Source organism: Piscinibacter sp. HJYY11, assembly GCF_016735515.1.
In the GTDB taxonomy this organism is placed as follows: domain Bacteria; phylum Pseudomonadota; class Gammaproteobacteria; order Burkholderiales; family Burkholderiaceae_C; genus Rhizobacter.
The window spans coordinates 4,007,490-4,061,851 of record NZ_JAERQZ010000001.1 but is presented as its reverse complement, the minus strand read 5'-3'; the positions used below and the strand labels follow the sequence as shown (position 1 = coordinate 4,061,851).

General features: G+C 68.9%; 56 protein-coding genes (1 of these 56 only partly in view). 21 read left to right on the top strand and 35 right to left on the bottom strand.

From position 1 onward, the window contains the following. Window positions 1–10: 10 nt before the first annotated feature. From JI745_RS18995 to JI745_RS18980, 4 genes are all read right to left on the bottom strand, one after another. Window positions 11–1,078, bottom strand: coding sequence for an ABC transporter ATP-binding protein (locus JI745_RS18995; RefSeq protein ID WP_201810589.1), 1,068 nt, complete (start codon window positions 1,076–1,078; stop codon window positions 11–13). Between the two features lie 8 nt (window positions 1,079–1,086). Beyond that, entirely contained in the window at window positions 1,087–1,941 is an 855-nt protein-coding gene (locus JI745_RS18990; protein ID WP_201810585.1) for a carbohydrate ABC transporter permease, read from the bottom strand. Continuing rightward, complete coding sequence (locus JI745_RS18985; RefSeq protein ID WP_201810582.1) at window positions 1,938–2,822, bottom strand: carbohydrate ABC transporter permease; 885 nt, start codon at window positions 2,820–2,822, stop codon at window positions 1,938–1,940. The genes JI745_RS18990 and JI745_RS18985 overlap by 4 nt, the downstream gene beginning before the upstream one ends. A 96-nt stretch (window positions 2,823–2,918) precedes the next feature. Further along, complete coding sequence (locus JI745_RS18980) at window positions 2,919–4,202, bottom strand: ABC transporter substrate-binding protein (RefSeq protein ID WP_404932819.1); 1,284 nt, start codon at window positions 4,200–4,202, stop codon at window positions 2,919–2,921. A gap of 297 nt (window positions 4,203–4,499) precedes the next feature. Here JI745_RS18980 and JI745_RS18975 point away from each other — a divergent pair, with 297 nt between their 5' ends. The 4 genes from JI745_RS18975 to JI745_RS18960 all read left to right on the top strand — a co-directional run bounded on the left by JI745_RS18975 (window position 4,500) and on the right by JI745_RS18960 (window position 8,510). Continuing rightward, complete coding sequence (locus tag JI745_RS18975) at window positions 4,500–5,717, top strand: carbohydrate porin (RefSeq protein WP_201810576.1); 1,218 nt, start codon at window positions 4,500–4,502, stop codon at window positions 5,715–5,717. A gap of 97 nt (window positions 5,718–5,814) precedes the next feature. After that, window positions 5,815–6,492 carry a response regulator transcription factor gene (locus JI745_RS18970; protein WP_201810574.1) on the top strand — a complete coding sequence of 226 codons (678 nt, stop codon included), beginning with the start codon at window positions 5,815–5,817 and terminating at the stop codon, window positions 6,490–6,492. Continuing rightward, window positions 6,493–8,013, top strand: coding sequence for a sensor histidine kinase (locus tag JI745_RS18965; RefSeq protein ID WP_310738697.1), 1,521 nt, complete (start codon window positions 6,493–6,495; stop codon window positions 8,011–8,013). It begins immediately after the preceding gene. A 32-nt stretch (window positions 8,014–8,045) separates the two neighbouring features. Then, a complete protein-coding gene (locus JI745_RS18960) occupies window positions 8,046–8,510 on the top strand; it encodes a TfoX/Sxy family protein (protein WP_201810572.1) in 465 nt (154 codons plus the stop codon). Here the strand turns inward: JI745_RS18960 and JI745_RS18955 are convergent. Next, window positions 8,437–8,808, bottom strand: coding sequence for a DUF2917 domain-containing protein (locus JI745_RS18955; protein ID WP_236675046.1), 372 nt, complete (start codon window positions 8,806–8,808; stop codon window positions 8,437–8,439). The genes JI745_RS18960 and JI745_RS18955 overlap by 74 nt on opposite strands. Window positions 8,809–8,911: 103 nt before the next feature. Here JI745_RS18955 and JI745_RS18950 point away from each other — a divergent pair, with 103 nt between their 5' ends. Next, the gene (locus JI745_RS18950) at window positions 8,912–9,868 is read left to right on the top strand and encodes a LysR family transcriptional regulator (RefSeq protein ID WP_201810570.1); all 957 of its coding nucleotides are present in this window, start codon (window positions 8,912–8,914) and stop codon (window positions 9,866–9,868) included. Here the strand turns inward: JI745_RS18950 and JI745_RS18945 are convergent. Further along, window positions 9,865–10,434, bottom strand: a complete 570-nt coding sequence (locus JI745_RS18945; RefSeq protein WP_201810567.1) for a 5-formyltetrahydrofolate cyclo-ligase — start codon at window positions 10,432–10,434, stop codon at window positions 9,865–9,867. The genes JI745_RS18950 and JI745_RS18945 overlap by 4 nt on opposite strands. A 63-nt stretch (window positions 10,435–10,497) precedes the next feature. Here JI745_RS18945 and JI745_RS18940 point away from each other — a divergent pair, with 63 nt between their 5' ends. The 4 genes from JI745_RS18940 (at window position 10,498) to JI745_RS18925 (ending at window position 15,551) form a co-directional block, all read left to right on the top strand. After that, a complete protein-coding gene (locus JI745_RS18940) occupies window positions 10,498–12,525 on the top strand; it encodes a lytic transglycosylase domain-containing protein (RefSeq protein WP_201810564.1) in 2,028 nt (675 codons plus the stop codon). Then, on the top strand, window positions 12,522–13,475 hold the full coding sequence (locus JI745_RS18935; RefSeq protein WP_201810562.1) for a complex I NDUFA9 subunit family protein: 954 nt from the start codon (window positions 12,522–12,524) through the stop codon (window positions 13,473–13,475). The genes JI745_RS18940 and JI745_RS18935 overlap by 4 nt, the downstream gene beginning before the upstream one ends. Window positions 13,476–13,604: 129 nt before the next feature. Further along, window positions 13,605–14,291 carry a glutathione S-transferase family protein gene (locus tag JI745_RS18930; protein ID WP_201810559.1) on the top strand — a complete coding sequence of 229 codons (687 nt, stop codon included), beginning with the start codon at window positions 13,605–13,607 and terminating at the stop codon, window positions 14,289–14,291. Between the two features lie 24 nt (window positions 14,292–14,315). Further along, complete coding sequence (locus JI745_RS18925) at window positions 14,316–15,551, top strand: multifunctional CCA addition/repair protein (protein ID WP_201810556.1); 1,236 nt, start codon at window positions 14,316–14,318, stop codon at window positions 15,549–15,551. 7 nt (window positions 15,552–15,558) lie between these two features. On the opposite strand, the gene JI745_RS18920 is transcribed toward JI745_RS18925, so the two are convergent. The 8 genes from JI745_RS18920 to JI745_RS18885 all read right to left on the bottom strand — a co-directional run bounded on the left by JI745_RS18920 (window position 15,559) and on the right by JI745_RS18885 (window position 22,213). Beyond that, window positions 15,559–16,170: a DUF4124 domain-containing protein gene (locus JI745_RS18920; protein ID WP_201810547.1), complete on the bottom strand. Its 612-nt coding sequence runs from the start codon at window positions 16,168–16,170 to the stop codon at window positions 15,559–15,561. A gap of 116 nt (window positions 16,171–16,286) precedes the next feature. After that, window positions 16,287–17,297: a hypothetical protein gene (locus JI745_RS18915; protein WP_201810544.1), complete on the bottom strand. Its 1,011-nt coding sequence runs from the start codon at window positions 17,295–17,297 to the stop codon at window positions 16,287–16,289. A gap of 96 nt (window positions 17,298–17,393) precedes the next feature. Continuing rightward, complete coding sequence (locus JI745_RS18910) at window positions 17,394–17,588, bottom strand: DUF2905 domain-containing protein (RefSeq protein WP_201810541.1); 195 nt, start codon at window positions 17,586–17,588, stop codon at window positions 17,394–17,396. Between the two features lie 3 nt (window positions 17,589–17,591). Then, window positions 17,592–18,689 (bottom strand): class I SAM-dependent methyltransferase, encoded by a 1,098-nt coding sequence (locus JI745_RS18905; RefSeq protein WP_201810538.1) that lies wholly within the window; start codon window positions 18,687–18,689, stop codon window positions 17,592–17,594. After that, window positions 18,686–19,330 (bottom strand): DUF2306 domain-containing protein, encoded by a 645-nt coding sequence (locus JI745_RS18900; protein WP_201810536.1) that lies wholly within the window; start codon window positions 19,328–19,330, stop codon window positions 18,686–18,688. Before JI745_RS18900 ends, JI745_RS18905 begins: the two co-directional genes overlap by 4 nt. Before the next feature lie 16 nt (window positions 19,331–19,346). After that, a complete protein-coding gene (locus JI745_RS18895) occupies window positions 19,347–20,174 on the bottom strand; it encodes a MipA/OmpV family protein (protein WP_236675360.1) in 828 nt (275 codons plus the stop codon). A gap of 126 nt (window positions 20,175–20,300) precedes the next feature. Beyond that, a complete protein-coding gene (locus JI745_RS18890; RefSeq protein ID WP_201810531.1) occupies window positions 20,301–21,098 on the bottom strand; it encodes a LytTR family DNA-binding domain-containing protein in 798 nt (265 codons plus the stop codon). Further along, window positions 21,095–22,213, bottom strand: coding sequence for a sensor histidine kinase (locus JI745_RS18885; protein WP_201810529.1), 1,119 nt, complete (start codon window positions 22,211–22,213; stop codon window positions 21,095–21,097). The genes JI745_RS18890 and JI745_RS18885 overlap by 4 nt, the downstream gene beginning before the upstream one ends. Window positions 22,214–22,410: 197 nt before the next feature. Here JI745_RS18885 and JI745_RS18880 point away from each other — a divergent pair, with 197 nt between their 5' ends. The 4 genes from JI745_RS18880 to JI745_RS18865 are packed head-to-tail and all read left to right on the top strand — an operon-like array spanning window position 22,411 to window position 25,106. Continuing rightward, on the top strand, window positions 22,411–23,190 hold the full coding sequence (locus JI745_RS18880; RefSeq protein ID WP_201810527.1) for an SDR family oxidoreductase: 780 nt from the start codon (window positions 22,411–22,413) through the stop codon (window positions 23,188–23,190). Window position 23,191: 1 nt separating this feature from the next. After that, window positions 23,192–23,590 carry a dihydroneopterin aldolase gene (locus tag JI745_RS18875; RefSeq protein WP_201810524.1) on the top strand — a complete coding sequence of 133 codons (399 nt, stop codon included), beginning with the start codon at window positions 23,192–23,194 and terminating at the stop codon, window positions 23,588–23,590. Continuing rightward, window positions 23,590–24,507: a tRNA 2-thiocytidine(32) synthetase TtcA gene (gene ttcA, locus JI745_RS18870; RefSeq protein ID WP_201810522.1), complete on the top strand. Its 918-nt coding sequence runs from the start codon at window positions 23,590–23,592 to the stop codon at window positions 24,505–24,507. Before JI745_RS18875 ends, ttcA begins: the two co-directional genes overlap by 1 nt. Window positions 24,508–24,515: 8 nt before the next feature. Next, complete coding sequence (locus tag JI745_RS18865) at window positions 24,516–25,106, top strand: DUF4136 domain-containing protein (RefSeq protein ID WP_201810518.1); 591 nt, start codon at window positions 24,516–24,518, stop codon at window positions 25,104–25,106. Window positions 25,107–25,123: 17 nt separating this feature from the next. Here the strand turns inward: JI745_RS18865 and JI745_RS18860 are convergent, their stop codons facing one another. After that, complete coding sequence (locus JI745_RS18860) at window positions 25,124–26,014, bottom strand: DUF6279 family lipoprotein (RefSeq protein ID WP_201810516.1); 891 nt, start codon at window positions 26,012–26,014, stop codon at window positions 25,124–25,126. Here JI745_RS18860 and glmU point away from each other — a divergent pair. Further along, window positions 26,013–27,389, top strand: a complete 1,377-nt coding sequence (gene glmU, locus JI745_RS18855; protein ID WP_201810513.1) for a bifunctional UDP-N-acetylglucosamine diphosphorylase/glucosamine-1-phosphate N-acetyltransferase GlmU — start codon at window positions 26,013–26,015, stop codon at window positions 27,387–27,389. The two genes, JI745_RS18860 and glmU, sit on opposite strands and share 2 nt — an antisense overlap. A 199-nt stretch (window positions 27,390–27,588) precedes the next feature. On the opposite strand, the gene JI745_RS18850 is transcribed toward glmU, so the two are convergent. The 4 genes from JI745_RS18850 to tsaB are packed head-to-tail and all read right to left on the bottom strand — an operon-like array spanning window position 27,589 to window position 32,035. Beyond that, complete coding sequence (locus JI745_RS18850) at window positions 27,589–29,997, bottom strand: EAL domain-containing protein (RefSeq protein ID WP_236675043.1); 2,409 nt, start codon at window positions 29,995–29,997, stop codon at window positions 27,589–27,591. A 55-nt stretch (window positions 29,998–30,052) separates the two neighbouring features. After that, on the bottom strand, window positions 30,053–30,802 hold the full coding sequence (locus JI745_RS18845; RefSeq protein ID WP_201812653.1) for a uracil-DNA glycosylase: 750 nt from the start codon (window positions 30,800–30,802) through the stop codon (window positions 30,053–30,055). A gap of 13 nt (window positions 30,803–30,815) precedes the next feature. Then, window positions 30,816–31,316 (bottom strand): ribosomal protein S18-alanine N-acetyltransferase, encoded by a 501-nt coding sequence (gene rimI / locus JI745_RS18840; protein WP_201810511.1) that lies wholly within the window; start codon window positions 31,314–31,316, stop codon window positions 30,816–30,818. Further along, window positions 31,313–32,035, bottom strand: coding sequence for a tRNA (adenosine(37)-N6)-threonylcarbamoyltransferase complex dimerization subunit type 1 TsaB (gene tsaB, locus JI745_RS18835; RefSeq protein WP_201810509.1), 723 nt, complete (start codon window positions 32,033–32,035; stop codon window positions 31,313–31,315). Before tsaB ends, rimI begins: the two co-directional genes overlap by 4 nt. Window positions 32,036–32,090: 55 nt before the next feature. Between tsaB and dacB the strand changes: the two genes are divergently transcribed. Together dacB and JI745_RS18825 are read left to right on the top strand one after the other, a co-directional pair. Further along, complete coding sequence (gene dacB / locus JI745_RS18830) at window positions 32,091–33,704, top strand: D-alanyl-D-alanine carboxypeptidase/D-alanyl-D-alanine-endopeptidase (RefSeq protein ID WP_236675042.1); 1,614 nt, start codon at window positions 32,091–32,093, stop codon at window positions 33,702–33,704. A 4-nt stretch (window positions 33,705–33,708) separates the two neighbouring features. Beyond that, entirely contained in the window at window positions 33,709–33,990 is a 282-nt protein-coding gene (locus tag JI745_RS18825; RefSeq protein WP_201810507.1) for a SemiSWEET transporter, read from the top strand. Between the two features lie 3 nt (window positions 33,991–33,993). Here JI745_RS18825 and JI745_RS18820 read toward each other — a convergent pair whose 3' ends face one another. From JI745_RS18820 to purE, 4 genes are read right to left on the bottom strand one after another with little or no spacing between them, the layout of a single operon-like run. Continuing rightward, the gene (locus tag JI745_RS18820; RefSeq protein ID WP_201810505.1) at window positions 33,994–34,965 is read right to left on the bottom strand and encodes a hypothetical protein; all 972 of its coding nucleotides are present in this window, start codon (window positions 34,963–34,965) and stop codon (window positions 33,994–33,996) included. Window positions 34,966–34,983: 18 nt separating this feature from the next. Further along, window positions 34,984–35,985: an L-threonylcarbamoyladenylate synthase gene (locus JI745_RS18815; RefSeq protein WP_201810504.1), complete on the bottom strand. Its 1,002-nt coding sequence runs from the start codon at window positions 35,983–35,985 to the stop codon at window positions 34,984–34,986. A gap of 21 nt (window positions 35,986–36,006) precedes the next feature. Continuing rightward, a complete protein-coding gene (locus JI745_RS18810) occupies window positions 36,007–37,173 on the bottom strand; it encodes a 5-(carboxyamino)imidazole ribonucleotide synthase (RefSeq protein ID WP_201810502.1) in 1,167 nt (388 codons plus the stop codon). Then, window positions 37,170–37,634, bottom strand: a complete 465-nt coding sequence (purE, locus tag JI745_RS18805) for a 5-(carboxyamino)imidazole ribonucleotide mutase (RefSeq protein ID WP_201812651.1) — start codon at window positions 37,632–37,634, stop codon at window positions 37,170–37,172. The genes JI745_RS18810 and purE overlap by 4 nt, the downstream gene beginning before the upstream one ends. 89 nt (window positions 37,635–37,723) lie before the next feature. On the opposite strand from purE, the gene JI745_RS18800 reads away from it, so the two are divergent. Next, the gene (locus JI745_RS18800) at window positions 37,724–38,665 is read left to right on the top strand and encodes a tetratricopeptide repeat protein (protein ID WP_201810499.1); all 942 of its coding nucleotides are present in this window, start codon (window positions 37,724–37,726) and stop codon (window positions 38,663–38,665) included. Between the two features lie 30 nt (window positions 38,666–38,695). Here JI745_RS18800 and JI745_RS18795 read toward each other — a convergent pair whose 3' ends face one another. The 3 genes from JI745_RS18795 to fba are packed head-to-tail and all read right to left on the bottom strand — an operon-like array spanning window position 38,696 to window position 41,773. After that, window positions 38,696–39,796 carry a hypothetical protein gene (locus JI745_RS18795; protein WP_201810496.1) on the bottom strand — a complete coding sequence of 367 codons (1,101 nt, stop codon included), beginning with the start codon at window positions 39,794–39,796 and terminating at the stop codon, window positions 38,696–38,698. A 4-nt stretch (window positions 39,797–39,800) separates the two neighbouring features. Beyond that, window positions 39,801–40,709: a phosphoribosylaminoimidazolesuccinocarboxamide synthase gene (locus tag JI745_RS18790; RefSeq protein WP_201810492.1), complete on the bottom strand. Its 909-nt coding sequence runs from the start codon at window positions 40,707–40,709 to the stop codon at window positions 39,801–39,803. Beyond that, window positions 40,709–41,773: a class II fructose-bisphosphate aldolase gene (fba, locus tag JI745_RS18785; RefSeq protein WP_201810488.1), complete on the bottom strand. Its 1,065-nt coding sequence runs from the start codon at window positions 41,771–41,773 to the stop codon at window positions 40,709–40,711. The genes JI745_RS18790 and fba overlap by 1 nt, the downstream gene beginning before the upstream one ends. A gap of 284 nt (window positions 41,774–42,057) precedes the next feature. On the opposite strand from fba, the gene JI745_RS18780 reads away from it, so the two are divergent. Continuing rightward, window positions 42,058–43,068 (top strand): STAS-like domain-containing protein, encoded by a 1,011-nt coding sequence (locus JI745_RS18780; RefSeq protein WP_201810485.1) that lies wholly within the window; start codon window positions 42,058–42,060, stop codon window positions 43,066–43,068. 49 nt (window positions 43,069–43,117) lie between these two features. Here JI745_RS18780 and JI745_RS18775 read toward each other — a convergent pair whose 3' ends face one another. Continuing rightward, window positions 43,118–44,332, bottom strand: a complete 1,215-nt coding sequence (locus tag JI745_RS18775) for a threonine ammonia-lyase (protein WP_201810482.1) — start codon at window positions 44,330–44,332, stop codon at window positions 43,118–43,120. Window positions 44,333–44,390: 58 nt separating this feature from the next. Between JI745_RS18775 and JI745_RS18770 the strand changes: the two genes are divergently transcribed. Next, a complete protein-coding gene (locus JI745_RS18770) occupies window positions 44,391–45,152 on the top strand; it encodes a YdiY family protein (RefSeq protein ID WP_201810479.1) in 762 nt (253 codons plus the stop codon). Here JI745_RS18770 and pyk read toward each other — a convergent pair. The 8 genes from pyk to def all read right to left on the bottom strand — a co-directional run bounded on the left by pyk (window position 45,149) and on the right by def (window position 51,964). Continuing rightward, window positions 45,149–46,576: a pyruvate kinase gene (pyk, locus tag JI745_RS18765; RefSeq protein ID WP_201810476.1), complete on the bottom strand. Its 1,428-nt coding sequence runs from the start codon at window positions 46,574–46,576 to the stop codon at window positions 45,149–45,151. The genes JI745_RS18770 and pyk overlap by 4 nt on opposite strands. A gap of 39 nt (window positions 46,577–46,615) precedes the next feature. Then, window positions 46,616–47,806: a phosphoglycerate kinase gene (locus tag JI745_RS18760; RefSeq protein ID WP_201810473.1), complete on the bottom strand. Its 1,191-nt coding sequence runs from the start codon at window positions 47,804–47,806 to the stop codon at window positions 46,616–46,618. Between the two features lie 60 nt (window positions 47,807–47,866). Further along, the gene (locus tag JI745_RS18755) at window positions 47,867–48,196 is read right to left on the bottom strand and encodes an AzlD domain-containing protein (RefSeq protein ID WP_201810471.1); all 330 of its coding nucleotides are present in this window, start codon (window positions 48,194–48,196) and stop codon (window positions 47,867–47,869) included. A gap of 10 nt (window positions 48,197–48,206) precedes the next feature. Next, a complete protein-coding gene (locus tag JI745_RS18750; RefSeq protein WP_201810470.1) occupies window positions 48,207–48,989 on the bottom strand; it encodes an AzlC family ABC transporter permease in 783 nt (260 codons plus the stop codon). A 55-nt stretch (window positions 48,990–49,044) separates the two neighbouring features. After that, the gene (locus JI745_RS26490; protein WP_236675041.1) at window positions 49,045–49,455 is read right to left on the bottom strand and encodes a hypothetical protein; all 411 of its coding nucleotides are present in this window, start codon (window positions 49,453–49,455) and stop codon (window positions 49,045–49,047) included. Between the two features lie 108 nt (window positions 49,456–49,563). Then, a complete protein-coding gene (gene htpX, locus JI745_RS18740) occupies window positions 49,564–50,403 on the bottom strand; it encodes a zinc metalloprotease HtpX (protein ID WP_201810469.1) in 840 nt (279 codons plus the stop codon). 60 nt (window positions 50,404–50,463) lie between these two features. After that, window positions 50,464–51,429, bottom strand: coding sequence for a methionyl-tRNA formyltransferase (gene fmt, locus JI745_RS18735; protein WP_201810468.1), 966 nt, complete (start codon window positions 51,427–51,429; stop codon window positions 50,464–50,466). Window positions 51,430–51,451: 22 nt separating this feature from the next. Further along, window positions 51,452–51,964, bottom strand: a complete 513-nt coding sequence (gene def, locus JI745_RS18730) for a peptide deformylase (protein ID WP_201810466.1) — start codon at window positions 51,962–51,964, stop codon at window positions 51,452–51,454. Window positions 51,965–52,237: 273 nt separating this feature from the next. Here def and JI745_RS18725 point away from each other — a divergent pair, with 273 nt between their 5' ends. Together JI745_RS18725 and dprA are read left to right on the top strand one after the other, a co-directional pair. Continuing rightward, on the top strand, window positions 52,238–53,389 hold the full coding sequence (locus JI745_RS18725) for a LysM peptidoglycan-binding domain-containing protein (RefSeq protein ID WP_201810464.1): 1,152 nt from the start codon (window positions 52,238–52,240) through the stop codon (window positions 53,387–53,389). A gap of 30 nt (window positions 53,390–53,419) precedes the next feature. Continuing rightward, window positions 53,420–54,362, top strand: partial view of a DNA-processing protein DprA gene (gene dprA, locus JI745_RS18720; protein WP_201812644.1) — the 5' portion only. 167 nt of this gene lie beyond the right edge of the window; the window shows 943 of its 1,110 coding nt (coding positions 1–943); its start codon is at window positions 53,420–53,422; the stop codon falls past the right edge of the window.

The following is a 54,362-nucleotide window of genomic DNA, read 5'->3' as shown; positions in this document are numbered from 1 at the left end:
CCACGCCGCCTCAGCCGATGCGGCGCTCGCTCTGCGCGTCGAACACGTGCAGGTCCCGTGCATCCCACGCAACGTGCACCGAATCGCCCACCCGGTGGGCCACGCGCCCGCCGGTGCGCAGCACCAGCGGCCCGAGGGCCGTGTCGACGAAGGCATAGGTGTCGGGCCCGGTCGGCTCGAGCAGCGTCAGGCGGCCGCCGAGCCCGGCATCGGCGAGGCGCACGCACTCGGGCCGCACGCCGAGCACGCAGCCTGCCTTCGGCGGGGCCGCGCGCAAGGCCTGCTGCTGCTCGGGGGCGAGGGTGACGGTCTGCCCGTTCACGCTCAGTGCATCGCCCGCGACGGCGGCCTGCACCATGTTCATCGCCGGCGAGCCGATGAACTCGGCCACGAACTTCGTGGCCGGGCGGCTGTAGATGTCGTCGGGCGTGCCGAACTGCTGCACCATGCCGTCCTTCATCACCGCGATGCGGTCGCCGAGCGTCATGGCTTCCACCTGGTCGTGCGTGACGTAGACGGTGGTCGTGCGCGTGCGCTGGTGCAAGAGCTTGATCTCGGCGCGCATCTCCACGCGCAGCTTGGCGTCGAGGTTCGACAGCGGCTCGTCGAAGAGGAAGAGCTTGGGGTTGCGCGCCAGCGCACGTCCCATGGCCACCCGCTGGCGCTGGCCGCCGGAGAGCTGCGCCGGCTTGCGGTCGAGCAGGTGCTCGATCTGCAGCATCTTGGCGACTCGCGCGACAGCGGCTTCGCGTTCGGCCCTTCCGACCTTGCGCATCTCGAGCGCGAAGCTGATGTTCTGCGCCACGTTCATGTTCGGGTAGAGCGCGTAGCTCTGGAACACCATCGCGATGTCGCGGTCGCGCGGCAGCTGGTGCGTGACGTCGCGCCCGGCGATCTGGATGTTGCCGGAGGTTGCGGTGTCGAGGCCCGCGATGATCGAGAGCAACGTCGACTTGCCGCAGCCCGAGGGGCCGACGAGGATGAGGAATTCGCCTTCGTCGATCTCGAGGTCGATGCCCTTGAGGATGTCGACGGGACCGTAGCTCTTGCGGACCTGGCGGATGGAAAGTGCGCCCATGATTCAGTTCAACCTTTGACTGCGCCGGCCGTCAGCCCACGCACGAAGTACTTGCCTGCCAACACGTAGATGAGCAGCGTCGGCAGCGCGGCGATCATGGCGGCGGCCATGTCCACGTTGTATTCCTTGACGCTGCTGCTGGTGTTGGCCATGTTGTTGAGGCCCACCGTCACCGGCTTGGCATCGCCCGCGGAGAACACCACGCCGAAGAGGAAGTCGTTCCAGATGGCGGTGAACTGCCAGATCAGCGTGACGACGAGGATGGGCGTCGACAGCGGCAGCACGATGCGCCAGAAGATGCGCCAGAAGCCGGCCCCGTCGAGCATGGCTGCACGGATCAGCTCGTCGGGCAGCGACACGTAGTAGTTGCGGAAGAAGAGCGTGGTGGTCGCGAGGCCCACCAGCACGTGCACGATCACGAGGCCCCAGATCGAGTCGGCCAGGTTGAACCAGCCGAGCACCTGCGACATCGGCAACAGCACCACCTGCAGCGGCATGAAGGCCCCGAAGAGCATCAGGCCGAACATCAGCTCGCTGCCCTTGAAGCGCCACTTGGCGAACACGTAGCCGTTGACGGCACCAAGCGCGGTGGAGATCAGCACCGCCGGGATCACCATCAGCAGCGAGTTGACGAAGAAGGGCTTCAGGCCGCCGCAGTCGGTGCCGGTGCAGGCCTCCGACCAGGCCTTGCGCCAGGCGCCGAAGTCCAGGCCGTTCGGCAGGTCGAGCAGCGAGCCGCCACGCACCTGGTCCATGTCCTTCAGAGAGGTGGCCACCATCACGTACAGCGGCACGAGGAAGAACACGGCGAAGAGGATCAGCACCGACCAGATGGCGATGCGGTGAACGTGCCGGGAGTTCATCGACGCTCTCCCCGCAGCTCCGAATAGAGATAGGGCACCACGATGGCCGCCACCGTGCAGAGCATGATGGTGGCCGAGGCCGCACCCAGGCCGATCTGGCCGCGCGAGAAGCTCATCGCATACATGAAGGTCGCGGGCATGTCGGTCGCAAAGCCCGGGCCACCGGCCGTGAGCGCCATCACGAGGTCGAAGCTCTTGATGGAGATGTGGGCCAGCACGAGCAGCGTGCTGAAGAACACCGGCCGCAGGCTCGGGATGATGATGCGCCAGTAGATGCGCGGCAGCGTGGCGCCGTCGATCTGCGCCGCCTTGAGGATGGAATCGTCGATGCCGCGCAGGCCGGCGAGAAAGAGCGCCATCACGAAGCCCGCGCTCTGCCACACACCGGCGATCACCACGGTGTAGATGGCCATGTCGGGGTTGACCAGCCAGTCGAAGGTGAAGCTTTCGAAGCCCCATCCGCGCACCAGGTGCTCGAGGCCGAGGCCGGGGTTGAGGATCCACTTCCACGCGGTGCCGGTGACGATGAAGCTCAGCGCCATCGGGTACAGGTAGATGGTGCGCAGCGCGCCTTCGGCACGGATCTTCTGGTCGAGCAGGATCGCGAGCAGCAGGCCGAGCGCGAGGCCCACGCCGATGAAGAGGCCGCTGAAGATGCCCAGGTTCACGAGCGCCACGCGCCAGCGTTCGCTCTCGAAGAGCGCCACGTATTGCGCGAGCCCGACGAACTCGTAGTTGGGCAGCAGGCGCGAGGCCGAGAACGACAGCACGCCGTTCCAGGCAATCAGGCCGTAGATGAAGGCGAACGACAACGCGAAGCCGGGCGCGACTGCGAGGCGCGGCATCCAGCGGGCGAGGCGTGTGGCAAACGGGGAACTCATGTCAAAACCAGGGTGAGAGAGAAAAACGCGGGCTGCGCGGTAGCGCAGCCCGCCAAGGGACAAGCTTCTGACTTGCTCCCGTCTTCGCTCTGCAACTTACTTCGTCTTGGCCGCGGCCACCAGGCGATCCATGGCCTGCTCAGGCGTCATGGTGTCGGTGTTCCAGAACTGCGAGACCACGTCCTTGATCGCACCCTCTGCTGCCGACGACACGGCCATGCCGTGGGCGATCGACGGCACCAGCGTGTTGCCCTTGGCAGTGGCCACGAAGTCCTTGCTCGACAGCTTGGCGCAGTCGTCGAACTTGGCCATGTCCATGTTCAGGCGCGCAGGGATCGAGCCCTTGTTCAGGTTGAAGGTCTCCTGGAACTCGGGCGACATGATCGCGGCGGCCATGTCCTTCTGCGCCTGCAGGTTGGCGGTGTTCTTGATCTTGAACATCGCGAAGCTGTCGATGTTGAAGGTGAACGCGTTGCCGGTGCCGGGAGCGGCGGCGCAGAGGAAGTCCTTGCCCGGGGCCTTGTTGGCGGCGATGAACTCGCCCTTGGCCCAGTCGCCCATCAGCTGCATGCCGGCTTCGCCGCGGATGACCATCGCGGTGGCCAGGTTCCAGTCGCGGCCGGGGGCGTTCTTGTCGGTGTAGCCCTTCACCTTCTTGAAGGTGGTGAGCACCTTGAGCATGGTCGGGCCCTTGATCGTGGCGGGGTCGAGCTGCACCAGGGCCTTGCGGTAGAAGTCGGCACCGCCGACGCCGAGCGCGACCGACTCGAAGGTGGTGAAGTCCTGCCAGTTCTGGCCGCCGTGGGCGACGGCGATGAGGCCGGCCTTCTTGAGCGCCTCGGCGGTGACGAAGAACTCGTCCCAGTTGGTCGGCATCTTGGCGTTGGCCTTCTTCAGCGCCTCGGGGTTGGCCCAGAGCCAGTTGACGCGGTGCACGTTGACCGGCACGGCGACGTAGTGGCCCTTGTGCTTCATCACGTCGGAGACGACCTTGGGCAGCAGGGCGTCCCAGTTGTTGGCCTTGGCCACGTCGTCGAGGTTGGCGAGCACGCCTTCGTTGCCCCACTCCTGGATGGATGGGCCCTTGATCTGCGCGGCAGCCGGGGCGTTGCCCGAGACCACGCGCGACTTGAGCACCGTCATCGCCGAGTCGCCGCCGCCGCCGGCGACCGCGAAGTCCTTCCAGCTGTGGCCTTTGCCCTGCAGCGTGGCCTTCAAGGCCGAGGCGGCCTTGGCTTCGCCGCCGGAAGTCCAGTAGTGCAGCACTTCCACTTCGCCGGCGCGGGCAGCAAGGGAAGCGCAGAGCAGGGTGGCGACAGCAGCAATGTGCAGCGCGCGGGTCGTTGACCGTGCAGGGGTGCGGGTGGGGGTCATTCGCATGTCTCCGTCGTGTGTTGTGTCGGGGGAGATCGGGTCGGGGCTGCAGCACTCGAAAGCGATCGGGGCCGAACATTAACGATTAATTAACTGCTTGAACCTCGGGCTTACCCTTGGTTTTCACCTCTGTCGAGGAAAGCACCTCGCCAAAAGGCTGTGCGTTTCCAGCAACTCATGGTTAACACCAAATTAATCTTGTTAATGTTTCTGAAAACAATGCGCGCCGAAGCCTGGGCCCGCCAGCCCGCTACCGATGGCTTCGCTCTTTTCCCGAAACAACCACCACCTGGAGACATTCCAATGACAGCCCTCCGCACCTTTGCGCCCAGCACCCTGGCGCTGGCCGCCGCGCTTGCCACCACCTTCGTGGCCGGCTCCGCCCACGCCGTCGACTTCGGCGGCTACTTCCGCGCCGGCCCCGGCGCCACCAAGAAGGACGCGTCCCGCGCCTGCTACGGCCTGAATGGCCCCGGCCTCAAGTACCGCCTCGGCAACGAGTGCGACTTCTACGGTGAATTCCTGCTGAGCCACACCGGCAAGGTGGAGGAGGTGGAATACAAGGCCCACCTGATGACCAACCTCTACAACGGTGGCACCGACACCGAAGACGAGAAGGTCGGCATCAACCAGATGTACGTGGAAGGCAAGGGCTTCGACATTGCCCCCAACACCAGCTTCTGGATCGGCAAGCGCTTCTACCAGCGTGCCGACGTGCACATCGTCGACACGTTCTACACCAACCTGTCGGGCGTGGGCGCGGGTGCCGACGGCATCGTCGACATCGCCGGCGGCAAGCTGAACCTGGCCTTCTTCCGCACGGACAACGACAACCGCCCCGGCTCGCGGGTCAACCTGACGCTGGCCGGCATGGAGGTGAATCCGGGCGGCAAGCTGACGGCGGTCGGCACCTTCACCAAGGGCCACTTCAGCGCCGACACCTCCGCCGTGCCGCCGGAAGCCGCCGGCACCAACGGTTTCGGCCTGAGCCTGCAGCACACGCAGGCGGTCGGCGCCAACATCACCAACAACCTGTGGCTGCAGTACGCGCAAGGGTCTGCCGGCCTGGACGGCAACTTCGGCGACCTGACCGCACCGTCGGGGTCACGTGGCCTGCGCGTGGTGGAAAGCGTCAACTGGCAGATGGGCCCCTTCGGCGGCCAGGCCCAGGCGATGTTCCAGCAGGACAAGGCCGATGGCGGCGCGAAGACGAACTCGGCCACGGTCGGCGGCCGCGTGTCGTATGCCGTGAGCAAGCACCTGAAGCTGCTGGCCGAAGCGGCCTACTCGCAGAAGAAGCCGGACGGCTCGGCCACCCAGAAGCTGTCCAAGCTGACCGTCGGCCCGGCGCTGTCGACCGGCCCCGGCTTCTTCACCCGCCCCGAGCTGCGCCTCTACGTGACCTCGGCCAAGTGGAACGCCGCCGCCAACGCAGCGGCCGGCACCGGTGGCGTCACCGGCATTGGCGACGGAAAGACGAGTGGCACCAGCTACGGCGCGCAAGTCGAAGTCTGGTTCTGAGCTGAAGCCCTCGGCTCGGCAGCCGCCTCGGGGCAAACACTCCGAGGCGGCGGCAGGGGCTGTCTTACCATCGCGGGCGCTTGAACATGCCCCGCCGATGAAGCTCCTGCTCGCCGAAGACGACACCATCCTCGCGGATGCGCTCACTGCTAACCTCAAGGGCTGCGGCTTCGAGGTCGAAGTGGCCGAGAACGGCGCCGTCGCCGAGTACCTGCTGCTCAAGCACGACTTCGACCTCGGCGTGCTCGACCTCGGCCTGCCGCTCGTCGATGGCCTCAGCGTGCTGAAGAAGGTGCGCGCCGCCAAGCCGGCACTGCCGATGATGGTGCTCACCGCGTGGGACGGCATGGAGCAGCGCGTCGCCGGCCTGAACGCCGGTGCCGACGACTACCTCACCAAGCCCTTCGACTTCCCCGAGCTCGAGGCCCGCATCCGCGCCCTGCTGCGCCGTGCGCACGGTGCCACCACCGCGGCTGCGCCCCAGCAGGCCGGCCTCCTGCGCTTCGACCGCGAAGCCCGCCGCGCGAGCATCGACAAGACCCCGGTCGACCTGTCGCCGCGCGAGTGGACGCTGCTCGACCTGCTGCTGACGCAGCGCGACAAGGTCGTGACCAAAGAGCAGATCGTGCAAGGCTGGACCGGCGACACCAGCGAGCAGACGCCCGGCGCCATCGAGGTCTACATCCACCGCCTGCGGCGCAAGCTCGAAGGCTCGAAGGTGTCGATCCGCACGGTGCGCGGCCTGGGTTATCTGCTCGAAACAGAGACGCCTTAAGTGACCCGCTGGAAAGCCTGGCTCACCCCGGGCAGCCGATCGCTGCACCGCCACCTGCTGCTGTGGCTGCTGCTGCCCCAGCTCGTGCTGTGGATGGCCGCGGCCATCTTCACCTACAAGCTCGCCGAGCGTTATGCCAACCAGGCGATCGACGCCAGCCTGTCCACCGCCTCGCGCGCGCTCGCGCGGCAGGTGAAGCCGAGCGGCAGCGGGCTCTACATCGACTTCCCGCGCGCCGCGCAGGACGTGATCGAGGCCGACCCCGACGACCGGCTCTACTACAAGGTGAGCTCGCCGCCAGGCGAGTTCATCCTGGGCAACAGCCAGATGCCGGCGCCGGCGGGCATCCCCCACCCGCAGCTCAACCAGCCCTACCTCTACGACGGCACGCTCCACGACCGCTACAACGACAAGCCGGGCGAGCGGGTGGGCACCCCCGGCGCCGAGGCGGGCCGCGACATCAACGTGCGCGTGGTCGCGCTCTACCTCGCGTATGGCGAGCCGGGCAGGCCGCAGACGCTGCTGGTGCAGGTGGCCAAGAGCCGCGCGAGCCGCGAAGAGCTGGCGCAGCAGATCCTGATCGACACCGCCCTGCCCCTGTCGCTGCTGATCGTGCTGATGTCGGCAATTGTGTGGGGCGGCATCCGGGGTGGCCTGGCCCCGCTTGCGCGCCTGCGCGCGCTGGTGGAAGCGCGCGCGATCAACGACCTCACGCCGATCAAGCTGGAAGCGGCGCCGGAGGAAGTGAAAAGCCTCGCCCTTGCGCTCAACACGCTGCTGGCCGAGGTGCGCGAGAGCGTGCACGCGCAGAACCGCTTCATCAGCGATGCGGCCCACCAGTTGCGCACGCCGCTGGCGGGCCTGAAGAGCCAGACCGAGCTGGCGCTCGCGAGCACCACGGTCGCGACCGACCCCGAACTGCGCGCGCGGCTCAAGCTCGTGCACGAGAGCGCCACCCGCAGCGCCCACCTCGTGAGCCAGTTGCTCGCGCTGGCCCGCGCGGAGCCGGAGGCGGCCGCCGCGCAGTCACGCACCCGCTTCGACCTGCAGCGCTTGGCGCGCGAGGTGGCGGCCGAGCAGGTGCCACGCGCGCTGGCCGCCGGCATCGACCTCGGCAGCGAGGACGCCGAGGCACCCCTGCCGGTGACGGGCAACGCGATGCTGATCCGCGAGGCGCTGGTCAACATCGTCGACAACGCCATCCGATACGCCGGGCGTGGTGCGAGTGTCACGGTCAGCGCGCATGCCGAAGGCCACGAGGCCGTGCTGACGGTGGAAGACACCGGCCCCGGCGTGCCCGAGAGCGAGCACGAGCGCATCTTCCAGCGCTTCGTGCGCGCCACGCACGAAGGCAACGGCTGCGGCCTGGGCCTTGCGATCGTGAAGGAGATCGTCGAGCGCAGCCACGGGCAGGTGACGCTGGAATCGGTGAAGCCGCACGGGCTGCGGGTGGTGGTGCGCTTCCCGTTGGCCGCGGGAGCGACCACCGCCGCGGTGTCAGGGGCTGGCAAGGGCGGCTGACGCGGCGAGGTGCTTTGGGCACACTCGCGCGCATGTCCTCGTCACCCGAATTCGCCGCGCACTGCCTCGAACTGCTGAGCCCGCTCGGGCCGACGACCTCTCGCCGCATGTTCGGCGGCCACGGTTTCTACGTCGATGGCCTCTTCATCGGCATGGCCGCTGCGGAGCGGCTCTACCTGAAGGTGGACGATGAGTCCCGGCCCCGGTTCGAGGCGGCGGGCTGCGAGCCCTTCGACTTCGACACCAAGGACGGCAAGCGCGTGGTGCTCGGTTTCTGGACCGCACCCGACGACGCCCTCGAGTCGCCGATGCTGATGCTGCCCTGGGGGCGCATGGCGATGCAGGCGGCGCTCAAGGCCCTCAACGCCAAGAAGCCGGCGAAGAAGGCGGCGGCCCGGAAGGCCACCGCCCGCAAGACCCGGCTCAGCCCAGCGCCGGCGCCGGCCGCCAGAACGAAAGCCGCGCCAGCGAAGAAGAAGCCCGCGTCGAAGCGCTGAGCCTTCTCGCGAACGTGGGGCAGGCCTGCGGCGGCACCAGCAGCTGGAAGCTCGTCTCGCCCCAGCCTTCGATCACCCACTCGCTGCCCGAGTCGAGCGCGATGGTGTCGCCCGCCGACAGCCAGACGTCTTCGGCCGGCTCGTCGGCGGCGCCATCGCGGGTGAGCCAGAGGCGGCCCTGGGTGACGCGCAGTTCGCGGGCGCCGGGGCCGATGTCCAGGCGCAGGGCCTCGCCCACGGGCAGGGTCCATTCCGCAGAACCGGACTGTTGCGAAATTGTCATCGTTGCCTGGGTCATGATGTAGCTCCTTGCGATGGGATAGCTGGAGAATAGGCACGCCCGACCCCCTGGTCCAATGAAATGGGCACAACCCATTGATGCTTGATCGTCATCAATCACCATGAACAACTTCCGCCGCCGCCCGCTCTTCGTGGGCCCGATCCGCACCTTCGAGGCCGTGGCCCGGCACCTGAGCTTTCGCGCCGCCGCCGACGAGCTGAGCCTCACCCAGTCGGCGGTGAGCCGGCAGATCCAGTCGCTGGAAGAAGACCTGGGCGCCACGCTGCTGATCCGCGGCACGCGCAAGGTCGAGCTCACGAACGACGGCGCCAGCTTCCTGCGCGCGCTGGCGCCCAGCCTCACGCGCATCGACACCACGGTGCAGCAGATCCGCCAGGCGCAGGGGCGGCGGGTGGTGAGCGTGAACACCTTTGCCTCGTTCGCCTCGATGTGGCTGATCCCGCAGATGGAAGCCTTCCAGCGCGAGCACCCCGAGATCGACATCCGCGTGCAGGCCACCGACACGCTCGCCAACCCGCTCGACCCGGAGTTCGACCTGATCCTGCGCTACACCGGCCACCAGCGCGCACCGGCCGGGGCGCAGCGGCTCTTCGGCGAGGTGGTCACGCCCGTCATCAGCCCGTGGCTCGCGGAGCAGATCCGCCAGGGTGCGTCACCACCGCTCAGCAAGCCCGAACACATCGCGCACTACACCGTGACCGAGGAAGACGACCACCGCCACGGCTCCGAGTACCTGAGCTGGGGCTACTGGCTCGCGCAGCAGGGTGCGCCCAAGACGCAGCCGCGCCGCTGGCTCTACCTCAACTACACCTACCAGCAGATCCAGGCGGCGATGGCCGGCCAGGGCGTGGCGCTCGCACGCCTGCCGCTGGTGGCCGAGCAACTGGAGCGCGGCGACCTGGTCGAGCCCTTCGGCCCGCAGGGCCGCATCGCCACGCCGCTCGCCTACTGGCTCATCGCCTCGCCGCAGGCACGCGACCGGCAGGAGGTGGAGGAGTTCTGCCGCTGGGTGGAGACGCGCGCGGAACAGACGCGCGCCGCGCTGGGCGAGCGTTAGACCACGCCTTTCTCGGTGACCACGAACGCGAGCGGCTGGTCGTGCGGCTCGGGCGTGAAGTCGGCGTCGGCCACGAGCCCGACCGACCAGGCCACGCCCACCGCCGTGACGTGCGGATGTGCGGCCAGCCAGCGGTCGAAATACCCCCCGCCGTAGCCGAGGCGATACCCGCCCGCGGTGAAGCCGACACACGGCACCAGCACCACGTCGGGCACCACCTTGTCGCCATCGCTCGTGGCGATGCCGCACTCGTCCACGAGGCGCGGCGCCTGCCCGTCCCACAGCCGGTAGTGCATCTGACGCGCGGCGCGCTGTGCGAAAGGCAACGCCAGCGAGAAGGTGGTGGCGTCGCTGTCGTCGCTCCACAGGGATGCTGCGTTAAATTCCGATCGCATCGCCCAGTACAGGCCCAGGCACTCGGGCTCCAGGTGGTCGATGACCTGCCCCAACTCCCGCGTGATGGCCGCGACGGCCGCTGAAACTTCTGCCGATGCGGCGAATCGTTCGCGGGCAGCCAGCAGTTGCGCGCGCAGCGCGGGGCGGGTGGGGCGGGATGGATCAGACACGATGAAGGGCAACGAGACGTGGTGTTGAGAGCAGTATTGGAACCCGGCTTGAGAGCCACGCGCATGATGGTCGCGGGGCTGGGGCTTGCCCTCATGGGGCCGGCCGGCCCGGCCTTTGCGCAGACCGGCAACGACGCGATCGTCGCTGCCCGCGACGCCTTCGGCAAACGCGACACCGTGAAGCTGGCCCAGATGCGCGGCGCCGCGATGATGGAGCGCCACCCGCTCGCGATGTGGGTCGACTACTGGCAGCTCAACAGCCGCCTCTACGCCGCCTCGCTCGACGAGGTGGAGGCCTTCTACCGCCGCTGGAGCGGCACCTACGTCGAAGACCGCCTGCGCAACGACTGGCTGCTCGAGCTCGGCCGCCGCCGCGAATGGAAGGCGCTCGCCGCCGACTACCCGCGCTTTCGCATGAACGACGACCGCGAGGTCACCTGCTACGCGCTGCTGGCCGACCACCTCGACGGCAAGGACGTGCGCAGCGCCGGCCGTGCCGCCTGGTTCGCCCAGCGCGAAGGCGACGACGGCTGCAACCTGCTCGCCACCTCGTTGTACGAGGCCAAGCAGCTGAAGGACGACGACGTATGGCGCCGCGCCCGCCTCTCGGTCGACGCCAACAAGCCGCGCGCCGTGCGCCAGGCGGCCACGCTCATCAGCGCGAAAGCGGGCGACGATGCCGGTGCCCTGCTCGACAGGCCCGAGCGTTTCCTCGCGCAGGCCAACCCGCGCAACCGCACCGAGCGCGAGCTCGCCACGCTCGCCCTGATGCGCCTGGCGGCGAACGACCCCGATGCCGCCGCCAGCAGCCTGCGCGGCAAATGGGAAAACCTGCTGCCCGCCGAGCTGGGCGCCTGGGCCTGGGCCGCGGTCGCCAAGCAGGCCGCGATCAAGCTGCTGCCCGATGCGTCGGACCACTACCAGCGCGCCGCGCTGATGGCCGGCAAGGCCGCGGTCGAGATCGACTGGGCCGACGAGACGCTCGCCTGGAAGGCCCGCGCCGCCCTGCGCGCCAACAACGGCAAGCCGCGCTGGCAGCAGGTGGTGCAGGCCATCAACGCGATGGCGCCCGCCGAGCAGCGTGACCCCACCTGGGTCTACTGGAAGGCGCGTGCGCTCAAGGCCATCGCCCCCGATTCGAGCGATCCGCAGGCCATAAGCGCACAGGCGCAGGAGATGCTCGGCAGCATCGCCGGCCAGCTGAGCTTCTACGGCGCGCTTGCGGCCGAAGAGCTGGGCCGCCCCATCACGCTGCCCGAGCCGCCGGCGCCGCTCACCGACGCGGAGCGCCAGGCCGCCGCGCGCGAGCCGGGCCTGCAGCGTGCGCTGCAGCTCATCGCCATCGGCCTGCGCAACGAAGGCGTGCGCGAATGGAACTTCACCCTGCGCGGCATGGACGACCGCGCGCTCATCGCCGCCGCCCAGCTCGCGTGCGACAAGGAGGTGTGGGACCGCTGCATCAACACCAGCGACCGCACGCGCGGCGAGATCCACCTCGCGCAGCGCTACCCCACCCCCTTCAAGCGCGAGGTGCAGGCGCGTGCGAAGGAGATCGGGCTTGATGCGGCCTACGTGTACGGCCTCATCCGCCAGGAGTCGCGCTTCATCATGGACGCGCGCTCCCACGTGGGCGCCTCGGGCCTGATGCAGATCATGCCGGCCACCGCCCGCTGGACGGCGCGGAAGATCGGCCTGCCCTTCTCGCAGGACATGATCGCCGACCGCGACACCAACCTGAAGCTCGGCACCCAGTACCTGCGCCTGGTGCTCGAAGACTTCGAAGGCTCCGAGCTGCTGGCCGCCGCGGCCTACAACGCCGGCCCGAGCCGCCCGCGCCGCTGGCGCGAAGGTCCGGTGCTCGAAGCCGCCATCTGGGCCGAGAACGTGCCCTTCAACGAGACGCGCGACTACGTGAAGAAGGTGCTGTCCAACGCCATCTTCTACTCGGCCCTGCTCAACGCACCGGCCCCCGCGCCGTCCGGCGCCTCGGCACCTCAGCCGGCGCAGGCCCCCTCGCTCAAGGCACGCCTGGGCCGCATGGTCGGCCCGCGGCTCGCGTCGGCGCCCACCAGCAACGGGGAGCTGCCGTGAAGCCGGTGCTCGTGCTGGGCGGCAGCGGCTTCGTCGGCCGCACCTTGTGCGAGCACCTGGTGGCCGACGGCGACGGCGCCGCGCGCGTCACCGTGCCGAGCCGCCGGCCTGCGCGGGCCAAGCCCTTGTGGATGTTGCCCGGCGTCGAGGTGCTGCCGGCCCGGTCTTTCGACGAACCCGAGCTCGTGCGGCTGCTGCGCGGCAAGTACGCGGTCGTCAACCTGATCGCCATCCTGCATGGCAGCGAAAGCGCCTTCCGCGAGGTGCACGTGGAGCTGCCGCGCCGGCTCGCGCGGGCCTGCGCGATTGCCGGCGTGAAGCGTGTCGTGCACGTGAGCTCGCTGGGCGCGGCGCCCGATGCGCCCTCGCGCTACCAGCGCAGCAAGGCCGAAGGCGAGGCCGTGCTGCGCGGGGCGAAGCTCGACCTCACGGTGCTGCGCCCGTCGGTCATCTTCGGCGAGCAGGACCGCTTCCTCAACCTCTTCGCGCAGCTGCAGGCGCTCTTCCCGGTGATGCCGCTCGCCTGCGCCGACGCGCGCTTCCAGCCGGTGTGGGTGGGCGACGTGGCCGAGGCCATCGTGCAAGTGCTGCGCTCGCCGCAGACCATCGGCACCACCTATGAACTCGCCGGGCCCCGGCCGTACACCCTGCGCGAACTCGTGCAGCGGGCCGGGGCATGGTCGGGCCACCCGCGGCGCATCGTGCCGCTGCCCCCCGCGCTCGGCCGGCTGCAGGCCCGCCTGCTGGAGCTGCTGCCCGGCGAGCCGCTGATGTCGCGCGACAACCTCGACTCGATGGCCGTGCCCAACGTGCCGAATGGCCAGGCGCCAGGGCTGGCCGCGCTCGGCATCCGCCCCACGGCGCTCGAAGCGGTGATGCCGCAGGTGCTGTCGCGGTACGGCGAAGCCACGCGACTCGACGGCTGGCGGCGTGAAGCCCGGCGCGGCTGACGCGCGGCCGAACCAACGGCGAACGGCGGCCGATGCCGTGGCCGCATCAAGGCGATGCGGCGTTGTCATCGACGGGCACCGCCGCCTGACCTAGCATCGCAGACCCCCTGACAAGACGAAGAGACGCCCATGGCATTGCACCTCTACATCGGCAACAAGAACTACTCCTCGTGGTCGATGCGCCCCTGGGTGTTGATGAAGGAGGCCGGCATCCCCTTCGACGAGACGGTGATGCGCCTCGACTACACGGTGCCCGACTCGCACTTCAAGAAAGAGATCGTCAAGCTCAACCCGGCCGGGCGCGTGCCGGTGCTGGTGGATGGCGACCTCGTGATCTGGGATTCACTCGCCATCGCCGAGTACCTGGCCGAGAAATTCCCCGAGAAGGCGCTGTGGCCCACCGATGCCAAGACGCGCGCCCGCGCGCGCAGCGTGGTGGCCGAGATGCACTCGGGCTTCAGCGCGCTGCGCACGCACTTCGGCATGAACATCGAGGCCCAGTTGCAGCACGTGGGCCCACGCGTGCTGGCCGAACAGCCGCAGGTGAGGGCCGACCTCGACCGCATCGTGCAGATGTGGGGCGAGCTGCTTGCCACCTACCAGGGCCCGCTGCTCTTCGGCAGCTTCAGCATCGCCGATGCGTTCTACGCGCCGGTGGTCAAGCGCATCGTCACCTACGGCCTGCCGGTGCCGCCGGCCATCACGGCCTACATCGAGCGCGTGCAGTCGCTCAAGAGCGTCGCCGCGTGGACCAAAGACGCGCTGGCCGAGCACGACTTCCTGGCGGGCAACGAGGACTATCGAACCTCGCGCTGACACCGTGCTCCTAAACTGCCGGCCATGAAAACCTACAGGGTCGGCGGTGCGGTGAGAGATGCCCTCCTCGGGCTGCCGGTGAACGACCACGACTGGGTGGCCGTCGGCGCCACGCCCGAGGACATGGTGGCCGCCGGCTACACCCCGGTCGGCAAGGACTTCCCGGTCTTCCTGCACCCGCAGACCAAGGAGGAAGTGGCGCTCGCGCGCACCGAGCGCAAGTCGGCGCCGGGCTACCGCGGCTTCACCGTGCATGCCGACCCGAGCGTCACGCTCGAGGAAGACCTGATGCGCCGCGACCTCACCATCAACGCGATGGCGCAGGAGGAAGACGGCCGCCTCATTGACCCCTACCACGGCCAGCGTGACCTGAAGGCCAAGGTGCTGCGCCATGTGTCGGCGGCGTTTGCCGAAGACCCGGTGCGCATCCTGCGGCTCGCGCGCTTCGCGGCGCGTTTCTCCGACTTCCGCGTCGCCGACGAGACCACCGTGCTGATGCGCCAGATGGTGGACGCCGGCGAGGTCGATGCCCTCGTGCCTGAGCGCGTGTGGCAGGAGCTCTCGCGCGGGCTGATGGAGCGCAAGCCCTCGCGCATGTTCGAGGTGCTGCGCAGCTGCGGCGCGCTCGCCAAGCTGCTGCCCGAAGTCGACCGCCTGTGGGGCGTGCCACAACCGCCGGCGCACCACCCGGAGGTGGACACCGGCGTCCACCTGATGCTGGTGCTCGACATGGCGGCGCAGCTGCAGGCGCCGCTCACCGTGCGCTTTGCCTGCCTGGGGCACGACCTCGGCAAGGGCACGACGCCGGCCGAGGCGCTGCCGCGCCACCTGGCGCATGAAGCCCGCAGCGTGAAGCTGGTGGAAGCGGTGTGCGAACGCCTGCGCGTGCCCACCGAGTGCCGCGAGCTCGCGGTGGTGGTGGCACGCGAGCACGGCAACGTGCACCGCAGTGGCGAGCTCAACGCTGCGGCCGTGATGCGGCTCCTGGAGCGCTGCGATGCCTGGCGCCGGCCGCAGCGTTTCGCCGAGATGCTGCTCGCCTGCGAATGCGATGCGCGCGGGCGCACCGGGCTGGAGAACGTGCCCTACCCGCAGCGTGCGCGGCTGCAGCGGGCGCTGGACGCGGCGCTCGCGGTCAACACCGCCTCGGTGTCGGCCGAGGCCCTGGCAAAAGGCTGGAAGGGCGCGGCGATCGGCGACGCGATCCGCCACGCGCGGCAGGCCGCGGTGGCCGCGGCGATCGAGGGACCGGGCGACTGACCGGCGCTCAGAGGCCCCGGCAGCGCTCGCTGAAGTTGGCCTGGAAGCGCTCGAAGTCGCCCTTCTCGCCGGCGGTCATGCTGTCGAAGCGCTTCTTGCGCTCGGCCACGATGCGGCCCATCTCGCGGCACTGCTCGAGCGTCATCGAGGCCTGGGCGCGCTCCTGCTGCTGGGCGGTGCGCTGCTGGCGTGCCTCGTTGCGGCGCTTGGCCTCCTCTTCGCGCAGCTGCATCTGGGCCTCGCGCTCCTGCTCGCGGCACTTGCGGTGGTACTCCTCGCGCAGCTCCGACTGGGTGTCGTAGCCCACGCCGCGGGTGCGTGCCGTGCGGATCGCATCGCTGAGCGACGCACATTCGGGGCTCAGGTAGGCCTGGTGCTCGGGCGCCTTCTCCAGCTTGGCGGGCGACGGCGAGCGGCTGGCATAGCTGTTCTCGCGCGCCGGGCCGAAGGTGGTGATGCGGGTGGAGCCGCTCGCCGGGCAGGCCCGGTCGGAGTAGTAGACCCGTCCGCCGTCGGTGCAGCGGTGCATGGACTGGGCCTGGGCCGCCGGTGCGACGGCCAGCACGAACGCGGCGGCTGCTCCCAGCAGCGCGCAGCGAAGGGGTGAACGTGGTTGCATGAAATCTCTCTCTCCCGGCGCCGGAATATAGCGATGCTCCATGCGGACCGGGCGGTAGAAATCCACGCTTGGCGCGCACCCTCCCCCGTCCTGGTGGCGACAGGGCGCGCCCCCAGTCAGCGGCAGACGGCGCCGGGCGCGAGCACGATCTGCTTGCCGCAGTGGGCCACCACCGCGGCGCTCCTGACGCTGTCGGTGATGCGCTCGACGAGGAAGCTGATCTCGCCCAGCGCGGCGGCGTCATAGCCGGCGATCCACCCGCGGTGGGCCTGGCTGCGCGAGGCCACGCCGTACTGGGAAGCGACCAAGTGCTTGTCAGCGGCCTTGAGGCCGTCGGCCACCGCGGCGCGGTGGCGCTGAAGGGTGGCGCGGTGCAGGCGCAGCGCCTCGGTGTCGCGCGCGATCATCAGCGGCAGCATGGCGCTCGCATAGGCGTCCCATGCAGCGCGGCAGCCGGCATCGCAGCCGATGTTCTCCCACTCCATCTTCGGCTTGGCCACCTTGGCCTGCAGCGGCTTCTGGCGCAGCTTCGCGGCCGCGTCGTCGGCCTCGCGCCAGAGCTGCTGGTGCGACTGCAGGCGGGCCAGCTGGCCCTCGCTGTAGGCACGGCCCGCTTCGGCAGCGGCGCGCACCGCGGGCACGTCGTCCACCATCGCCTGTGCCTGGTTGCGCAAGCGCGGGTCGGCGTTCAGCGGCGCGTTCATCTTCTGCGACATCGCCATCAGCTCCTGCGGCGACATCCTGCGCATGCGGTCCTGCACCTCCTGCGCGTAGGCCGGGTCGCGCTGCATGCGCGCCATGTCGATGCCGATGTTGGCCAGCCCTGTGTTCAGGTTCTCGGCCACCACCGCGCCCTGCGCCTGGTGGTCTTGCGCGGTGGCAAGCTGCACCTGTTCCATCGCGCGCTGGTGGGCGGCGATGTCGGCCTTGAGCGCGAGCAGACCGGGGTGCGCCAGGCGGCCGGTCTTGTCGACCCAGGTGGCGGCCTCTTCGGCGGTGGCCGGCAGGTCGGGCACGCGCTGGAAGAGCGAGGCGATGGACGGCGGTGCGTCTGCGGCGCGGGCGCCCGACACGGCGAAGGCAGCGACCAGCGTGGCGACGCAGGCGAGGCGAAGGGTGCGGTACATGAAGGCTCCTGTGATGCTGGCCGGCAGTGTGGCCAGCAGCGCGCGCACCGGCATCGGCCAAAGGAGCCATGGCCCGCCAGGGCCTGGTTCAGGGCCTCACACCACCTTCGAGATGCCCAGCGCGATCAGGCTCAGCAGCACGCTGCTCGCCACGGGCAGGAAGAACTCGCGCCCGAACAGGCGGAAACGGAAGTCGCCCGGCAGCCGCCCGAGGCCGATCTTCTCCAGCCAGCGGTGAAGGCCCTGGAAGATGAGCAGCAGCAGGAAGATGACGATCAGCCAGCGGATCATGGGTTACAGCCGGTGCGTGCGGTCGCCCTCGGTGAACCCGAGAGGCTGTTGCATGAAGTCCGCATTGCAGCCGCGGGCGAAGGCGATCACCTTGAAGAGCTCGCCCATCTCGTGCTCGTGGAGGAGCTTCTGCGCGTGGGCGATGGTGGGGATGTCGGCGCCTTCCAGCAGCGCCATGATCCCGCTGTTCAGCAGGAAGCGCGCCTGCGAGGTGTAGCCCAGCACCTCAAGCCCGGCGTCCTGTGCGGCGAGTGCGATGCCGGTGAAGTTGACGTGGGCGGTGATGTCCTTCTCGCCCACGTCGGCCAGCGGGTCGGTGTCGGCCACGTGGGCGCGGTGGCACATCAGCGTGCCGCCGTGGCGCTGCGGGTGGTAGTACTCGGCTTCGGGGAACCCGTAGTCGATGAGGAAGATGGCGCCACGCTCCAACCGGTCGGCCAGCGTGGCGATGAAGGCTTCGGCCTGCGGGTGGACCTCGGTGACGGTGCCGGGGAGGAACGGGCCCTCGTGCGGCGGGCGGTCGGCGGTCGGGCGGTCCTGCCAGGCGAAGCCGCCTTCGTTCACCACCACGCCGCGCTCCTGCCAGTGCGCGCCGTCGAAGTGCAGCAGCCTGACCGGCATGGCATCGAGCACCTCATTGCCGACCACCACGCCGCTGAAGCGGTCGGGCAGCGTGTCGGCCCAGTGGACGATGCCGCCGAAGCGCGCGAGGCGCTCGCGCTGGCGCTCGCGCAGGCTGCCCGACAGATCGACGATGGTGTAGCGCGTCACACGCTCACCGAGCGACCCGAGCAGCTGCTCGGCCAGTGCGCCGGAGCCGGCGCCGAACTCCCACATTTCAGTGCTCCCGCTGGCCTCGAGCGCCTGCGCCACCTGCTTCGCGAGCGCCCGGCCGAAGAGAGGCGAGAGCTCAGGAGCGGTGACGAAGTCGCTGCCCGACTGCGGCAGCAGGCCGAACTTGCGGCTGCCGTGCGCGTAGTAGCCAAGCCCCGGCGCGTAGAGCGCCATCGCCATGAAACGGTCGAAGGGCAACCAGCCGGCTTCGCGCGCCACGGCCTGCTGGATCAGGCGGACGAGCGGCGAGGCGGCGGGTGAGTTCATCGCGGCATTGTAGGAAGCGCTCCTGTCGCCACCTGCGGCTTGCGGCCGAGCCACCACTGCGCGATCAGCAGGTGCGGCACCCAGCAGATCCAGGCGATCACCGGGTAGGCGAGCTCGAAGGGCACGCCGCTCGCGAGAAACAGCGGGATGTAGAGGCGCAGGCTCACCGCGGCGAGCGTGAGCGCGTGGTTGCGCAACATCCAGCGGCGATGCTGCGCGCGCTCGCCGCGGCGGATGGCGCGGTAGCCTCGGTAGCCGGTGTAGAGCCACGCGATGGCCAGGCAGGCAAAGCCAAGCTGCGCCACCCAGCCGCCTTGCGCCAGCCGCGACAGCAGCAGCCCCGAGACGCCCCCCACCACGATGCCGGCCACGAGGTAGATGCGACCCACCCAGCGGTGCAGCTGCGGGCGACGCGCGCGCAGGCGCGAGGAGAACTGCCAGGGCCCGAGCAGCAGGGCGAGGCCGGCCGCAAACGCATGCGTGTGGATGACGATGGGGTTGAGGCGGTACACCTCCTGCATCGGTTCGCCGACATGCACGCCCGCCGGCAGCAAGGCATACGCGAGAAAGGCATAGGCCGCCACCGCCACCGCCATCACGGCCAGCAGCGCTTCGGTGCCGCGTGTGGAGATCGTGTTCACGTTCATCGCCAAGCCCTCACAGCTGGAATTCATAGCGCAGCGCCAGCATGCCGCTGGCCTGGCGCGTGCGCTGGATGATGGGGCTGTCGGCCGCATCGCCGGCGAGACGCTGCACGCGCAACAGCGCGTTCAGGTGCCAGTGGCGGCTGAAGGCCATGTCGAAGTCGAACACCACCTGCTGGCTCTTGAGGCCAGCACCGGCATCGAAGACCGCAAAGCCGCTGGCCGCCGACTGCCGCGGCGTCACGCCGAAGTAGGCCTGCGTGTGCTTGCGGTCGGCCCAGGTCACGCCGGGCGTGATGGTGAGCTTGGCGTGGCGGTGCAACTGCCACGGAAGGGCAAGGCCGGCCTCGACCAGCGTGCCGCGGTGGCTGGAGACGGCCTGCCGCACCGCGCCGGTGAGCGACACCGGCCCGAGCGCGAGCGAGCCCGAAGCCGAGACCAGCGCCGTCATCTTCACCTCGCCCATGCCGCGCAGGTCGGCGCTGCCGGGGCGCCGGCCGACGGGGGTGAGCTTGCGCTCGTCGTCGTCCACGCGGCCGGGGTCGACCGAGAGGCCCAGGCTTGCGCTGCCGGCGGTCGTCTGCCGCGGTGTCCACACCAGGCCGCGGCTGCCCATCGCCACGCTGGCGCCTGCGCCGGGCCGGTAGTAGACCTCGCCGCCCAGCACCGGCTGCACACGCGTGTGGCGGCTGCCTTCGAACTCGGGCGCGGCGGCCGCGCCCATCAGCACGCCACCCGACCACCCCGGCGCCGGGCCCACCCAGCCGGGCGGCGGGCCGTCTTGCGCATGGGCGAGGGAGGCGAGCGCCACGCACGACAGCGCGGCGGCAGAGGTCAGCATCTTCACGATCGGTCAACCTTGGAGTGGTGAGGCGACCAGTGTCGAAACGCGACCGTGCCGGCGTCTGGCCCCGATCCGCGAACGGCGCGGCGGGGGTGCCGAAACGTCAGAACGCGGTGGTGGCCGTCACATCGCCTTGAAGCGATGCGCAAAGAGCCGGCTCACGCCCAGCCGCCCCGGGTGCCCGCGCAGGCCGAGCCACAGGCGGCCGTCTTCCGTGCGCTCCACCTGCGCGATGCAGCGCGCCTGCACCACGAGGCGCCGGTGCACCTGCCAGAAGCGTTCGGGGTCGAGCCGCTGCAGCAGCTCGCGCAGCGTCATGCGAATGAGCGCCTCGCGCTCGCGGGTGACCACGCGCAGGTACTTGTCGGCCACCTCGAAATAGAGCACGTCCTCGACGGGGATGAGGTGCGTGACCGTGCCCACTGCGGCGTTGATGACCGACAGGCGCGTGGCATTCGCCGCCGGCTGCAGCACCTGCGCCATGCGCTGCAGCTCGCTGCCCAGCGCCTCGCCGTGGCCCGCACTGCCCTCGAGCAAGGCCAGCCGCTCCTGCAGGCGTTGCACCGCGCGCTGCAGGCGCTCGGTGCTCACGGGCTTGAGCAGGTAGTCGATCGCCCCGTGCTCGAAGGCCTGCACCGCGTACTGGCCGTAGGCGGTCACGAACACCAGCTGCGGCAGCGGCACGCCCTCGGGCCAGTCTTCGACGATGGCCTCGGCCGCATCGAGCCCCGAGCAGGCGGGCATGTGGATGTCGAGAAAGATCACCCGCGGCAGGTGCTCGAGCGCGAGCGCGATGGCGGCCGCGCCGTTGTCGGCCACCGGCAGCAGGTCGATGCCGGGCCAGAGCGTGGCGAGCTGTTGTTGCAGCCGCTGCGCGAGCACCGGCTCGTCTTCGACCACAAGGACAGGAATGTGGCTCATGCCGGGCTCGCGTCAGGAATGCGCACCGTCGCCCGCACACCCTGCGGCTCATGGTCGGCAAGCGTGAGGCTCGCCTCAGGGCCGAAGGCATAGGCAAGGCGCTGGCGCAGGTTGGCGAGGCCGATGCGTCCCGCAGCGAAAGGGTCTTCGACCAACAGCCCCTGGCCATCGTCGACCACCTCGACCACCACCTGGCCCGCCTCGCGGCGTGCGCTCACCGTGATGCTGCCGCCTTCGGGGCGTGCGTCGAGGCCGTGGCGCACGGCGTTTTCCACCAGCGGCTGGAGCGTCAGCGGCGGCAGCCGGCCATCTGCGAGCTCCAGCGGAAGCTGCAGCCGGTAGCGCAGGCGCGGCCCCATGCGGATGGCCATCAGCTTCAGGTACTGCTCGACCAGCGTGAACTCCTGCTGCAAGGGCACGAGCGCCTGCTCGCCGGTCTGCATGCTCGCGTGCAGCAGCTCGCTCAGGGCTTCGAGCATCGCCTGCGCGCGCACCGGCTCGGTGTCGATCAGCGCGTGCGCGTTGGCGAGCGAATTGAAAAGCATGTGCGGCTCGATCTGCTGCTGCAGCAGCTGAAGCCTTGCGCTCGCGGCGCGCACGTCGGCGTTTTCGGCGCGCAGGCGCTCCGACTCGATGCGGTCGCGTTGGGTGATGAGGTGCACCGCCACCAACGAGGCCACGATGGTGGTGAAGATCACGAGCAGCATCGCCGGCTCGAGCGCATCGGGCAGGCCGGAGGGCACGCCGAGCAAGGTGCCTGCGATGAGCCTCCCCATTGCATGGCCGATGGGGATGGCGAGCACCGTCACCCCGCCCAGTGCCAGCCACCCGGGCGGCCGCTGCCACCAGACCGTGAGCCGCGGCCACTCGATCAGGCCGAAGATGCTGAGCCCGATGCACTGCGAAAACACGATGTGGCTGCACAGGGCCTGCAGCTGCAGGCTGGCGGTGGCGTCGGGGGCGAGCGCCAGCACGATCAACCACAGCGCCACCGCCACCACGGTGTTGAGCACGAGCACGATGCCCAGGTCGCGCAGGAAGACCCGGCGCCGGCCCATCGGCGGCGAGGGCCGCAAGCTGGCGGGCAAGGAAGCGGCCGGGGTGAGCTGGGTCATGGGCATGCGGGAGAAGCGCGCGCCAGTCTACGCACCCGCCGTGGCGCGCGGCGGCTCGCATGGCGCGAACGGCCATTCCGGGGGCCTGAAATGCCGCTGCCGGGTGCCGAACGGCCATCGGGCCGGCCACCCCGGCGCCCGGTCGAAAAAGGCCGCGCCGATACACTGTCGGCCTCTGTTGTCGCCCCCCACACACCATGTCTGAACGCCCGGTCGTGCTCGTCACCGGCGCGGCCCGCCGCCTGGGCCGCGAGATCGCGCTCGACCTGGCCTCGCATGGCTTCGATGTGGCCGTGCACTACCACCGCTCCGGCGACGAGGCGGCCGAGACCGTGGCGCAGGCGCGCCAGGCCGGGGCCTTCGTCGACAGCGCGCAGGCCGACCTGGCCGACGAAGCGACCTGCCGGGCGTTGGTGCCGCGGGTGCTCGAGCGCTTCGGGCGGCTCGATGCGATCGTCAACAACGCCTCGACCTTCGAGTACGACAACGCCGAGACCTTCCACCTTGCGTCGATGGAGAAGCACTGGCGCGCCAACACCGCCCCGGCCATCCTGCTCGCGCAAGGCCTGCACCGGCACCTGGCCGGCACGAAGCGGCAAGGCTGCGTGGTCAACCTGCTCGACCAGAAGTTGTGGAACCTGAACCCCGACTACTTCTCGTACACGCTGTCGAAGTCGGCGCTGCAGACCGCGACCGTGATGCTGGCCCAGGCGCTCGCGCCCACCGTGCGGGTGTGCGGCGTGGCCCCCGGCGTCACGCTGCTGTCGGGCGCGATGACGGCGGACGAATTCGCGAAGTCGCACCAGCTCACCCCGCTCGAGCGTTCGTCGACCCCTGAAGACATTGCGCGCACGGTGCGCTTCCTCATCGAGTCACCGGCCATCACCGGCACCACGCTGCTGGTCGATGGCGGCCAGCACCTGCAGCCGCAGCCGCGCGATGTGATGTTCATCGCCAATCCAAACAAAGAAGTCTGAAATGCAAAGCCTCCTCGGCCACACTGACCTGCGCGACTGTCGCCGCCTCTTCCTGCGCAACTACGAGGTGTGGATCAACATCGGGGTGCACGACTTCGAGAAGCGCGGCGAGCAGCGGGTGCTGATCAACGTCGACCTGTACATCCCGCTGACCGTGTCGACACCCAAGAACGACGAGCTCGACGAGGTGGTCGACTACGACTTCATGCGCCGCAGCATCGCGGTGCGCATCAAGCAGGGCCATGTGCACCTGCAGGAAACGCTGTGCGACGACGTGCTGAAGCTGATGCTCGCGCACCCGCGGGTGAAGGCCGCACGCGTGTCGACCGAGAAGCCCGATGTCTACCCCGATTGCGACGCGGTGGGCTGTGAAGTGTTTGGAATCAAGGAAGTGATGTGATGAGTGCCGTGATCGACAACAACGAAGCGAAGCTCGCCTTCGAGACCAACAAGCTCAGCAAGCGCCTGCACCGCCAGGTGGGCCAGGCCATCACCGACTTCAACATGATCGAAGACGGCGACAAGGTGATGGTGTGCCTGTCGGGCGGAAAGGACAGCTACGCGCTGCTCGACATCCTGCTGAATCTGCAGCAGCGCGCGCCGATCCGCTTCGAGCTGATCGCCGTCAACCTCGACCAGAAGCAGCCGGGCTTCCCCGAGCACATCCTGCCCGAGTACCTGAAGGCACGCGGCGTGCCCTTCCACATCGAGAACCAGGACACCTACAGCATCGTCAAGCGCCTCATCCCCGAGGGCAAGACCATGTGCAGCCTGTGCTCGCGCCTGCGCCGGGGCATCCTCTACCGCGTGGCGGGCGAACTGGGGGCGACCAAGATCGCGCTTGGCCACCACCGCGACGACATGATCCAGACGCTCTTCATGAACATGTTCTTCGGTAGCAAGATGAAGGGCATGCCGCCGAAACTCGTGAGCGACGACGGCAAGAACATCATCATCCGCCCGCTCGCCTACGTGGCCGAGACCGACATCGAGCGCTGGTCGGCACACCGCCAGTTCCCCATCATCCCTTGCTCGCTGTGCGGGAACCAGGAGAACCTGCAGCGGGTGCAGATCAAGGCGATGCTGCGCGACTGGGACAAGCGCTTCCCGGGCCGCATCGACAACCTCTTCACCGCCATGGGCAACATCGTGCCTTCGCACATGATGGACCGGAACCTCTACCCTTTCACCACGCTCAAAACCACGGGCGTGGCCGACCCCAGCGGCGACATCGCGTTCGATGACGACGAGTCTTGTGCCACGCCCTCGGGTGCTTCGCCCACACCGGCCGAAGCGGTGATCAGGTTCGCGGATTGAGGATCTTCATGCGCATCACGGCACTGGCAACGCTGGCCCTGGCCGCCGCCCTCGGCGGCTGCGCCAGCATGAACAACGTGGACAGCGAGGTGTCCACCTACAGCCAGTGGCCGGCGGCCCGCAAGCCCGCGACCTTTGCCTTCGAGCGGCTGCCGTCGCAGCAGGCGCGTGCGCAGGAGCAGTCGGAGCTCGAAGCCGCGGCGCGCCCTGCGCTGCTCAGCGCCGGCTTCCAGGAAGTGACCGACCTCAAGACGGCGGACGCGACCGTGCAGGTGGCCGCCCGGGTCTCGCGCACCGACCGCGGCTACTACGACGATCCGTTCTTCTGGCGCGGCAGCCTTTTCTATTCGCGCTACGGCCGGCCCTACTGGGGCCCTGGCTTCGGGATGATGTACGAGAGCCCGCGCTATGACCGCGAGGTGGTGGTGCTGATCCGCGACCGGCAGAGCGCGCAGCCGCTCTACGAAGCCCGCGCCGCGAGCGACGGCCTGAGCACCGGCAACACGCAGTTGATGAGCGCGATGTTCAAGGCGGCGCTGAAGGACTTCCCGCAGACCGGCATCAACCCGCGCCGGGTCAGCGTACCGCTCACGCCCTGACGCTCATCCAAGCCGGCTCAGGGCGCCTTGCGCCCCTCGGCGGACAGCGAGCGGGCGTCGTCTTCCCAGCCCTTGAAGCGCTTCACCGCGGCCGCGCGCTGCTCGCGGCTCGCGCTGTTGTGCAGCTGCGCGGAGAGCTTGCAGTTGTAGGCCAGCAGTTTCTGCTGGTAGTCGAGGTAGTGCGGCCGGGGCGAGCGCTGCACATGGCTCACCACCACGCGCAGGGCGGCGAGCGTCTGGTCGGGCGAGGCCTTCTCGTTCACCACGCGGCGCAGCATCGCGAGCGCCTCCTGCTGTCGCAGCATGCGCTCCTCCAGCCAGAGCTCGGGGTTGAAGGGCGAGCTGGCCAGGCCTTGCTTCAAGGCCTCGAGCTGCGCGTCGTCGAGGCTGCCGTAGAACATCTCGGCTCGCTCCACCGCACGTTTCAGCGAGGCCTCGGCGCGGTCCTTCGGGTCGGGCTGCAGGAAGTCCTTGCGGAATTCGCGGTTCACCTTGGCGTACTTGCGCTCGATGTGCTGGACCTGCGCCGGCGTCAGGCTGCGCACCAGGTCGACCGCCATCGGCAAGGCCTTGTCCAGCATCGGGTCGACCCGTGACAGCGCCTCCTGGTAGGCGCGGCACACGAGCTCCGGCGTCACCGGCCCGGCGGCGTGACCCTGCAGGCGCACGAGGAACTGGGCGTAGTCGTCGAGCTGCGTCTGGCGATGCCAGCGGAACCAGGCGTCGAGCGCATCGCGCACCTTGGGGATCTGCGCGTCGTTGAAGTCGGCGTAGCCATCGAGCCACCAGTAGCTCAGCTCCGGGCCCTGGCTGTAGGCGAAGCGGATCGCGGTACACCCCGACAGCAGGGTGGCGAGCGCGAGGTACGAAACGATAATCAGCCGATTCAGCACAGGAAGACGTTGCATGGCACTCGACATCGTGATCATGGCCGCGGGCAAGGGCACCCGCATGAAATCCAGCCTGCCCAAGGTGCTGCACAAGCTGGCCGGGCGGTCCCTATTGCAGCACGTGTTGAACACCGCCACACGGCTGTCGGCTGATCGCATCATCACCATCACCGGCCACGGGGCCGAGCTGGTGGAAGCCGCGGTGAAGGCGCCGAAGCTGAGCTTCGTGCGCCAGGAGCCGCAGCTCGGCACCGGGCACGCGGTGCAGCAGGCCGTGCCCTCGCTGCATGACGATGGGACGACGCTGATCCTGAACGGCGACGTGCCGCTCATCACCGAGCGCACGGCTCGCGCGCTGATCGACGCCTGCGGCGGCACGAAGCTCGCCCTGCTGACCATCGAGCTGCCCGACCCGACCGGCTACGGCCGCATCGTGCGCCAGGGCGACAGCGTGCGCGCCATCGTCGAGCACAAGGACGCCACTCCCGAGCAGCGCCAGATCCGCGAGATCTACACCGGCATGATGGCCGTGCCCACCGCCGCGCTGAAGCGCTGGCTCGCCAATCTGAAAAACGACAACGTGCAGGGCGAGTACTACCTGACCGACATCGTGGCGATGGCCGTCGCCGATGGCACGCCCGTGGTCGCCGCACAGCCGCTCACCGAGGCCGAGGTGTTGGGCGTCAACAGCCCGGTACAGCTGGCCGACCTGGAGCGCCGCCACCAGCGTGCACAGGCCGAGCACCTGATGAACGATGGCGTGCGCCTCGCGGACCCGTCACGCTTCGACCTGCGGGGCGAGCTGCACTGCGGCACCGATGTCGAGATCGACATCAACTGCATCTTCGAAGGCACGGTCCGCCTGGGCAGCGGCACGCGCATCGGCGCGCACTGCGTGATCCGCAACGCGCGCATTGCCGACAACGTGACCATCCACCCCTACACCCACATCGACGGCGACAAGGACGGCGCAAGTGTCGGCGCCGGCTCGCTGATCGGCCCCTTCGCCCGCCTGCGCCCGGGTGCGCAGCTCGCGGAAGAGGTGCACATCGGCAACTTCGTCGAGGTGAAGAACTCCACGCTCGCCAGGGGCGCCAAGGCCAACCACCTCGCCTACCTGGGCGACGCGACGGTGGGCGAGCGGGTGAACTACGGCGCCGGCAGCATCACCGCCAACTACGACGGCGCCAACAAGCACCGCACCGTGATCGGCAACGACGTGCACGTGGGCAGCAACTGTGTGCTGGTGGCGCCTGTGACGCTGGGTGACGGGTCCACGATCGGCGGTGGATCGACCATCAACAAGCCCGTGCCGGCCGGCAACCTGGCGGTGGCACGCGGTAAGCAGACGGTGATCGCGGGGTGGGTGCGGCCGGTGAAGAAGAAGGGCTGATCGCTGCTTCTGGCCGCGGAGTCGGAGCGTGATCGTGCCGACGGGGTGCCCTGCTCCGCTCATGTCCCCCGCAAGAGATCACTCCCGTGATCTCTTGCTCCTCCTTTACTTCGCTCCGCAGGGCACCCCATCGGCACGATCAGGCACGGCCGAGGCACGCGCTTTTTCGCAGGCCAATCGGTCCGGGCCCGTACGACCTTCAGACCTGCGTCGTGTGCGACTGCCGCGCCACCCAGTCCGCGAAATCCGCCGCAGCGAGCGGCTCCCCCACCAGCAGGCCCTGCAGCTCGTCGCAGTCGAGGCGTGCCAGGAAGTTGCGCTGGGCGTCGGTCTCCACGCCCTCTGCGATGACGACCAGGCCGAGGCCCCGCGCCATCTGCACGATGGCCCGCGCGATCGCCGCCGAGTCGTTGTCCGCCGGCAGGCCCAGCACGAAGGACCGGTCGATCTTCATCTTGTCGATCGGCAGCTCTTTCAAATGGGCGAGCGATGAATAGCCGGTGCCGAAGTCGTCGACCGAGATGCGGATGCCGAGCGCCTTCAGCTCGGAGAGCTTGCGCTTCACCTCGGGCAGGTCGTCCATCAGCATGCGCTCGGTGAGCTCGAGTTCGAGCAACTCGCCGGCCACGCCTTCCTCGGCCAGCAATTGCTCGATGAGCGCGGTGAAGCCGCTGGTCTGGAACTGCACGGTCGAGAGGTTCACCGCCACGGGCACGCACAGGCCTTCTTCATGCCAGCGGCGCGCACAGCGCATCGACTCGCGCAGCACCCACTGGCCGATGGGCAGCATGAGCCGCTGCTGCTCGGCGAGCGGGATGAACATGTCGGGCATCAACAGGCCCCGTTCGGGGTGGTTCCAGCGGATCAGCGCCTCGGCACCGACCAGCACGCCATCACGCGAACGCACCTGCGGCTGGAAGTGCAGCACGAACTCGCCTCGCGTGAGCGCCTGCGACATCTGGCTCTCGAGCACCAGCGCGTCGTAGGCGGTGCTCGCCATCGCCGGCGTGAAGAACTGATAGTTGGCACGCCCGCGCGACTTGGCGAGGTACATCGCGGTGTCGGCGTGCTTGATGAGGTCGTCGGCCGTTTCGCCGTCGTGCGGGAACATCGAGATGCCGATCGAGGGCGTGACGGAGATCAGGCGGCCATCGGCATTCACCGGCACCTCGATGCGCGCGAGCAGCTTGTGGGCCACTTCCTCCACGTCCATGCGCTGCAACGTGCGCGGCAGCAGCACGATGAACTCGTCGCCGCCGAAACGCGCCACCACGTCGGTGCCGCGCAGGCTCTCGGTGATGCGGCGCGCGATGGTCTGCAGCAGGGTGTCGCCGACCAGGTGGCCGAGCGAGTCGTTGACGCGCTTGAAGTGGTCGAGGTCGATGAAGAGCAGCGCCACCTGCGAGTCGTCGCGGCGCGCCGCGGCGATCATGTGGCCCAGGTGTTCCATCAGGCTCAGGCGGTTGGGCAGGCCGGTGAGCGAGTCGTTGTGCGCCAGCCGGCGGATGTGCTCCTGCGCGGCGTGGCGGTCGCGGATGTCGCGCACGATGCTCATGCGCAGGCGCTCGCCGTGGCGCTCGATGGTGCGCACGATGAACTCGACCGGGATGCGGCGGCCGTCGCGGTGCAGGACCACGCTCTCGTAGGCCACCTCGCCGTGGGCCTCCATCACCGCGGACACACGGGCGATCTGGTCGGAGGGCAGGAAGTCGAACACATGCCGGCCGAGGATCTCTTCCAGCGGGTAGCCCACCAGCTGGCATAGCGGATCGTTGGCGTCGGTCAGGTAGCCGTTCCTGTGGAAGAGGATGCCTTCCACGCTGGCCTGCATGAACTTGCTGAGACGCTCTTCCGATTCGCGCACGGCCTGCTCGGCGAGGCGGTGCTTGGTGATGTCGGCCACGAGCACGAAGGCGGCCAGCAGGGTGCCGTCGGCGGCGAGGTGCGGGATGAGGTTGACCTCGAGCCAGTGGCGCTTGCCCTCGGGCGTGCGCATCTCTCGCTCGTAGGCGGCGGGCTTGTGCTCGCGCAGCAGGTAGTCGACGTAGGGCTGGATGACCTCGGCCGCCGCGTCGCCCACGATCTCGGCGAAGGTGCGGCCGATCACCGAGCGCTCGTCGAAGCCGAAGGTCTGGGCGTAGAGCTTGTTGGCGTAAAGGCAGCGGAAGTTCGTCGCCTCGAAGTAGGAGATCAGCACCGGCACGTTGTCGGCCAGCAGCTGGAACTGCTCTGCGCGCGAGCGCGAGGCGATCTCGGCACGGCGGCTGTCGCTCACGTCGTGCAGCACGCAGACGTAGCAGCCCTGTTCGTCGAGCCAGGTCACCTGCAGGTCGAGCCAGGCTTCGCCCCAGCGCAGGTTGCCCGAGAGCGGCATGCGCACGCTCAGGCGGAAATCGCGGCGTGCGGCCAGCTGGGTGGTGAGCGCGACGCCGGAGTCGGCGGTCAGGAGTGCGGGCAGCGATACCGAAATGCCCCCCGAGCCCACCTGTTCGTGGAAGCCGCGGTTCGCGTGCAGCACCGTTCCGTCAGGCGCGACCCAGGCCAGCATGCAAGGCAGGCTGTCTGCGTCGGGCAAGTCGCTGTCGCGCAGGAACGGGCGAAGGGTCATGGCGGGCCATGATAGCCGTGGCCCCCTGATTCCGCCCCTCGTGGAGACGCTCAGCCTAGGGGGTGGCCGGCGCCTTCGAGAGCAGCTCGCGCGCGAGGCACAGGTCGTCCCAGGACTTGGCCTTGTCTTCCGGGTTGCGCAGCAGGTAGGCCGGGTGGTAGGTCACGACCAGCGGCACGCCCTGGTACTGGTGCACCCGGCCCCGCAGGCGGCCGATGGGCTCGTCGCTGCGCAGCAGGCTCTGCACCGCGAATCGCCCCATCGCGAGGATGAGCCGCGGCTGCACGAGCGCGATCTGGCGGATCAGGAACGGCTCGCACTGCGCAAGCTCGGCCGGCTCGGGGTTGCGGTTGCCGGGCGGGCGGCACTTCACCGTGTTGGCGATGTAGACCTGCTCGGCCGGCGGCGCATCGCTGCGCGTCAGGCCCACGGCGCGCAGCATGTTGTCGAGCAGCATGCCGGACTTGCCGACGAAGGGCTCGCCCTGGCGGTCTTCCTGCTCGCCCGGGGCTTCGCCGACGATCATCCAGTGGGCGCGCTCGTGGCCCACGCCGAAGACGGTGTTGGTGCGGCCACTGCACAGCTTGCAGGCGGTGCAGCCGGAGACGGCGGCGCGCAGCGCAGCCCAGTCCATGGCGTCGACACCCAGGGCGCGCGAGCCGGGCACGGCCTTCGGTTGCGGAGGCTGCACCACGGCCGGTGCGGCGGGCGTCGCGGCGGCTGTGGGCTCCGCCACCGCCTCGGCCACCGTGGCCGGCCCGGGCTCGCCCGTGTTCCACACGCGGATGCCCATCTCGGCGAGCATCGCGACCTGGCGCTCAGTCCACCCCACGCACGGCCTCCAGGGGGTAGCTCATCACCATCGCGTCTTCGCGGCCGCTCGGGTGTTCGTCGCGCGAGGCAGGGTAGTAGCCGCGGCGCAGGCCGATGGGGCGGAAGCCATACCGTTCGTAGATGCTGCGTGCGCGCAGGTTGCTGCCCCGCACCTCGAGCCAGATCTGCTGCGCCCCGCGCGCACGGCCCAGCGCGCACAGCTCGTCGAGCATGAACCGCGCATGGCCCTGGCCCTGTGCCGACGGGGCGACGGTGATGTTGAGCAGGTGCAGTTCGTCGACGCCCTCCATCGCGATGAAGTAGCCGAGCAGCTCGCCGTGGGCACCGTGCAGCACCTGCGCGGCATACCCCGCGGCGAGCGAATCGATGAAGTTGCCACGCGTCCACGGGAACGGGTAGGCCTGCAGCTCGATGGCGAGCACCGCGTCGAGCTGCTTCACCGTCATCGGCAGCAGCAGGCGTTCGTCGCGCAGGACCGCACTCATGCCGCGGCCTCCTTCGCCATGCGCACCGCTTCACGCTCTTGCGTGGTGAGCGCGACCTTGTCGCGCAGGTACACCGGCAACGCGTGCACGGCATCGGTGGTGCAGCCGTCCGCCAGATGCTGCGAGGCCACCTCGATCAGGGCCGCTGCACGTGAACGCTCCTGCCGCACGGCGGTGGCCGCACCCAGCATGAGCCGATCGCCGAACGCATCGAGCGCCGAACCGGCGACCACCGCGGGCGGTGCCGCCTGCCACACGGCGTTCAGGGCCTCGACGGCATAGAGCGCCGGCGCCGACTGCACCGACCAGCGGCCGCCACTCCAGCGGTAGGCCCCGGCATAGATCTCGTCCATGCGCGCGTCCATCGCCACCCACAGGTCGGCGTCCGCAACATCCCCCAGCTGGGCCCGTGCGTCCTGCGCCACGATCAGCAGGCTATCGACCGGCACCACCGGCTTGCCGGCGCCGAACGCCAGGCCCTGCGCGACCGAACAGGCCGTGCGCAAACCGGTGAAAGCCCCCGGGCCGCAGCCGAACGCGATGGCATCGAGCTCCTGCATGCGGCAGCCCGCATCGGCCAGCATCGCGAGCACCTCGGGCACCAGCCGCGCCGAGGCCTTGGCACCGCCGGCCTCGTCGCGCGCGCGCACGCCGTCGGCCGTGAGCAGACCGATGCTCATCGTGTCGGTCGAGGTGTCGAAGGCCAGCAGGCGGGTCATGGCAAGAGTCTACCGGGCGCCCCTCGCGTCACAGGGCGCATGCGATCATCTCCCCATGCTGATACGCGACATCGTGCGCGGCCTGGCCGCAGCCAGCCTGATCTGCCTGAGCACGCCAGCCACCGCGGCCCCCATCGTGGGCCTGCCACCCGAGGTGGACGCCGCCCTGCAACGCGCAGGCGTGCCGCGCGAGGCAATGGTGGTGGTGGCACACGAGGTCGGCGCGCCCGAGCCGCGGCTCGTCTGGCAGCCGCAGCTGCCGGTGAACCCGGCCTCGCTGATGAAGCTCGTGACGACGAGCGCCGCGCTCGACCTGCTCGGCCCTGCGTGGGCCTGGAGCACGCCGGTGTGGATCCAGGGCACAACGCTCAACGGCGTGCTCGACGGCAACCTCGTCATCAAGGGCTCCGGCGACCCGAAATTCGTGCAGGAGCGGCTGTGGCAGGTGCTGCGCCGCGTGCAGCAGCTGGGCGTGCGCGAGATCCGTGGCGACATCCTGCTCGACCGCAGCGCCTTCAAGCTGCCGCCGCACGACCCGGGCGCGTTCGACGCCCAGCCCTACAGCCCGCAGAACGCCGGTGCCGATGCGCTGCTGCTCAACTACAAGTCGCTGCAGCTGACCTTCACGCCCGATGCCACGCGCGGGCTGGCCATCGTCTCCAGCGAGCCGCCGCTCGCAGGGGTGCGCATCGACCTCACCGTGCCGCTGTCCGACCGGCCCTGCGGCGACTGGCGCGACGCACTCAAGCCCGACTTCACCGACCCGCAGCGCATCCGCTTCACCGGCCAGTACCCGGCGGCCTGCCCCGAGCAGTTCTGGCAGGTGGCCTATGCCGACCCCGCGAGCTACAACGCCCGCCTGCTCGCCGGCCTGTGGCGCGAGATGGGCGGCAAGCTGATCGGGCGGGTGCGCGACGGCAAGGCGCCCACCGAAGCGCCCAGTTTCCAGGTCGCCTCACCCGCGCTGCCGGAAGTCGTGCGCGACATCAACAAGTTCAGCAACAACGTGATGGCGCAGCAGCTCTTCCTCACGTTGCCGCTGGCACTGCCGACATCGCAACGCAGTGCGCCCGCCACACCCGAGCAGGCACGCGACCTGCTCCAGTCGTGGCTCGTCGACCGTTTCGGCGACACGGCGCGAGGTGCGGTGATCGATGGCGGCTCCGGCCTGTCGCGCAACACCCGCCTCAGCGCTCAGCTGCTCGCGCGCCTGCTGCAGGGCATGTACGCCGGTCCGACGATGCCGGAGCTGATGAACTCGCTGCCGGTGATCGGCGTCGACGGCACCCTGCGCCGCGCCCGCAACGGCGCCACCGGCCGCGCGCACCTGAAGAGCGGCTCGCTCAACAACGTGGCCGGCGTCGCCGGTTACGTGTTGAGTGCGGGCGGGCGGCGCTACGTGCTGGTGGCGGTGGTCAACCACCCGGGCGCCAACGTGGCGCGGCCGGCGCTGGAGGCGATGGTGCAATGGACCGCGAACGACTTCACGCCGCCCGTGCCACCGCCGCCGTTGGACATGCCGCCACCCGTGCCGCAGGTCCCGCAGGTTCCAGCCCTGCCGCCGGCATCGCCGCCCACGCCGCCTGCCGCCGCTCCGTCGGCGCCGGTCGAGGCGCCCCCGCTGCCCGCCCCCGCCTCGGCGCCCGCGTCGGCACCACAACCCGCTTGACCCGATGAACTTCGTCTCGCTCGAATGGCTGGGCTACATCGCCGCCACGCTCACCACCGGCTCGTTTGCGCTGCAGGCCTGGCACACGTTCCGCACACGTGACGTGAGCGGCATATCGCTCGGCATGTACAGCGCCTTCACGCTGGGCGTGGCGCTGTGGCTGGCCTACGGGCTGGTGCTGCGCTCATGGCCGATCACCATCGCCAACATGGTGACGTTGGCGCTCGCGCTGAGCATCCTCGCGATGAAGGTGGCGATCGAGACGCGCCGGCGGCGCCGGCGCTGAACCTCAGAACGGGTTGTTGCGTGCGCGGTAGATTGCCGCGGAGCCAATACGGCCATGCAGGTTCGCGCCCAGCTGGTAGGGCCCTGCCCAGAGGTAGTCGGACGCGCGGTTGGTCTGCGCCCCGGTGACCAGGAACGAGGGGTTCTCGTCGCAGTCCGGCAAGGCGTTCACGCACGCGGCGGTGTCGACGTTGGCGATGCCATAGGACGACGGAGACGTCACCGCGGCCAGCACCAATTCGTCGCCGAGCACCAGGCCGACCGAGTGGCCGCCGCCGCGCACTTCCTGCAACTTGACGCGCAGGCGGGCGTTGAAACGCTCGGTGAGAAGCTGCAGCAGCCCTCCCTGCCCGGACGCCCGACCCGCCGGCGTCAGGGCCACGTTGGGAATGGTCGACACGATCACACGCGCGCCCCGGTCGGTGATGCGGATCACCTCTTCGCCCACCCGTGTGCCGGCGCGCTCGGCCGCGGCGACGGCTTCGGCGGTGGTCGGCTCGGCGGCAGCCGCCAGCACGTCGTGCGTGCCCACCATGATGGTGACGAGGTCCTGGCTGTTGAAGCCAGGGCTGGTGAGGAACGCATCGATCCGCGCGCGCATCATCAGCACGGTGCTGTTGGCTTGCGCGCGCATCAGCGCCCGCGGGGTGGTTGTGGGCGTCAGGCACTCGGCGAACTGGTAGCCGTAGTCGTTGGCCAGCACCTGCACCCAGATCGGGTTGCGGGTGCAGTCGCGGTTGGGGGTGAGCGTAGTGCCGTCGGGCATTCGCTCGACGCCGTTGACGGTGTACTTGTTGCCGTCCGTAGATGGCGCAACGGGGGCCTCTATCAAGCTCGCCTCATCGCCGAACACGATGATGCGGCTGGGCACGAACTTCTCGATCTGGTCACCGCCGCCGCACGAGGCCAGCAGCGCCACGGCCAGGCCGGCCAGGGTCACGCGCATCAGGTTCAACTTCGCCAACGACAACTTCATGAAATCTCCAAGAGGGGGTCAGGCGGCTGCGGCACGTTGCAGCCGGTCACGCACGCCGTCCCACTCGGGGGTGTCGGGCGGCGTTTCGACCCAGATGAGATGCGCGCCCTGGTCGTCCAGTTCACGCAAGGTGGAAAAGAGTTGGTGGGCTGCGGGCACCGCCTCGGCGGGCATGGCCCGGTAGGTCACACCGCGCGCCGCGCTGCGCGGCACGGTGCGGCAATATACCGCCAGCTTCAGCGACGAACCTTTGCCCGACTCGCCGGGGGCGTCGAGCACCTGCAGGGCCTGGCGCAGCATCTCGGCCGGCATCAGGCGCAGCTTGGCACGCGGCGCGTAGTGGGCTTCGAGCGTGCCCGAGGCCTTGGGGGCCGCGTCATCGCGGTCGAACACCGGCTCGCCGGCGATCGCTTCCAGGCGCGCACGCGTCAGCACCCCAGGCCGCAGCAGCACCGGGCGGCCGCGCGAGCAGTCGACGATGGTGGACTCGATGCCGCCTTCGCAGGGGCCGCCATCGAGCACCAGCAGGTCCTCACCCAGCTCCTCGACCACGTGTCGTGCGAGCGTGGGGCTGATGCGGCCGAAGCGGTTGGCGCTCGGGGCGGCCACACCCTTCACGCCCAACGTCTGTGCTTCTTTCAGCAGTGCCTGCGCGACCGGGTGACGCGGGCAGCGCAGGCCGACGGTGGTCTGCCCGCCCGCAGCAGCCGCAGCCAGCTCGGGACGGCGCGGCACGATCACGGTGAGCGGCCCGGGCCACAGCGCCTCGGTCAATCGTTGTGCCACCGGTGGCCATTGCGACGCAAAGGCGGCGGCATCGGCCGGCGAGGCCACGTGCACGATCAGCGGATGGTCGGCCGGGCGGCCCTTGGCATCGAAAATGCGGGCCACGGCGGCATCGTCGTCGGCACGCGCGCCCAGGCCGTAGACCGTCTCGGTGGGCAGGCCCACCAGCTCACCGGCCGCGAGGGCCTGGGCAGCACGCCGCACGGCAGCGTGATCACGTCCATCGAGCAGCATGCGCGAATGCCCCGGCGCCGATCACCAGGCCGCCAGGCCCAGCAAGGACGCCGCTTTCAAGGCCGTGGCACGCGCCGCCTCGGCCGTGCCAGCGGTCACGGTGAGGTGGCCCATCTTGCGGCCACGGCGCGCACTGGTCTTGCCATACAGGTGGAGGTGCACGCCGGGCAAGGCCAGCACCGCGTCCCACGGCGGCGTGGTTTCGCGGTCGTCGCCGGCGCGGAACCAGAGGTCGCCCAGCAGGTTGAGCATGACGGCGGGCGAATGCAGGCGCGGCTCGCTGAGCGGCGCGTTCGTCAGCGTGCGCACCTGCAGGTCGAACTGCGACAGGTCGCAGGCATCGATGGTGTAGTGGCCCGAGTTGTGCGGCCGCGGCGCCATCTCGTTGGCGACCAGCGTGCCGTCCTTCAGCACGAAGAACTCCACGCACAGCACGCCGACGTAGCCCAGCGTCTCGGCGATCTTGCCAGCGGCAGCCACGGCCTGCTGCTGCACGGCGGGCGTCACATCGGGCGCGGGCACCTGCGTCACGGCGAGAATGCCGTCGCGGTGCAGGTTCTGCTGCAGCGGGAAGTGCACCCATTCGCCGGACGCCCCGCTCGCGACGATCACGCTCACCTCATAGGCGAGCGGCAGCATCTTCTCGAGCACGCACGGCACCTGCTTCAGCTCGGCCCAGGCGCGAGTCAGCTCGTCGCGCGTGGCCACGCGGACCTGGCCCTTGCCGTCGTAGCCAAGGCGCGCGGTCTTCAGCACGCCGGGCAGCAGGATGTCGGGCACGGCCGCCAGTTGCTCGGCCGTCTCGATCACCGCATGCGGCGCGCAGGGCACACCACAGGCGACGAAGTGGGCTTTCTCCAGCGCACGGTCCTGGCAGGTGGCGACCGCATCGCCGGCCGGCGCCACGGAGCGCGTCTGGCCGAGCTGGCGCAAGGCCGTCGCCGGCACGTTCTCGAATTCGGTGGTGACGGCCGCCGACACACGGGCCAGCTCGGCGAGGCCAGCAGCATCGAGGTAGTCGGCGCGCACATGGTGGTGCGACACCAGGCCCGCGGGGCTTGTGGCATCGGGGTCGAGCACCGCCGTCGAGTAGCCCATCTGCTGCGCCGCGTGCACGAACATGCGGCCCAGCTGGCCACCGCCCATCACGCCCAGCGTCGCGCCGGGTGGGATGAACTTCACGGTCATTTCAGCTCGCCGGTCATCGCACGCGCGACCTCGGTCTGGCGTGCGCGGTAGGCCTCCAGCTGCGTGCGCAGCGCCGGCTGTTCGTTGGCGAGCATGGCGACGGCGAAAAGCGCCGCGTTGGCCGCACCCGCGGTGCCGATCGCGAAGGTCGCCACCGGAATGCCCTTGGGCATCTGCACGATGGAGTGCAGCGAGTCCACGCCCTGGAGATGGCGACTGGCCACCGGCACGCCGAGCACGGGCACCGTGGTCTTCGCGGCCAGCATGCCCGGCAGGTGGGCGGCACCGCCGGCCCCGGCGATGATGGCCTTCAGCCCGCGCGACGCCGCGGCCTCGGCATAGGCGAACATGTCGTCGGGCATGCGGTGGGCCGACACCACCCGTGCTTCGAAGGGGACACCGAACTCGGCGAGAATCTCGGTCGCGAGGCGCAGGGTCTCCCAGTCGCTGCTGGACCCCATCACCACGCCGACCACGGGGGCGCTGCTCAAGGCTCGCTCCAAGTGCTCAAAGAACCTTGAATTGTAGGCGGGCAGACCCGCGCCACCCCATGGACATCACCCTCCAGAACTTCGAAGCCGACCTCATCCAAGCCTCGATGCAGCAGCCCGTGCTGCTCGACATCTGGGCGCCATGGTGCGGCCCGTGCAAGTCGCTCACGCCGGTGCTCGAGAAGCTGGAAGTCGCCTACGCCGGCCGCTTCAAGCTCGCCAAGTGCAACGCCGACGAGCAGCCCGAGATCTCGGGCCAGCTGTCGCAGATGTTCGGCGTGCGCAGCATCCCGTTCTGCGTGATGTTCAAGGATGGCCAGCCGGTCGACGGCTTCGTGGGTGCGTTGCCCGAGGCCCAGCTGCGCGAATTCCTCGACCGCCACGTGCCGAGTGCCGAGGAGATGGCGGCCGATGAAGACGTGGCCGCCGCCGAAGAGCTGCTCGCCGAGGGCGACACGGAAAGCGCGCTCGAGAAGCTGCAGGAGGCCGTGGCCATTGACCCGGCCAACGACACCGCCCGCTACGACTACCTGCGCGCCCTGCTGCTGGCGGGCCGCGTCGCCGAGGCGCGCCGCGCCTTCGAGCCGGTGGCGAGCAAGGTGATGCTCGACGCGCGCCTGGCCGCCGCCGGCCACTGGATCGACGCAAGCGAAAAGGCACCGTCCGCGCGCAGCCCGGACGTGCTGGCCGCCGCCATCGCCGCCAACCGCCGCGATTTCGACGCCCGCTTCGAACTCGCGCAGACACACTTCGCGGCCCAGCGCTTCACCGAAGCGATGGACGAACTCCTGGAAATCGTGATGCGCGACAAGACCTGGAACGGCGAGCTCGCACGCAAGACCTACGTCGCGATCCTCGAGTTGATGAGCAAGCCCGCGCCCAAGAGTGCCGAAGCCGCAGCGCCCAAGAGCACGCTGGAAGTGGCTGCCAAGATCAACACCGCGCCGGCCGACCCGGTGGTCGATCAGTACCGCCGCAAGTTGAGCATGGCTCTCTTCTGAAAGATCAGAGAGGCACGCGCGCTGTGGGCCTCAGCTCAGCGCAGCGACGGCTTTCTCGATCGCGGCGATCGCCATCGCCTGCTCCCGCTCATGCGTCCGCCAGTCGGCAGCGGCCTGCTCGCGGTGCCGGGCGGCCACGTCGGCGTCACCCAGCTGTGCGAAAACCTGCGCCAGCCGGTGGTGCGCGGCGGCACGGTCGTCGGCATCGCGGTCGTGCGCCACGGCCACCTGGGCGGCCAGCGCATCCTTGCGCGCCTGCTCGGTCTGGCCGAGTTGCAGGCGGCACCACGCCAGATCCGCACCGAGCGATGCCCGCATGCGGTCCAGCCCCTGCAGCAAGCCATCGCTGAAGTGCGCTTCGTAGAGCGCGAGCGCCTCGGCCCACTGGCCCTGCAAGGTGCATACACGCGCACGGTGCAGCGGCACCAGGGCATCGAGCGAGGCGATGCCGATCAGCGCATCCAGGTTGGTGGCCGACTGCAGGCTCAGCTCGGCGCGGCGCAGCATCGCCGGCTCCTGCTCGCCCGTCATCACCGCATGGCGCGACTGGTCGGCCAGGAGGCCCGCCATGTTGTACATGATGGCGCTCAGCATGGCCTCGTCGCCCTCGGCGCTCGCATGCAGCCGGGCCTTGGCATACCAGGGCTGCGCAGACTCGAAGCGGCCGCCGAAGTGGTAGGCCAGCGCCACCACCAGACAGGCTCGCGCACGCGCGCTGTGGTGGTCGGCATCGGCGAGCTGCAGCGATTCGGCCACATGGCGGCCCATCGCGTCGAGGTCGTAGGCGGTGTAGTCCATGTGCGCGAGCCACGCACCGGCCAGCGCATTCAGGCGCCGGTCACGCGAGGCCGCGCTGACCGCGTAGGCGCGGCGGATCTTGTCGTGCGCGGTCTGGCCCAGGTCGCTGAAATAGCTCGTGAGCCCCTCCGCCAGGAGGATCCAGGCGTTGACCTTCGGATGCGGGTTGTGCGCGTACTGCGCCTGCAGGCCGGCGATGACGCTGCGGGCTTCGGCCAACTGGCCCTGCCGGGCCAGCAACCCCGCACGCTCGGCACGCAGGCAATCGGCCTCGGAGGGCATCGATGCGGCGGCGATGGCCGCATCCAGGTGGCTCAGCAGACGCGACTTCATCAACTCAACCGGTGAGGCGCTGCAAGGCCTCGCGGTACTTGTCGGCCGTCTTCGCGACCACGTCATCCGGCAACGAGGGCGCCGGCGCCTTCTTGTTCCAGGGCTGGCCGTTCACGCGCGCCTGCTCCAGCCAGTCGCGCACGAACTGCTTGTCGTAGCTCGGCGGGTTGCGGCCTTCGCGGAACGCGGCCTCGTAACCTTCGATCGGCCAGAAGCGCGACGAGTCGGGCGTGAGCACCTCGTCCATCAGCGTGAGCGTGCCATCGGCATCGAGGCCGAACTCAAACTTGGTGTCGGCAATGATGATGCCCTTCTTCAAGGCGATCTCGGCCGCGGTGCTGTAGAGCTGGATCGCCGTCGTGCGCACCTTCTCGGCCAGTTCCGGCCCGATGATCCCCTGCATGCGCTCGAACGAGATGTTCTCATCGTGGTCACCCATTTCGGCCTTGGTGGCCGGGGTGAAGATGGGCTCAGGCAGGCGGCTCGCGTTCCTGAGGCCGGCCGGCAGCTTGACGCCGCACACTGACTGCGAGGCCTGGTACTCGGTCCAGCCGCTGCCGGCGAGGTAGCCGCGCACCACGGCCTCGACCGGCAGAGGCTTCAGGCGTTTGACGAGCATCGAGCGGCCTCGCACCTGCTCACGCTCGTCAGCGGTCACGGCCGAGACCGGGTCATCGCCGGTCAGGTGGTTGGGCACGATGCCTTGCAGGTGCGCGAACCAGAAGAGCGCCATCTCGGTGAGCAGGGCCCCCTTGCCCGGGATGGGCTCGCCCATGATCACGTCGAAAGCGCTCAGGCGGTCGCTCGCGACCATCAGGATGCGGTCGTCGCCGACCGCGTAGTTGTCGCGAACCTTGCCGCGGGCCAGCAGCGGCAGGGAGGTCAGCGTCGACGTCAGCAGGGCCTGGGCCATCAGACGACCGTCTGGGCCAGTTCACCCGTGGCGTAGCGCTGGGCGATCTGCGACAGGCTCTGCGCCTTGATCTTGCCGGCCTGGCCTTCGCAACCGAACTGCTGGTAGCGCGCCTTGCACACGGCCTTGGCGGCTTCGCGTGCGGGCTTGAGCCATTCGCGGGCATCGAACTTGTCGGGATTCTCGGCCAGGAACTTGCGCACCGCACCGGTCATCGCGAGGCGGATGTCGGTGTCGATGTTGATCTTGCGCACGCCGAACTTGATGGCTTCCTGGATCTCTTCGATCGGCACGCCGTAGGTCTCTTTGATCTTGCCGCCGTACTGGTTGATGATGGCCAGCAGCTCGGCCGGAACCGACGACGAGCCGTGCATCACCAGGTGCGTGTTGGGGATGCGCTTGTGGATCTCTTTCACGCGCGAGATGGCGAGGATGTCGCCGGTGGGCTTGCGCGAGAACTTGTAGGCGCCGTGGCTGGTGCCGATGGCGATGGCCAGCGCGTCGAGCTGCGTTTCGCGCACGAAGACGGCGGCTTCTTCGGGGTCGGTCAGCATCTGGCTGTGGTCGAGCTTGCCTTCGGCGCCGATGCCGTCTTCTTCGCCGGCATCGCCCGTTTCCAGGTTGCCGAGGCAGCCGAGCTCGCCTTCGACGGTCACGCCGACCTTGTGCGCCATCTGCACCACGCGGCGGGTCACGTCGACGTTGTAGTTGAAGTCGGCCGGCGTCTTGCCGTCTTCACGCAGCGAGCCGTCCATCATCACCGAGCCGAAGCCGAGGTTGATGGCGCCTTCGCAGACGGCGGGCGTGGTGCCGTGGTCCTGGTGCATCACCAGCGGGATGTGCGGGTAGGCCTCGGTGGCGGCCTGGATCAGGTGCTTGATGAAGGGCTCGCCTGCGTACTTGCGGGCACCGGCGCTCGCTTGCAGGATGACCGGTGCGCCCACTTCGTCGGCGGCGGCCATCACGGCCTGCACTTGCTCGAGGTTGTTGACGTTGAAAGCCGGGATGCCGTAGCCGTTTTCCGCGGCATGGTCCAGGAGCTGGCGCATTGAGACGAGTGGCATGGTCGGAGTCCGGAAGTGATGAAACTTGCAACCGGGTGAGCAGTGTGCGCACACGCCGGTGAAACAGCGCTGTAACCGCTGCGAAACCGGTCGATTGTAGCGGGGGCCCCTCGGTGAAAACCCTCCGCCCAAGGCCGTCTCCCGTGTCTGGGGGACCCCGCTTCAGTGGCCTGCCCACGGGGCCAGAAGCTCGAATTGGAGGGTGATGGCGGCGCTTTTCACGCTCCAGATTCCGAGCCTCACGCCGACACTGGCCTTCCGCATTCGAAGGGAAGAAGACCGCCATGGCACGACTCGACCTCAACGCCCTCACCCTGCACATCACCGCGTCCGCGCTGCAGCACCCGCTCGACCTTGCGGCGCACATCGCCGAGTCGGCACAGGTCAGCCGCAGCACCGCGCGCAAGGCACTGCAGCGGCTCATGCAACTGGGGTGGCTCAAGCGTGAAGGGACGGTCCGCCAGCCGCGCTTCCAACCCGGTCTGCTGCGCCAGGTGGTGCAGCGCTACCCGCTTTCGGGCCTGCAGGAAGACCTGCCCTGGGCCCGCCACTTCGCGCCTTGTTTCGACCTGCCACCCGAAGTGCGGCGCATCACCCAGCACATCTTCGGCGAGCTGCTCAACAACGCCATCGACCACAGCGGCGGCGAGAACGTGACCGTCTCGCTGCGCCAGACGCCCAGCCACGTGCAGCTGCTCGTCTCGGACGACGGCTGCGGCGTCTTCGACCAGCTCTCGCGATCGTTCTCCCTCGACGACCCGGCGCTGGCCATGCTCGAGGTGAGCAAGGGCAAGTTGACGAGCCAGCCGCAACGCCATGCCGGCCGCGGCCTCTTCTTCAGCTCGCGGCTGGCCGACGTGTTCGACCTGCACGCCAACGACACCGCCTTCCAGCACCGCCTGTGGGACGGTGGCTGGCACCCGGGCCGTGCCCTCAAGCGCCGCGGCACCTCGGTCTACGCCGCCATCGCGCTCGACACCACCCGCAAGCTCGACGACGTGCTGCAGGCCCACAGCCTCGACGGCACCGGCTACGGCTTCGAGCGCACCACCGTACCGCTGCGCCTGCTGGCCACGCCGCTCGCCGGCCTCGACTCGCGCGCCCAGGCCCGCAGGGTCGCCGCCCGGCTGCAGCAGTTCCGCCGCGCGGAGATGGACTTCGACGGCGTCGACAGCATCGGCCACAGCTTCGTCGACGAGCTCTTCCGCGTGCTGCCGATGGACGGCGTGGAGATGGTGCCGACGAACATGTCGCCGAAGGTCGAAGCGCTGGTGCGCAGCGTGCGCGAGGCCTGAGCGGGCCGAGCGCCGGACCGCCCCACGCCGGCCAGCCGAGCGGCAGGCATCAGCCGATTCTTTCTGCGCGATAGCCGGCGGAGCCCATCGCCGCGAGGATCTCCGCAATGTGCTCCACACCCCGCGTGTGGACCACCACCTCGATCTGCACCCGCTCGACCGACACCGAGCTGAACGCCCGTTGGTGCTGCACCTCGTCGATGTTGGCACCGAGCTTGCCGAGGAGCAGGCAGACGTCGGCCAGCGCCCCCGGCACGTCGCGGATGTCCAACCGCAGCCGCGCCAGTCGGCCCGACTTCACCATGCCGCGCTCGATGATCTCGGCCAGCACCAGCGGCTCGATGTTGCCGCCACTCAGCACCAGGCCGACCTTGCGGCCGCCGAAGCGGCCGCGGTGTTTCATCAAGGCCGCCAGCGCCACCGCACCCGCCCCTTCCACCACCGTCTTCTCGATCTCCAGCAGCAGCACGATGGCCTGCTCGATGTCGTCTTCGTCGACCAGCAGCACGTCGTTCACACGCGCCTGGACCAGCGGCAGCGTGAGCACGCCCGGCGCCTTCACGCCGATGCCGTCGGCGATGGTGGCGTGGTGCACCTCGCGCTGGCCTCCATGCTTGGCATTCCAGGCTGCAGGGAAACGCGAGGCCTGCACGCCCACCACCTCGATGCCGGGCTTCATCGCGAGTGCAGCCGATGCGATGCCGCCGATCAGGCCACCGCCGCCGATGGGCACCACCAGCGTGTCGATCGCCGGCTGTTGCGCCAGCATCTCGAGCGCCACCGTGCCCTGCCCCGCGATCACCGCCGCATCGTCGAAGGGGTGGATCAGCGTGAGCTGCCGTTCCCGCGCGAGCAGCAGGCCGTGTGCCCGCGCATCGTCGAAGGTGTCGCCGTGCAGCACCACCTGCGCGCCGAAGCGCCGCGTGTTGGCCACCTTCACCGGCGTGGCGAAACGCGGCATCACGATGGTCGCCGGAATGCCCAACCGTTGGGCGTGATACGCGACACCCTGCGCGTGGTTGCCCGCTGAGACCGCCAGCACGCCCCGCGACCGTTCGTCATCGGTCAGCTGCGCAATCTTGTTGAGTGCGCCCCGCTCCTTGAACGAGGCGGTGAACTGATGGTTCTCGAACTTGAGGAAGACCTCGCAGCCGGCGAGCTCGCCGAGGGTGCGCGACGGCAGGCAGGGCGTTTCGAGCACGTGCCCGTGCAATCGGCGTGCCGCTGCACGAATGTCGTCGAGCGAGGGAGCGAGCGTTTCCATGGCGCGATTGTGGCCTCGATGAAGGAACTCGTGAGGACGCGATAAGGTCGCCACAAGCATGAAGAAGTACCCCTGCCTCCTGGCCGCCACGGCCCTCGCCCTGCCCGCGCTTGCAAGCGCCCAAGTCACGATGAAGCCCGACGGCGTGCTGCGCTCGCTGTGGACCTTCGCTTCTAGTGTGAGCGGCGGCAACACCAGCGCCACCACCGCCACGCTGACCGGCGAAACCGTCAAGCAGACCGACCAGAGCAAGTGGCTCACGCTCGGCCGCGTGTTCTATGCGCGCAACGACGAACGGGCCACCGCCGCGACCTACGCGCTCACCACGCAGTACGACCAGGACCTCATCAACAAGGATTTCTTCACCGTCGGCAAGCTCGACTACCTGCGTGACCGGCCGGCCAACATCGCCTCGCGCGTGTCGGCCTACGGCGGCCTGGGCCGGCACATCATCCGCGAGGACACCAACACCTGGGACGTCTTTGCCGGCTTCGGCTACACCGACGACCGCTACGTGGGCACCGCCGACGTCAACGGCGAGCTGCGCAGCCGCTACGGCCGCTCGGAAGCTCTGGTGAGCCAGAACTCGAACCACAAGCTCACGCCCAACACCACGCTGCGGCAGAAGCTGGAGTACTACGCCGACCTGCGCGACACGGGCGAGTACCGAGCGGTGTTCGACGCCGGCTTGTCAGTGGCGATGACGCAGACCTGGCAGCTCACCACCGGGGTGCAGTACCGCTACAACAGCGCCCCCGGGCGTGACCTGAAGCACTACGACGTGCAGTTCCTGACCGGCGTCTCCCTGCGGTTCGACTAGCCGACGAGGCAGACCTTCAGCATGTTGGTGCCCCCCGGGTAGCCCATCGGCTCGCCGCAGGTGATGGCGTAGGTGTCACCGGGCTTCAGCACGCCGGCCTCGACCAGCATGCTCTCGGCATGCTTCAGCGCTTCATCGCGGTCGGTGTGGCTCGACATCAAGAGCGGCCGCACGTTGCGGTAGAGGCACATGCGCCGCTGGCTGCCCACCTGCGAGGTCAGCCCGAAGATCGGCACGTGGATCTTGTGGCGGCTCATCCAGAGCGCGGTCGAGCCCGACTCGGTCAGCGCCACGATGGCCTTGCAGCCCAGGTGGTGGGCGGTGAAGAGCGCGCCCATCGCGATCGACTGGTCGATGCGGCCGAACTTCTTGTCGGTGAAGCTGGCGTCGAGCGAGATCTCTTCGGCGCTCTCGGCCTCGGCGCAGATCTGCGCCATCATCTCCACCGTCTCCACCGGGTACTTGCCGGCGGCCGTCTCCGCGCTCAGCATCACCGCGTCGGTGCCGTCGATCACCGCATTGGCCACGTCGCTCACCTCGGCACGCGTGGGCACCGGGTTCACGATCATCGACTCCATCATCTGCGTCGCGGTGATCACCACGCGGTCGAGTTCGCGGGCCATCTTGATCATGCGTTTCTGCAGCGCCGGCACCGCCGCGTTGCCGACTTCCACCGCGAGGTCGCCCCGCGCGACCATGATGCCGTCACTCGCCTTGATGATCGATTCGAGCACCGGGATCGCCTCGCTGCGCTCGATCTTGGCGATCAGTGCCGGCTTGTGGCGGTATTGCTCGCCGGCCACGTTGGCGAGCTGGCGCGCCATTTCCATGTCGGTCGCGTTCTTGGGGAAGCTCACCGCCAGGTACTCGCACTGGAAGCTCATCGCGGTCTTGATGTCTTCCATGTCCTTGCCGGTCAACGCGGGCGCGGTCAGGCCGCCACCGGCCTTGTTGATGCCCTTGTTGTTCGACAGCTCACCGCCGATCACGACGGTGGTGTGCACCTCGGCGCCCTTCACCGCATCGACGGTCAGCTTCAGCAGGCCGTCGTTGAGCAGCAGGGTGTCGCCGGGGCGCACGTCGCGCGGCAGCTCCTTGTAGTCGAGGCCCACACGCTCGTTGTTGCCGAGCTCGGTGGTCGCGCCGTCGAGGATGAACTTCTGCCCCGGCTCGATGATGGTCTTGCCACCTTCGAACTTGCCGACACGGATCTTCGGGCCCTGCAGGTCGGCCATGATGGCCACTTCCTTGCCCACCGCCTTGGCCGCCTCGCGCACGAGCGCAGCGCGCTCGATGTGGTCCTGCGCCTTGCCGTGCGAGAAGTTGAGCCGCACCACGTCGACCCCGGCCCGGATCATTCGCTGCAGCACCTCTGGGGTGCTGGACGCAGGGCCGAGGGTGGCAACGATCTTGGTAGCGGGCATGCAGGGTCTCCGTTCTTCTTGCGGTCGGTCAGCGGTGAATCAGGCGGCGCGCTTTTGCAGGATCTCGAAGGCCGGCAGCGTCTTGCCTTCCAGCACCTCGAGGAAGGCACCCCCGCCGGTGGAGATGTAGCCCACGTCCTTCTCGATCTTGTACTTGGCGATCGCGGCGAGCGTGTCGCCGCCCCCGGCGATGCTGAAGGCGCTCGACTCCGCGATGGCGCGCGCCAGCGTCTCGGTGCCCTTGGCGAAAGCGTCGAACTCGAACACGCCGACGGGGCCATTCCAGACGATGGTGCCGGCCTTCTTCAGCTGCTCGGCGAGCTGGGCGGCGGTCTGGGGGCCGATGTCGAGGATCAGGTCGTCGGCGCCCACGTCGGTGGCGGCCTTGACAGTGGCGGGTGCGTCAGCCGCGAAGGCCTTGGCCGTCACCACGTCGACGGGGATCGGCACGGCGGCGCCACGCGCCTTCATCGCTTCGATCACGGCCTTGGCTTCGCCGACCAGGTCGGGCTCGGCCAGCGACTTGCCGATGGGCAGGCCGGCGGCCAGCAGGAAGGTGTTGGCGATGCCACCGCCGACGATGAGGCCGTCGACGTTCTTCGCGAGCGATTGCAGGATGGTCAGCTTGGTGCTGACCTTGCTGCCGGCCACGATGGCCACCAGCGGGCGCTTCGGGTTGGCCAGGGCCTTGGAGATCGCGTCGATCTCGGCCGCGAGCAGCGGGCCGGCGCAGGCGATCTTGGCGAACTGGGCGATGCCGTAGGTCGAAGCTTCGGCACGGTGCGCGGTGCCGAAGGCGTCGTGCACGAAGATGTCGCACAGCGCGGCCATCTTCTTCGCCAGCTCTTCGTTGTTCTTCTTCTCGCCCTTGTTGAGGCGGCAGTTCTCGAGCATGACCAATTGGCCCGGTGCCACCTGCACACCATCGACCCAGTTGGCCACCACCGGAATCTCGCGGCCCATCAGCTCGCCCATGCGCTTGGCCACCGGGGCCAGCGAGTCCTCGGGCTTGAACTCGCCCTCGGTCGGGCGGCCCAGGTGCGACGTGACCATGACCGCAGCGCCGGCCTTCAGCGCCAGCTCGATGCAGGGAATGGACGCGCGGATGCGGGTGTCTTCGGTGATGTTGCCGGCATCGTCTTGCGGGACGTTCAGGTCGGCACGGATGAACACACGTTGGCCGGCTGCCTTGCCTTGGGCGGCGAGGTCTTCGAAGCGGAGGACTTTCATGGTGCGGGGCGTGATGACAAGAATTTCAGCCCGCTATTGGACACCAGGAACTCGCCGTAACTACCACCCCAGCCCGAGTTTCAACGGAATCAGTACGGCCATGCCGGTGACGATGGTGCCGAGCATGCCGCGCCGCCAGAAGTAGTAGCCGGTGGCCGCCGCGGCGGCGTACAGACGCGCATCCTTCCAGGTGCCGATGAGCTCGCCCTGGGCCATCACGATCTCGGGCACCACCACCGCGGCCAGCGCCGCAAGCGGCGCATAGCGCAGGCCGCGCTTCACCCAGTCGGGCAGCACCAGCTCTTCTTTCGAGATGAGGAAGAAGCCGCGGGTGATCACGGTGATCACCATCAGGCCGAGGATGGTGATGAAGGCGTAGCCGTTGCTCATCCGGGCACCCTCATGTGGCCACTTTCTCGACCGTCGACTCGCGCGGCCGGGACGGACGGGCCCGTTCGAGTGCGGCACGCAGGCGGCGGCCGGCGTCGCCGCCGCCGTCGATCATCAGGCCCACGCACACGGCCGCGGCGATTGCCACCACGATGTGCAGCCGCAGCGGCAGCGCGAAGGCCGCCACCGCCGCTGCGCCGGCCACCACGGCAGCCAGCGCCGTGGCGCGGTCGGAGATCAGGGAATAGGTCAGGCCCAGCAGCGCCAGCACGCCCGCGAAGCCCAGGCCCCAGTGCGTGGGGATCACGTCGGCCAGCAGGATGCCGACAACGACCGGGATCTGCCAGCTCAGCCAGTTGGCCGAGGCGGCGCCCATGAAGTACTCGATCTGGCCTTCGTCGTCCCGCGCCTCGGGGAAGCGCTTCATGAAGAGCACGTAGGTCAGGTCGCCACTCACGTAGCCGAGCACCAGCCGGTCGCGCAGGCCGTAGCGCATGAAGTAGGGCCGCCATTGCGCACTGAAGATGACGAAGCGCAGGTTGATGCACAAGGCCGTGGCCCAGATCACCCACACCGGGGTGCCCACCATCATCAGCGGCAGCGCCGCCAGTTGCGCGCTGCCCGCATAGACCACGAAGGTCATCAACAGCGCGAGCGGAATCGACAGCCCGCCCTTGACCATCGCCACCCCGGTCACCAGGCCCCAGGCCGCGATGCCCAGCGTGACCCCGCTCATCTCGCGCACCCCCTCACGGAACTGGGCGTGGCGCAGCGTCTGGCTCAGGGAATGCATAGAACGCGATTGTCCCCGTCTTGCAGGCCTCATGCCCGCGACGACCGGGAAGGGCTCAGGAATCTTGCGACTTCGCTGCCTTGCCCGGCTTGCCCGCTTTCTTCTCGGCAGGCGCGGGCTCGGGGGTCACGGCCGCTTCAGGCGCAGGCTCGCTCTTGACTTCGGCCGTCTTGGTCTCGCTGCTTTTGGCCTTGGGGCCGAGCTGCGGGGCCACGGCCTCGATCTTGTTTTCGCGCATGTAGTCGTTCATGTCGCGCCAGCCGGCGAACACGGAAGCCTTGTCGGCCTTCTTGTTCAACGCGTAGCAGTCTTCGATCGCACGGCCGGCGTGGCGGCATGCACCACCGATGGCCTTGCCCTCGGCTTCCTTGGCCGCGGCCACCTTCTCGGCCGAGTCGCCGAAAAGATCGCAGCCCACCAGCGAAGCGGCGGCGAGCAGGAGGGACAGGAGGGTGAGGCGTCGCATGACAGATCAGGGCAGAGTCCTGATCTGATTGTGGGCAGGCGCCTGGCCGGCGATGCAGACAAAAGCGGGGTTTGCACCCCGCTTTTCCCAGTCCAGCGGCAACCCTGGTCAGACCATCGCCAGCAGGCGCTGCACCCGTTCCTCGGTCGAGGGGTGGGTGGAGAAGAGGCCGCGCAGGCCGCCACCCGAGAGCGGATTCATGATCATCATCTGCGCCGTCTCGGGGTGGCGCTCGGCAGCCTCCATCGGCAGGCCCTGGGCATAGCGCTGGATCTTCTGCAGCGCGCTCGCGAGCGCCGCGGGGTCGCCGGAGATTTCGGCGCCGCCACGGTCGGCTTCGAATTCGCGCGCACGGCTGATCGCCATCTGGATCAGGCTCGCAGCCAGCGGGGCCAGCAGCATCACCAGGAGGCCGACGACCGGGTTGTGCGGGCGGCCTTCGTTGTCACGGCCGCCGAAGAGCATGGCGAAGTTAGCGAGCATCGAGATCGCACCGGCCATGGTGGCGCTGATCGTGCTGATGAGGATGTCGCGATGCTTCACATGGGCCAGCTCGTGCGCCATCACGCCGCGCAGCTCGCGCTCGGACAGCACGCGCAGGATGCCGGTGGTGGCGGCGACTGCGGCGTTCTCCGGGTTGCGGCCGGTGGCGAAGGCATTGGGCGCGTCTTCCTGGATCAGGTAAACGCGCGGCATCGGCAGCTGGGCGCGCTCGGCCAGCTCGCGCACCATGCGGTAGAAGCCCGGCGCGCTGGCCTCGTCGACCTCCTGCGCGTTGTACATCTTCAGCACCAGCTTGTCGGAGAACCAGTAGCTGAAGAAATTCATGCCCAAGGCCAACACGAGCGCGAACATCATGCCGGCGCGGCCGCCCACGAACGCACCGATGGCCATGAACAGCGCCGTGATGGCCGCCATCAGCACTGCGGTCTTCAACAGATTGAACATGAGTGGATCTCCGTGAGGGGGAATTGCATGCCCCCTCAGGTGCGGCCGGCGCCGCAAAGTTCAACCGGCGACGTTGGTGCTGAAGCTTTGACCGGCCCGGACAGGATGCGCCTGCAGGAACTGCCGCGCGCTCACGCGCTTGCCGCCAGGGCGTTGCAGCGCGAGGAGCTCAAGTGCGCCGGTGCCGCAGGCGACGACGATGCCGTCGTCAGTGACCGCCAACACTCGTCCTGGCTCGCCTGTGCCGGTGGCCACGCGAGCCTGCCAGAGCTTGACGGTGTCACCGCCCTCGAGCTGCGAGCTCGCGCCGGGAAAGGGGTCGAAGGCTCGGATGCGACGTTCGATCACAGCGGCCGGCAAGGCCCAGTCGACCGCCGCTTCGGCCTTTTCGATCTTGTCGGCGTAGGTAAACCCTTCCGCCGGCTGAGGGGTGGGAACCAGTCCGCCGCAGGCGGCCAGCTCGAGCGCTTCCACGATGAGGCGTCCGCCCAGGGCGGCCAGGCGGTCGTGCAGGCGGGCGGTGGTCTCGTCGGGGGCGATGTCGACGGCGTCGACCAGCAGCATGTCGCCGGTGTCGAGGCCGGCGTCCATTTGCATGATGGTGATGCCGGTCCGCGTGTCGCCGGCTTCGATCGCACGGTGGATGGGCGCCGCGCCGCGCCAGCGCGGCAGCAGGGAGGCGTGGATGTTCAGGCAGCCGCGTGCCGGCAGGTCCAGCACCCATTGCGGAAGGATCAGGCCGTAGGCGGCCACGACCATCACGTCGGGGCGAACGGCTTGCAGGGCGGCACGGGCCTCCTCCGCGTCGGCGGGGTACTTGCCGTCCAGGCGCAGACTGCGCGGCTGGGCGACCGGAATGCCGCGCGACACGGCCAGCGCCTTCATGGGTGACGGCGTGAGCTTCATGCCGCGGCCGGCGGGGCGATCGGGCTGGGTCAGCACCAGCGGCACCTCAAAGCCGGCAGCCAGCAGGCGCTCCAAGGCGACGGCGGCGAATTCGGGCGTGCCCGCAAAAACGACTCTCATGTCCCGATCTTCATGCCGACGCTCACGAGCGTTGCTCGTCCCGCGTCTTCTTCAGCATCTTGGTCTTGATCCGGTCGCGCTTCAGCGGGCTCAGGTACTCGACGAAGACCTTGCCCATCAGGTGATCCATCTCGTGCTGCACGCACACCGAAAGCAGGCCTTCGGCGTCGAACTCGTAGCTCTCGCCAGCACGGTTGAGCGCGCGAACGCGCACCCGGGCGTGGCGCGGCACCTTGTCATAGATGGTCGGCACCGACAGACAGCCTTCGTCGCCGAGCATCATTTCCTCGCTGCGCTGCACCAGCTCAGGGTTGATGAGCACACGGGGCACGTCTCGGCCCTCGGAGGTGTCGATCACGATCACCCGCTCGTGCACGTCGACCTGGGTGGCGGCCAGGCCCACCCCGTCGGCGGCGTACATGGTCTCCAGCATGTCGTCGACCAGCTGGCGGATGCGGTCGTCGACCTGCGCCACCGGCTTGGCGACGGTGTGCAGGCGCGGATCGGGGTAACGAAGGATGTCGAGCTTGGGCATAGGAAGCAGCGAGAAAACAGCGGGAAATCAACAACTAAGGGGCCACCCTTAGGCTGCTGGAAGGTGTGGACAACGAGCAACGCCGGCCATCGTGACAGGCAACACAACAAAGGTATCGGCGGGTGACTTTCGTTGCGATATCAAGGGTTTAGAGGCAGAATCTGCGAAACTGAATGAAGATTTTCGCCGAAGCGCGGGCACCTTGCCGCACTCGGCTCAGTAACCGCACAGCCCAGCATTGTGCTGTCTGACGCGCCCCGGAGACTTACGTTCATGACCCGAAGCACCCGTCCTGCCCTGGCTTTCTTCCGGGCCTCTGCGATCACTGTGGCGCTCGGCATCGGCCTTGGCGCGGCGTGGGCCGCCGAACCCAATTTCCCGATCACCAGCAAACAGCGCAGCACGGCCCAGCAGGTCGCCCAGGCCGGCGTGCCGCTTTCCGAACTGGCCGACAACGCGCCCGACGTCTACACCGTCAAGTCGGGCGACACGCTGTGGGACATCTCTCGCATGTACCTCAAGAGCCCGTGGCGCTGGCCCGAGCTGTGGGGCATGAACCTGGAGCAGATCCGCAACCCTCACCTGATCTTCCCGGGGCAGGTGCTGTCCCTCATCAAATCGGGCGGTCGCGCCACGCTGCAAGTCGGTCAGATCGGCCCTGATGGCACCCTGCGACTCCAACCGCGGGTGCGGGCAAGCGATCTCAACCGCGAAGGCATCCCGCCGATCCCGCTGCACCTGATCGAGCCCTTCCTGAACGAAGCCGTCATCTTCGAGAGCAACCAGCTCCAGAGCGCGCCGCGTGTCGTCAGCACGCAAGAAGGGCGCGTGCTGCTCTCGCGCGGTGACCTGGCCTACGTGCGGGGCGATGTCGGCAACACCCGCAACTTCCGCGTCTTCCGCGAACCGCGCCCGCTCAAGGACCCGACCACCGGGGAGATCCTCGGCTACGAAGCCTTCTACCTCGGCACCACCGAATTCACCCGCAAAGGCGGCAACATCAACGGCGAGATCGTGCCCGACACCTTCACGGTGACGAGCATTCGCCAGGAAATCCGCGTCGGCGACAAGCTGGCGCCGATCCCGCCGCGCGAGATCGTCAACTACATCCCGCGTGCGCCGCAGAAGGCCATCGCCGGCCAGATTGTCTCGATCTACGGTGACGGCGTGACGGCCGGCCAGAACCAGATCGTCGCGCTGAACAGGGGCAGCCAGGACGGCCTGGAAAACGGGCATGTGCTGGCGCTGTGGCGCGACGGCGTGCGCATGCGCGACAGCACCGACGAAGACCGCACGCGGATCAAGCTGCCGGACGAGCGCCACGGCTATCTCTTCATCTTCCGCGTGTTCAACAAGATGTCCTACGCGCTGATCATCTCGGTCAAGGAACCGGTGTCGGCCGGCGACCGCTTCACGCAGCCCTGACGACACGCCGCGCCGTTCATGGCGCCCGCGATGGATCGGGAGGAAGTCGCCGCCTGGCTGCGGCTCTTGGAGACGCCACACGTCGGCCGCGAGTCGGCGCGCCGGCTGCTGGCTGCCTTCGGGTCTGCAGATGCGGCGTTGACGGCACCGACCGCCGCTCGACGTGAAGTCGTGACAGCCGAAGCGGCCAAGGCGCTGGAGCAGCCCGCCGAGAACCTGCCCGCGCTGCTGGACGCCACCTGGCGGTGGCTGACGGATGAGAGCACCGGGCCACGGCACCTGCTCACACTTGGCGATGCCCGCTACCCCGAACGCCTGCTTCAATCGGCCGACCCACCGCTGCTGCTCTACGTCCAGGGCAACATCGCCCTGTTGAATGCCCACAGCATTGGCGTCGTGGGGAGCCGCAACCCCACGCCGCAAGGCAGGAGCAACGCCCTCGCGTTCTCGAGCCAACTGAGCCAGGCGGGCTGGACCATCGTCTCCGGCCTCGCGCTTGGCATCGACGGCGCCGCGCATGAAGGCGGCTTGGCGGGCCCTGGTCAGACCGTTGCCGTCGTCGGGACGGGGCTGGACCGGGTGTATCCGAGACGGCACCTCGAGCTCGCACGCAGGATCGCCCAACACGGCGCCATCGTGAGCGAATACTCCATCGGCACACCGCCGTTGCCACCCAACTTTCCGCAGCGGAATCGCATCATCGCGGGGCTGTCTCGCGGCACTCTGGTGGTCGAAGCGGCGCTGCAATCGGGCTCCTTGATCACGGCCCGGCTGGCGAGCGAAGCAGGGCGCGAGGTGTTCGCGATCCCGGGCTCCATCCATTCTCCCCAGTCACGAGGCTGCCATGCGCTGATCAAGCAGGGAGCAAAGCTGGTCGAGAGCGCAGAAGAGGTCATCGAAGAGTTTCCGCCAGAAGCCGATGCTCCACCGCAGGCCACGCTGACCGAGGTGGACGAATCCGCCGCAGCACTCG

Bases quoted from the DNA above. Each gene is read 5' to 3' on its own strand.
- JI745_RS18780 (WP_201810485.1), top strand. From the start codon at position 42,058: ATGGCACGACTCGACCTCAACGCCCTCACCCTGCACATCACCGCGTCC.
- dacB (WP_236675042.1), top strand. From the start codon at position 32,091: ATGCTGATACGCGACATCGTGCGCGGCCTGGCCGCAGCCAGCCTGATC.
- JI745_RS18910 (WP_201810541.1), bottom strand. From the start codon at position 17,588: ATGATCCGCTGGCTGATCGTCATCTTCCTGCTGCTGCTCATCTTCCAG.
- pyk (WP_201810476.1), bottom strand. From the start codon at position 46,576: ATGCCCGCTACCAAGATCGTTGCCACCCTCGGCCCTGCGTCCAGCACC.
- JI745_RS18795 (WP_201810496.1), bottom strand. From the start codon at position 39,796: ATGAAGTCGCGTCTGCTGAGCCACCTGGATGCGGCCATCGCCGCCGCA.
- JI745_RS18750 (WP_201810470.1), bottom strand. From the start codon at position 48,989: ATGCATTCCCTGAGCCAGACGCTGCGCCACGCCCAGTTCCGTGAGGGG.
- JI745_RS18905 (WP_201810538.1), bottom strand. From the start codon at position 18,689: ATGAACTCACCCGCCGCCTCGCCGCTCGTCCGCCTGATCCAGCAGGCC.
- htpX (WP_201810469.1), bottom strand. From the start codon at position 50,403: ATGTTCAATCTGTTGAAGACCGCAGTGCTGATGGCGGCCATCACGGCG.
- JI745_RS18845 (WP_201812653.1), bottom strand. From the start codon at position 30,802: ATGCTCGCCGAGATGGGCATCCGCGTGTGGAACACGGGCGAGCCCGGG.
- JI745_RS18880 (WP_201810527.1), top strand. From the start codon at position 22,411: ATGTCTGAACGCCCGGTCGTGCTCGTCACCGGCGCGGCCCGCCGCCTG.
- glmU (WP_201810513.1), top strand. From the start codon at position 26,013: ATGGCACTCGACATCGTGATCATGGCCGCGGGCAAGGGCACCCGCATG.
- rimI (WP_201810511.1), bottom strand. From the start codon at position 31,316: ATGAGTGCGGTCCTGCGCGACGAACGCCTGCTGCTGCCGATGACGGTG.
- JI745_RS18895 (WP_236675360.1), bottom strand. From the start codon at position 20,174: ATGCTGACCTCTGCCGCCGCGCTGTCGTGCGTGGCGCTCGCCTCCCTC.
- JI745_RS18800 (WP_201810499.1), top strand. From the start codon at position 37,724: ATGGACATCACCCTCCAGAACTTCGAAGCCGACCTCATCCAAGCCTCG.
- JI745_RS18940 (WP_201810564.1), top strand. From the start codon at position 10,498: ATGATGGTCGCGGGGCTGGGGCTTGCCCTCATGGGGCCGGCCGGCCCG.
- JI745_RS18775 (WP_201810482.1), bottom strand. From the start codon at position 44,332: ATGGAAACGCTCGCTCCCTCGCTCGACGACATTCGTGCAGCGGCACGC.
- fba (WP_201810488.1), bottom strand. From the start codon at position 41,773: ATGCCACTCGTCTCAATGCGCCAGCTCCTGGACCATGCCGCGGAAAAC.
- JI745_RS18760 (WP_201810473.1), bottom strand. From the start codon at position 47,806: ATGAAAGTCCTCCGCTTCGAAGACCTCGCCGCCCAAGGCAAGGCAGCC.
- JI745_RS18815 (WP_201810504.1), bottom strand. From the start codon at position 35,985: ATGCTGCTCGATGGACGTGATCACGCTGCCGTGCGGCGTGCTGCCCAG.
- JI745_RS18985 (WP_201810582.1), bottom strand. From the start codon at position 2,822: ATGAGTTCCCCGTTTGCCACACGCCTCGCCCGCTGGATGCCGCGCCTC.
- JI745_RS18825 (WP_201810507.1), top strand. From the start codon at position 33,709: ATGAACTTCGTCTCGCTCGAATGGCTGGGCTACATCGCCGCCACGCTC.
- def (WP_201810466.1), bottom strand. From the start codon at position 51,964: ATGCCCAAGCTCGACATCCTTCGTTACCCCGATCCGCGCCTGCACACC.
- JI745_RS18885 (WP_201810529.1), bottom strand. From the start codon at position 22,213: ATGACCCAGCTCACCCCGGCCGCTTCCTTGCCCGCCAGCTTGCGGCCC.
- JI745_RS18955 (WP_236675046.1), bottom strand. From the start codon at position 8,808: ATGACCCAGGCAACGATGACAATTTCGCAACAGTCCGGTTCTGCGGAA.
- JI745_RS18930 (WP_201810559.1), top strand. From the start codon at position 13,605: ATGGCATTGCACCTCTACATCGGCAACAAGAACTACTCCTCGTGGTCG.
- JI745_RS18860 (WP_201810516.1), bottom strand. From the start codon at position 26,014: ATGCAACGTCTTCCTGTGCTGAATCGGCTGATTATCGTTTCGTACCTC.
- JI745_RS18820 (WP_201810505.1), bottom strand. From the start codon at position 34,965: ATGAAGTTGTCGTTGGCGAAGTTGAACCTGATGCGCGTGACCCTGGCC.
- JI745_RS18810 (WP_201810502.1), bottom strand. From the start codon at position 37,173: ATGACCGTGAAGTTCATCCCACCCGGCGCGACGCTGGGCGTGATGGGC.
- JI745_RS18980 (WP_404932819.1), bottom strand. From the start codon at position 4,202: ATGCGAATGACCCCCACCCGCACCCCTGCACGGTCAACGACCCGCGCG.
- ttcA (WP_201810522.1), top strand. From the start codon at position 23,590: ATGAGTGCCGTGATCGACAACAACGAAGCGAAGCTCGCCTTCGAGACC.
- purE (WP_201812651.1), bottom strand. From the start codon at position 37,634: ATGGGGTCCAGCAGCGACTGGGAGACCCTGCGCCTCGCGACCGAGATT.
- JI745_RS18920 (WP_201810547.1), bottom strand. From the start codon at position 16,170: ATGCAACCACGTTCACCCCTTCGCTGCGCGCTGCTGGGAGCAGCCGCC.
- JI745_RS18915 (WP_201810544.1), bottom strand. From the start codon at position 17,297: ATGTACCGCACCCTTCGCCTCGCCTGCGTCGCCACGCTGGTCGCTGCC.
- JI745_RS18970 (WP_201810574.1), top strand. From the start codon at position 5,815: ATGAAGCTCCTGCTCGCCGAAGACGACACCATCCTCGCGGATGCGCTC.
- JI745_RS18865 (WP_201810518.1), top strand. From the start codon at position 24,516: ATGCGCATCACGGCACTGGCAACGCTGGCCCTGGCCGCCGCCCTCGGC.
- JI745_RS18770 (WP_201810479.1), top strand. From the start codon at position 44,391: ATGAAGAAGTACCCCTGCCTCCTGGCCGCCACGGCCCTCGCCCTGCCC.
- JI745_RS18725 (WP_201810464.1), top strand. From the start codon at position 52,238: ATGACCCGAAGCACCCGTCCTGCCCTGGCTTTCTTCCGGGCCTCTGCG.
- JI745_RS18875 (WP_201810524.1), top strand. From the start codon at position 23,192: ATGCAAAGCCTCCTCGGCCACACTGACCTGCGCGACTGTCGCCGCCTC.
- JI745_RS18790 (WP_201810492.1), bottom strand. From the start codon at position 40,709: ATGGCCCAGGCCCTGCTGACGTCGACGCTGACCTCCCTGCCGCTGCTG.
- JI745_RS26490 (WP_236675041.1), bottom strand. From the start codon at position 49,455: ATGCGACGCCTCACCCTCCTGTCCCTCCTGCTCGCCGCCGCTTCGCTG.
- JI745_RS18960 (WP_201810572.1), top strand. From the start codon at position 8,046: ATGTCCTCGTCACCCGAATTCGCCGCGCACTGCCTCGAACTGCTGAGC.
- JI745_RS18850 (WP_236675043.1), bottom strand. From the start codon at position 29,997: ATGACCCTTCGCCCGTTCCTGCGCGACAGCGACTTGCCCGACGCAGAC.
- JI745_RS18975 (WP_201810576.1), top strand. From the start codon at position 4,500: ATGACAGCCCTCCGCACCTTTGCGCCCAGCACCCTGGCGCTGGCCGCC.
- JI745_RS18755 (WP_201810471.1), bottom strand. From the start codon at position 48,196: ATGAGCAACGGCTACGCCTTCATCACCATCCTCGGCCTGATGGTGATC.
- fmt (WP_201810468.1), bottom strand. From the start codon at position 51,429: ATGAGAGTCGTTTTTGCGGGCACGCCCGAATTCGCCGCCGTCGCCTTG.
- JI745_RS18995 (WP_201810589.1), bottom strand. From the start codon at position 1,078: ATGGGCGCACTTTCCATCCGCCAGGTCCGCAAGAGCTACGGTCCCGTC.
- tsaB (WP_201810509.1), bottom strand. From the start codon at position 32,035: ATGACCCGCCTGCTGGCCTTCGACACCTCGACCGACACGATGAGCATC.
- JI745_RS18950 (WP_201810570.1), top strand. From the start codon at position 8,912: ATGAACAACTTCCGCCGCCGCCCGCTCTTCGTGGGCCCGATCCGCACC.
- JI745_RS18925 (WP_201810556.1), top strand. From the start codon at position 14,316: ATGAAAACCTACAGGGTCGGCGGTGCGGTGAGAGATGCCCTCCTCGGG.
- JI745_RS18990 (WP_201810585.1), bottom strand. From the start codon at position 1,941: ATGAACTCCCGGCACGTTCACCGCATCGCCATCTGGTCGGTGCTGATC.
- JI745_RS18890 (WP_201810531.1), bottom strand. From the start codon at position 21,098: ATGAGCCACATTCCTGTCCTTGTGGTCGAAGACGAGCCGGTGCTCGCG.